Here is a 57,374-nt window from a genome sequence, read left to right as displayed (position 1 = left end):
CTGCAAGATCACGACGGCAGCGACCTGATCGACGACGGATCGGTGCTTGCGGCCCGCCCTGCCCGACGCGTGGAGCGCCTGGTGGGCGCTCACGGTACTCATCCGTTCGTCGACCAGGTGCACGGGAACGGGTCCCACGGCCTGCGCGATCAGACCAGCGTACCCGCGAGCCGCCGCGGACGACGCGCTCTCCTTGCCCGAGAGGTGCTTCGGGAGACCGACGTACACGACCCCCACACCGCGCTCGACCACCTCCTGCGCGATCCGGGCGATGTCCGCGGGGACGGCACCCGCCGGCACGGCCCCGGAGCCGGCGACCCGGGGGATCGTCTCCACCGGCGTGGCCACGAGCCCGTCCGGGTCGCTCACGGCGAGCCCCACGCGCACGGTACCGACGTCGACGGCGAGGCGCGCGCCCCGCGGCAGGCCCTCCTGCGGCGACGTGGTCACGCGCCGAGCTGCGCCGCGACGTCGTCGCGGACCCCGCCGAGCGCCGCGGGCAGGGCCGTCAGGTCCTGTCCCCCGCCCTGCGCCATGTCGTCCTTGCCGCCGCCACCGCCGCCGAGGATCCCGGAGGCGCCCTTGGCGAGGGCCCCGGCCCGCAGGCCGCGCTCACGGGCGGCGACGTTCGTCACGACGACCACGAGCGGACGTCCCTTGCTCGCACCACCGACGGCGACCACGGCGGCCTCGGACTCGCCGAGGCGACCGCGCACGTCGAGCGCGAGAGCACGGAGGTCGTCGGCCGAGGCCACCTCGCCCGCGTCATGCGTCACCACGCGCGCACCGGAGACCACCGGGGCGCCCGCTGCGAGGGAACCGGCCGCGGCGAGCAGCTGCCCCTGCCGGAGCGTCGCGAGCTCCTTCTCGGTCTCCTTGAGCCGGGCCAGGAGGCCCCCGACGCGCTCGGGGAGCTCGTCCGTGCGGACGTTGAGCATCCCTGTGAGCTGACCGACGAGCGCGTGCTCCTTCGCCTGGAACCCGTAGGCGCCGTCACCGACGAGCGCGTCGACCCGTCGGACCCCGGACCCGATGGACGCCTCGCCGAGGAGCGTCACCAGCCCGAGCTGCCCGGACCGCTTGACGTGGGTCCCGGCGCAGAGCTCGCGCGACCAGTCGCCGCCGATCGACACGACGCGCACCCGGTCGCCGTACTTCTCGCCGAAGAGCGCCATCGCGCCCAGCGCACGAGCCTCGTCGATGTTCATCACCTGCTCGGTGACCTCGAGGTCCTCCGCGAGCTGGACGTTGACCCGCTCCTCGATCTCGCCGAGGACGCCGGACGGCACAGCCTGGCTCGCCCGGAAGTCGAAACGGATGCGGCTCGGCGCGTTCTCGGAACCCGCCTGGGTCGCGTCCTTGCCGAGCGACTCCTGGAGGGCCTTGTGGATCATGTGGGTCGCGGAGTGCGCCCGGCTGATCGCCTTGCGGCGGGCGGTGTCGATGGTGGCCGTGCCGTTCTCGCCCAGCGTCACGGTGCCGTCGACCACGCGACCGCGGTGCACGGACAGACCCTTGATCGGGGCCTGGACGTCGTCCACCTCGATGGTCGCACCGCCGTCGAGCACGATGGTCCCCTGGTCGGCCAGCTGGCCGCCGGACTCCGCGTAGAACGGCGTGCGGTCGAGGACCACCTCGACCGCGGCGGGGGCGACGGCCACGGGGCCGGGGACGCCGTCGACGACCAGTCCGACGACGGAGCAGCGGGACGTCGTGTCCGTGTACCCGACGAACTCGACCGGCTTGCCCATGGTCCCGTGGAGGGCCTCGTAGGCGGCCTTGTCGGCACCACCGGTGCGCTTGGCCATGGCGTCGGCGCGGGCACGTTCGCGCTGGGCCTGCATGAGGCTGCGGAACGCGGTCTCGTCGACCGCCACGCCCTGCTCGGAGGCCATCTCGAGGGTGAGGTCGATGGGGAATCCGTACGTGTCGTGGAGGGCGAACGCCTCCTGACCACCGATGCGCGGGGTGCCGGCGGGCCCGGCAGCGGACTTCGCGCCCTGGACGGCCGTGTCGAGGATGGTGGTCCCCGCGACGAGGGTGCGCCGGAACGCGTCCTCCTCGGCGTAGGCGATGGCGGAGATCCGCTCGAAGTCGGTCCCGAGCTCCGGGTACGACGCCTGCATCGCGTCCTTGGACGCCGGCAGGAGGTGCGGCAGGGCGGGGTCCTCCACCCCGAGCAGCCGCATGGCTCGAACGGAGCGGCGCAGGAGCCGCCGCAGGACGTAGCCACGCCCCTCGTTGGACGGGCGGACCCCGTCACCGATGAGCATGAGCGACGACCGGACGTGGTCGGCGACGACGCGCATGCGGACGTCGTCGGTCCCGGAGGCGCCGTAGGTCCGCCCGGAGAGCGCCTGTGCGGCGGAGATCACGGGGAAGACCTCGTCGATCTCGTACATGTTGTCGACACCCTGCAGGAGGTACGCGACGCGCTCCAGCCCCATGCCGGTGTCGATGTTCTTCTGCGCGAGCGGTGCGACGACCCGGAAGTCCTCCTTGCCGCTGACCTGGTCGATCTCGTACTGCATGAACACGAGGTTCCAGATCTCCAGGTACCGGTCCTCGTCGACGACCGGCCCGCCCTCGGCACCGAACTCGGGCCCGCGGTCGACGTAGATCTCGGAGCAGGGCCCGGCGGGGCCGGGCTGGCCCGTGTGCCAGTAGTTGTCCTTCTTGCCGCGGCTCTGGATGCGCTCGTCGGGAAGGCCGGCGATGGAGCGCCACAGGGCCCGTGCCTCGTCGTCGTCCTGGTAGACGGTGACCCAGATCGTGTCGGGGTCGAACCCGTACCGTCCCTGCTCGCGCGGGCCCGTGACGAGGTCCCAGGCGTACTGGATGGCCTCGGCCTTGAAGTAGTCGCCGAAGGAGAAGTTCCCGTTCATCTGGAAGAACGTCCCGTGGCGCGTGGTCTTGCCGACCTCGTCGATGTCGAGGGTCCGCACGCACTTCTGGACGCTCGTCGCCCGCTGCCAGGGCGGGGTCCGCTGCCCGGTCATGTACGGGATGAAGGGGACCATTCCGGCCACCGTGAACATCAGCGTGGGGTCCTCGGACACGAGGGACGCCGACGGGACGACGGTGTGGTCGCGCTCGGCGAAGTAGTCGAGCCAACGCTGGCGGATCTCGGCGGTACGCATGAAGTCCTCAATCAGGGCAGGGGTTCGGGCTGCGGGTGGTGCTGGGGCGAGCGTCCATGGTAGTCGGCACCAGGACGCCGCCGGGAGATCGACGGTCGTCGTCGGCGAGCCTCGTCCCCGACGAGCGTCGTCGCCGGGGTGGCGCGTCAGAAGGAGTAGCCGAGGGTGTCCTCGTCGTCGTCCTGGTCATGGTCGGCCGCGTAGCGCGCGGCGGTCGCACGGTCGCGCGAGGAGTCGCGGCGCGCACGGAGGTCGGCGGCCGTCCCCTGGGTGGGGGCGAGCAGCGCCTCCTCGAGCTCGGCGGCCCTGGAGTCACGTGCGGCGCGGAAGTCGACCATGAAACCACCCGCTGCCGCGCCGAGCGCGTCCCGGCCCGTGCTCACGGACTCGGTGGCGCGGTCCACGAGCGCCGCCGGGGCGTACCTGCGGGCGACCTGGCGCCCCTTGAGCACCACGGCCACGGTGAGCGCGGCTCCCGTGCCGACCCAGAAGAGTCGTGCCATCAGCGCGTCTTCTCCCCCGCGCCGAAGCGCTCCGCGGCACGACCGAAGGCCTGACGCACGCCGTACGAGAACGCGGCGACCTTGACGAGCGGCGCTCCGAAGGTGGCGGCGTAGAGACCCGTGAGGGCGGAGACGTTCTGGCTCACCTCGGACGCGGCCGTCGTGATGGTGTCGACCTTGACGAGCTGGCTGTTGGCGCTCGCGACGGTCTGCGCGGACTCGTCGAGGATGGGCACCGAGTGCGCGGTGATGTCCTTGATGCTCTCGGTCGCGGTGTCGAGCACCCGACCGAGCTTCACGAGGGGCACGGCGAGGAGGCCCACGAGCGCCACGAACGCCACAGCCGCGATGAGCCCTGCGATTTGACCGATCACTCCACAACTCCCTGCATCGAGTCCGACACCGGCCACGGGGCCCGGCGATTACCTGCGACGACCCTACCTGCACGCACGGACGCCCCGCGCGCAGCAGGGCTGCGGGCGGGGCGTCCGGTGGTGCGGTGGATCAGCGCGAGTAGTGCTCGACGACGAGCTGGACCTCGCAGGTCACGGGGACCTCTGCGCGCTTGGGGGCGCGAACGAGGATGAACGACAGCTTCTCGAGCTGCACGTCGAGGTACGCGGGGACCTTGGGCAGGACGTCCCGGTGGGCGCCTGCGGCGGCGACCTGGAACGGAACCATGGCCTGGCTCTTCGGCTTGACCTGGACCGTCTGGCCCGGCTTCACCTTGAACGAGGGGCGGTCGACGATCTTGCCGTCGACGAGGATGTGGCGGTGGACCACGGCCTGGCGCGCCTGCAGCGTGGTGCGGGCGATACCGGCGCGGAGCACCAGCGCGTCGAGACGGCTCTCGAGGATCTCGACGAGCGCCTCACCGGTCAGGCCCGGGGCCTTGCGGGCCTCCTCGAACGCACGGGCCATCTGCTTCTCGCGGAGGCCGTACTGGGCGCGCAGACGCTGCTTCTCGCGCAGACGGACCGCGTAGTCGGACTCGGTGCGACGACGGGCACGACCGTGCTCGCCGGGCGGGTAGGGGCGCTTCTCGAAGTGCTTGACGGCCTTCGGGGTGAGCGCGATCCCCAGCGCGCGGCTCAGGCGGACCTGGCGGCGCGAACGGGTGACGTTGGACATGCGTGTACGTCCGTTCCTGTCGTAGTGACGTCACACCCGTGCGCGGACGCGCCGGGTGCGGGACCAGCCGACGTGGCACGACCGACGCGAGGCGTCCGGTCCGCCGGGGCTGAGGTCCCAGGTGGCCGCCCGTGAGGGCAACCTGACGATCCTAGCACCGTCGGGACCGCGGCCGGTCCGGCGGGGCACCGACCGTCCCGCGATCGCCCCGACCCGCCCGTCCCGGACCGGTCCGCGCCTCAGGACCCGCGGAGGATCTGACGCACCCGCTCGAGCCGCTCGCCGACGCTCCGCTCGAAGCCCCGGTCGCTCGGCGTGTAGTACGTGGTCCCGACGAGGTCGTCGGGAAGGTACTGCTGCGACGCCACGGCGTGCGCCTCGTCGTGGGCGTACCGGTACCCGACGCCGTGCCCGATGCCCTTGGCCCCCGCGTAGTGCGCGTCGCGCAGGTGGGCGGGGACGGGCCCCGCCTTCCCCGCCCTGACGTCCGCGAGCGCCGCGCCGATCGCGGTGTAGGAGGCGTTGGACTTAGGTGCGGTGGCGACGTGGACGACGGCCTCGGCGAGGACGAGGGACGCCTCGGGCATGCCGATGAGGGCGACGGCGTGGGCTGCGGCGGTGGCGGTCTGGAGGGCGCTGGGGTCGGCCATGCCGACCTCCTCGGCGGCGGCGATGACGATGCGGCGTGCGATGAACCGGGGGTCCTCGCCTGCCGCGATCATGCGTGCCAGGTAGTGGAGGGAGGCGTCGACGTCGGATCCGCGCATGGACTTGATGAAGGCGCTGATGACGTCGTAGTGCTGGTCGCCGTCGCGGTCGTAGCGGACGGCGGCGACGTCGACGGCGCGCTCCATGGCGTCGAGGTCGACGCGGGCGGGGTCGGGTCCGTCGCCCTCGGTGTCGGCGGGGCTGTCGGAGAGGACCGCTCCGGCGGCGGCCTCGAGGATCGTCAGGGCCTTGCGGGCGTCGCCGCCGGCGAGGCGCAGGAGGTGTTCGAGTGCGTCGTCGTCGAGGGTGACGCTGCCGTCGAGCCCGCGGGGGTCGGTGACGGCGCGCTGGACGAGGGCGCGGACGTCGTCGGTGGTGAGGGGGCGGAGGGTGAGGAGGAGGGACCGGGACAGCAGGGGGGAGTTGACGGAGAAGCTGGGGTTCTCCGTGGTGGCTGCGACGAGGGTGACCCACCTGTTCTCGACGCTCGGCAGGAGGGCGTCCTGCTGGGACTTGGAGAAGCGGTGGACCTCGTCGATGAACAGGACGGTCTCGCCGCCGCTGGTGGTGAGGCGTCGTCGCGCGTCCTCGATGACGGCTCGGACGTCCTTGACGCCCGCGGTCACGGCGGACAGCTCGACGAAGCGCCGGGCTGAGGACGTGGCGATGAGGTAGGCGAGGGTGGTCTTGCCGGTGCCGGGCGGGCCCCAGAGGATCACCGAGCCCGGTGCTGCGCGGCGCGACGACTCCCCCGCGGGCTCGACGAGGCGGCGCAGCGGCGAGCCTGGGACGAGGAGGTGGGACTGTCCGGCGACCTCGTCGAGGGACGTCGGGCGCATGCGCACCGCGAGCGGGGATCCGGCACCTGTCGTCGGGACCCCGGTGGTCGAGGTGGTGGTCGAGTCGAACAGGTCCATGGGTCCAGGGTAGGTGCCGCATGGCACCGGCGGCCCGGGAGGTGGGATGCTGGCCTGCGTGTTCGAGTCCCTGGGTCGCCGTGTCGCCGCACGTCCTCGCTCCGCCGTCGTGGTGTGGGCGTTCCTCACCGCCGCCGGTCTGGCGCTCGCCGTCCTCGGGGTGCACGGGGAGAGTCTCTTCTCGCGGCTGACGAGCGGTGATCCGGGGGTGGAGGGGTCGCAGAGCGTCGAGGGCGCGCGGATCCTCGACGAGATCACGGCGGAGGGCGTGAACCTCACGCTCGCGGTGGAGGGTGCCGCCCCGACCGCCGAGGGGGTCTCCGACGCGCTCGACCCGTTGCACGACTCGTTGCTCGCCGACGACGACGTGGTGTCGGTCCTCGACCCGTGGGTGGTCCCCGAGGGGCCGGACAGCGACGTGGGTCGGCTGTTCACCTCTCTGGACGGTGACGGGTTCCTCGTGGTGGTGACCCTGGACCCGGGTCTCACGGCCGACGAGGAGGCCGTGGTGGTCGACGCCGTCACGGAGGAGCTCCGTGCGGTGGTCCCCGACATCGCTGCTGCCGTGCCGGGGGCCACGGGCATCGTGGGCGGGACGCCGCTGGTCCTCGAGGCGATCACGCACCAGGTGGAGCAGGACCTCACGACGGGCGAGGCGATCGCGCTGCCCATCGCCCTCGTGATCATGGTGGTCGTCTTCGGGGGGTTCCTCGCAGCCGCCATGCCGATGGCGGGGGCGTTCGCGTCGATCGGCGTGGGCCTCGGATTCCTGCTCTGGTTGTCCTACCTCGTGGACGTCGACGCGTCGGTCGTGAACGTCGTGACCCTCCTGGGTCTGGGGCTGTCGATCGACTACGGGCTGCTCATCGTCTCGCGGTTCCGTGAGGAGCTGCAGTCGGCCGCGCCGCCGCGGGCGGGGGCGCCGCGCCGCCGGAGCAGGTCGGACGAGGACGTGGAGGTCGCCCTCGTGAGGACGATGGCGACGGCGGGACGGACCGTCGCGTTCTCGGCGCTCACGGTCGCGATCTCGATCGCCGGTCTCATGGTGTTCGAGCCCGACATCCTCCGTTCGATCGGTGCCGCCGGGCTGGCGGTGATCCTCATCGCGGTGGCCACGGCCCTCACGCTCGTCCCGGCGCTCCTGCGCCTCGCCGGGAGGCGTCTGGTGCGGCCGGGGATCCTGTCCACCATCCCCGGCGTGAGCCACGTCCTGGCGCGGACGGCGGACGTCGAGCGCGACGAGGGCGCCTTCTCGGCGCTCGCCGGGCGCGTCCAGCGTCGGCCGGGTCTCGTGGCCGCCGCGTGCGTCCTGGTGCTCCTGGTCCTCGCGTCACCGGTCCTCGGCCTGCAGATGCGCAACTCCGGCATCGACCTGCTCCCCGAGGACGCCAGCCAGCGGGTCTTCGTCACCCGGTTGGCCGAGAGCTACCCGGGGACGGCGTCGCCCGAGGTCACCGTGCTGGTGCGCGCGTCCGTCGAGGAGACCGAGGCGTGGTCGCCGGAGGTGGCCGGCGTGGAGGGCGTCGAGAGCGTCGAGGTCTCGGACGTGGACGGCACGTACTCGACCGTCGGCGTGAGCCTGGCGTCGGGCGACCCCGGGGGGCAGGAGGCCCTGGACGTCGTCGGGGCGATCCGCGCCCTCGACCCGGGAACCGACTTCTGGGTCGTGGGGCAGGCAGCCGGCCAGGCCGACTTCGTGGAGGCCCTGGCCGACCGCATGTGGTGGGCAGCGGCCATCGTGGTCACCGCGACGTTCGTCCTGCTCTTCCTCATGACAGGGTCGCTGGTGATCCCGCTCAAGGCCCTCCTGACCAACGCCCTGTCGATCCTCGCCTCGATGGGCGTGCTCGTGTGGGTCTTCCAGGACGGGCACCTGTCCGGCCTCCTCGACTTCACATCCACGGGGGGCATCGAGACGTTCGTCGTGGCGCTCGTCGTGGCCTTCGCGTTCGGGCTCGCCATGGACTACGAGGTTTTCCTCCTGTCCCGGATCAAGGAGCTGCACGACGCCGGGGTGGAGTCCGAGGAGGCCGTGCGCCGAGGGCTCCAGCGCTCGGGCCGGATCATCACGTCCGCGGCGCTCATCATCATCGTCGTGTTCGCGGGCTTCGTCTTCGGCCAGCTGCTCGTCATCAAGCAGGTGGGCTTCGCGCTCGCCGTGGCCGTGCTCCTCGACGCGACCATCGTCCGCATGCTCCTCGTGCCCGCCACGATGACGATGCTTGGCCGGTGGAACTGGTGGGCACCACGCCCGTTGCGCGCGGTCCACGAACGCCTCGGGATTATCCACTGACCGGTGTCATCATGTGACGGTGACCCCCGCTGAGCCCCACTCCGCCGGTCGGGCGGTCCGCGCGGTCTTCGCCGAGCACGCTCGGGCTGTCGCCGTCGCGCGCCGCTGGACGATCGCCGTGCGCACCGTGACTCTCCTGCTCCTGGCCGCGACCCTGCTGGGGCTCGTCGGGAGCCTGAGACTTGTCCAGGGGGCGTCCGTGCCCTGGCCCATGACGGTCTCCCCGCTGGCGCTCCTCGTGGGGTGGCTTCTGTGGAAGGACGAGATCTGCACGCTCCTCGGACGACCGGCGGAGCCCCGGTTCCCGCACGGCATGCTCAGGATCGCCGTGGACGCGGACACCGCTGAGGCGAACCCTCGACCGTTCGGGTCCGTCCCCGCGTCGATGCGGACCTACAGGCCCGAGAGCCGTTGACGGTGGCAGCCGGTCGTCCGACGCCCGAGGAGAACGGTCCGGGACTTCGCGACCCCGCCCCGTGGGATCCCGACACCTGGGACGACTGGTCCCGCCGCGACCGCGACCGCCGCGAGCGAGCAGCTCTCGAGCTGGACGTCCGCGCGCGGCGCGCCGCAGCCGGTCTCGAGCACGAGAACGCACGGATGTCGTTCCAGCGGGCGGTGAGGCTGCGGATGCTCGCCACGGCTCTCGTGGCCCTCCCAGTGGCGGCGTCCTGGGTCACCGTCCTCGCGGCGCGTGACGCGGCTATCGCGTCCGGCACCGGCGATCGCAGCTTCGCGCCCGCCGCGTTCTTCGTCCTCGTCGTGAGCGTCGCGGTCGTCTGGTTCGGTCTCCGCGCGTGGGTGACGTTCCTCCGCCGGCGTCCGGGACCGCTCGTGCTGCCCGAGCTCCCCGACTCCCCCGCTGCACGCCGCCACGGATCCTTCGACGGCACCCAGGAACCACCCCGTCGGTGGTGACCGTCACCGGTGACGGTCCCGCGCGGACCGCGCGGGCGACGGAGGGCCGTCACCCGCGCGGGACCGCTGTCAGCTGTCCGCGGGCACAGGCTTGGCGTCGACGCCGGCCTCCTTGCGCTGCTGCGCGGTGATGGGCGCGGGCGCCTGGGTCAGAGGGTCGAACCCTCCACCGGACTTGGGGAACGCGATGACGTCGCGGATGGACTCCGAGCCGGTGAGGAGCGTGAGGATCCGGTCCCAGCCGAACGCGATCCCGCCGTGGGGCGGCGCACCGAACGCGAACGCGTCGAGGAGGAACCCGAACTTCTCCTGCGCCTCCTCCTCACCGATGCCCATGACGTCGAAGACACGCTTCTGCACGTCCTGGCGGTGGATACGGATCGACCCGCCACCGATCTCGTTGCCGTTGCAGACGATGTCGTAGGCGTACGCGAGCGCCTCGCCCGGGTTCTCCTCGAACGTGTCGATCCACTCGGGTGTGGGGGACGTGAACGCGTGGTGCACGGCCGTCCAGGCGCCTTCGCCGACGGCGACGTCGTCGTCCTCACCGGTCGGCTTGAACAGCGGGGCGTCGACCACCCAGACGAACGCCCACTCGCTCTCGTCGATGAGGCCTGCCTTCTTGCCGATCTCGAGGCGGGCTGCGCCGAGGAGCGCGCGGGCATCGGTCGGCTTGCCGGCGGCGAAGAAGACGGCGTCGCCCGGGTTCGCACCGGTCGCTGCAGCGAGACCGTCCCGCTCCGTGTCGGTGAGGTTCTTGGCGACGGGACCGCCGAGGGTCCCGTCCTCGGCGAAGGTGACGTAGGCGAGGCCCTTGGCCCCACGCTGCTTGGCCCACTCCTGCCAGGCGTCGAACCCGCGACGCGGGGTCGCAGCACCCCCGGGCATGACGACAGCACCGACGTACGGTGCCTGGAAGACCCGGAACGACGTGTCCGCGAAGTACGCGGTGAGGTCCGTGAGCTCGAGGCCGAAACGCAGGTCGGGCTTGTCGGAACCGAAACGCTCCATGGCGTCCTTGAACGTCATGCGAGGGATGGGCGTGGGGACGGTGTAGCCGATGAGGTCCCACAGTGCGACGAGGATCTGCTCGCCCAGCGCGATGACGTCGTCCTGCTCGACGAAGCTCATCTCGACGTCCAGCTGGGTGAACTCCGGCTGACGGTCGGCTCGGAAGTCCTCGTCGCGGTAGCAGCGAGCGATCTGGTAGTAGCGCTCCATGCCGGAGACCATGAGGAGCTGCTTGAACAGCTGCGGCGACTGCGGGAGCGCGTACCAGGACCCGGGCGCCAGACGCGCGGGGACGAGGAAGTCGCGCGCGCCCTCCGGCGTCGACCGCGTGAGGGTGGGTGTCTCGATCTCGACGAACTCCTGCGCGTCCAGGACCCGGCGGGCGGCAGCGTTGGCCTTGGCGCGCAGTCGCAGCGCGGCGGCCGGCCTGGGACGGCGCAGGTCGAGGTAGCGGTGCTTGAGCCGCGCCTCCTCACCGATGGTCTCGGTGCCGTCGAGCGCGGTGGAGACCTGGAAGGGCAGCGGGGCGGACTCGTTGAGGACGACGACGTCGCTCGCCACGACCTCCACCTGTCCGGTCGCGAGGTTGGTGTTCTCGTTCCCCTCGGGGCGAGCCGACACCTCCCCCGTCACCTGGAGCACGTACTCCGCGCGCAACGGGTGCGCGACGGCCTCGTCACGGATGACCACCTGTGCGACGCCGCTCGCGTCACGAAGATCGATGAAGGCCACTCCCCCGTGGTCACGACGGCGATCGACCCACCCCGTGAGGGTGACGGTCTGGCCGATGTGCTCGGCCCGCAACGATCCGGCGGTGTGAGTGCGCAGCACGGAGAAGCCCTTCAGGAGTGGGTATGACCGCCCGGGTTCACCGGGCGGGACGGTCGTCCGAGTCTAGTGCGTCGCACGGACCTGCCCCACCTGGTCACGCGGCGACCAGGCGCGGACCTCAGGCCGGCACCGCACGGGGACGGGCACCCGGGGCCAGCTCCTCGAGGAGAGCAACGGTCTGTGCCTCCATCCGGGTGGTCCCGGCCGACCGGAGGACCTGCTCGAGCTCGGCGACGACGGCACGCACCCCGTCCGTGCCGCCCGTCCGGGCGGCCAGCCGCATCTTCTCCCTCCAGAGGATCTCGTCCGTGTCGCGCACCCTCAGTCCGACCGCGAGCGCAGCGAGGGCTGCGGAGACGTCGGTGTCGCTCTCGAGGACGGCGAGGCGGTGGGCGGCGCCGAGGAGGTGCTCCTCGACGGCGCGCTCGAGCCTGACCCTGGCGAGCCAGTCGTAGGTCCCTGGGGCGCGTGGGCGGAGGACGGGTCCGCGGACGTGCCTGAGCGCGTCACGGAGGTGCTGGCGCTCGGTGGTGGTGTCAGGGGTCGCGCCGGCTGCGTCGAGGTGGCGCTGCACGACGGTCCAGTCGAGCGTGACGCCGGGTCCGAGGGCGAGTCGTCCGTCGTCGGTGGTGCGGAGGTTCGGTCGGCCGTCCTCGTCGTGCCCGAGCCAGGTGCGGGCGCGGTCGACGGTGGCGTCGCGGACCTCGTCTGGGACCCCTCGTGGCCACAGGCATGCGCCGAGGACCGTGGGGTGGACGCCCGTGGGGTGGAGGGCGAGGTGGACGACGAGCTCGGTGAGCAGTGCGCGGCGGTCCGGGTCGACGGGTTGCGTGGTGTGGACGTGGGGTGCCCCGAGGACGTGGACGCGCGCGGTGGAGCGGGACAGGGAGGTCGTGTCGGGGGGTGTGGTCGTGGTGGGTGCGAGGTGTCTGGTGGGTGCGTGCCCCGGGAAGCCTCCGGGGGCGGTCTGGTCGCGGGTGCTGGGTGGTGCGTCGGTGAGGAGCTCGGCGACGAGGTCGGCGACGTCGTCGGGGAGACGGTTCGCGACGAGCGTGAGGCCGAGGACGTCGACGTGCACCGCGCCGTCGGCGGTCGCGGTGAGGGTCCACCGTGCGGTGTCGACGGGGCCGTGGGCGACGACGCCGGTCGACGGTCCTGCGTGGAGTAGTCGCGCGGTGATCGCGTGGGCGTCCTCGGCGGTGGGTGTGGCACCGAGGACGAGGTGTGCGGGTGGGAGGTCGTCGGGTCGGTCGAGCCACTGCCGGGCGCTGGTGACCGTCTCGTAGCGTCCTGCGCCGATGGCTGCGAGCGCGGGTGGGAGGCCGGTGCCGGTGACAGGTCGTGCTGCGGCCCACGGGTTGGTGGCGAGCTCGGCGGCGATCGCGGTGAGGATCTCGCGTGCTGCCCGGGGGTCGCCGGTGACGGTGACGATCCCGCGGGCGGCTGCGAGGTCGAGGAGGACGTCGGCCCCGGTGCCGTCGTGCCCGAGCGAGACGAGTGCGGGGAGAGCAGGCGGGGCGGGCGGGGTGGGCTGCGCGGGGAGCGCGTGCTCGTCGGTGGCGTCGAGGCGCCAGCGTGTGCCTTGGTCGAGGACGGTCCACGGGGCGGGGGCTACGGGCTCGGCCGGGTGGAGGGCGAGCTCGATGACGGTGTCGTCGACCCGGGCGGCGTACACGGGCGGAAGAGGTCTCCGTGTCGTGGTCGCGGCGGTGGTGAGTGCTCGCAGTGCGGCGTCGAGGCGGGCGGTGCGGTGGTGGTCGGCGCTGATCCGTAGCGCGAGCTCGGCGTCGAGGGCTCGGTCGGAGGGTTCGGCGGTGCGTCGTCTGCGTCTCGTGCTCTCGACGGCGGTGAGGAGTCCGGCGGCCAGGAGGCCGGCTCCGAGGAGGCCCTGGGCCGTGTCGGGACTGTCCTGGGTGGTTCCGGGAGGAGTGCTCTCGGCCTGGGTCGCCGGTGCCACGGTGTGGTGTTCTTCGGGGTCGGCGGTGTGGTCGACGGTGGGAGCGTCGTCGGTCGGCGTGTCGTCGTGGCGGGTGTCGACGGAGTCGGGTGCCGTGGTGTTCTCGTCGGGAGCCGAGGTGTCGTCGGGGACGAGCGGTTCCTGGTGGCCGTTGCTCGTCCCGGTGACGGTGACGACGTCGACGCCGGTGGCGTCGGCGGGGACCACGAGCAGCCAGCCGGGTTGGATGAGGCGCTCGAGGGTCAGCTGGCGCCCGTCGGGCTGGGATCGCCCGACGTTGAGGTCGAAGATCTCGACATAGCGCCTGCCGTCGCCGAGGGTCCGTTCGGCGATGTCCCAGAGGTTGTCGTGGTGGCGTCCTTCGGGTGGGTGGACCACGTAGACGGTCTGGCCGAGGAGCTCGGCTCCTTCCTCGGCGGTGAGCGCGAGGTCCCCCAGGCGGTACTGCTGCGGTGCCGCAGCGGTGGCGGTCTGCGGGTGGTCCTCGGAGGGGCGTGTCGGGACCGTGGGCGCGTGCGCCTGTGCGGCCCCGTCAGCGAGCGCGCCCGTGGTCGCGTCGGTGGGGCGGTCGGTGGTGGTGTGGCTCGCGATGGCCTGGTCGGGGGTGGTGACCGCATGGGACGGCGCGAGGGCACCGGCGGTGCCGGTCGCGGTGGCGAGGAGGAGCACTGCTGCGACGAGGGCGCGGGCGGTGTGCTGGGAGGGGCCGGCGAGGGGGACCTTGCGGGGCAGGCCGACGCCGCGCAGTGCGCTGATGGTCTCGACGACGACGCAGACGACGAACTGCAGCCAGGCGAGCCACACGACCCACAGGAGGACCGTGAGGACCGTGTGGAGGTCCAGCGCTGCGGTGAGCGTCTCGCGCGTGGGGAGTGTCGTGGGGACGTCGGGGGTGCCTGCGAGCAGGAGGAGCGCGGTTGGCACGCCGATGACGAGACCGAGGAGCGCGAGGCCGGCGCCGGCAGCGGTGAGGACCCCTGGGTGCGCCTCGGCGTGCGACGTCCGCTGGAAGCGTGCGGGCCCCTGGGTCGGCGGCGCCGTCGGGGGGTGGTGCTGTCGTGTCATCCGCATGCGGTTTCCACCCCTTCGCAGGAGATGCCGCCGGCGGCGCGGACGGTGGCCGCTCCGGAGACGTCGAAGTCGTGGATGAAGATGGCCGAGAGGATGGTGGTGGGGACGGTGTCGTCGACGAGGACCCGGAACTCGTCGGGGCCGACGGTGCGGTCGAAGGTGATGTCGGTGTAGCCGCGGTCGGTGAGGTACTGGCGGGCTGCGGTCTCGGCCGCTCGTCGGTCGATCCGGGGTTCCCCTCCGCTGCGGAGGGCTGCCTCGTCGAGCTGGTTGCCTCCGGTGCGGGCCGCGTTCTCGGCGTCGTCCGTGATGCGCATGCGGGCGTTCAGGGCGCGTCCTCCGTCGATGACGAGCCCTGCCACGAGGAAGAGCGCGACCACGAGCCCGATGACGAACACGGAGACGGATCCTCGGTCACGTCGGGCGTGTGCCGTGCCGATCGGTGCGGGCGCCACGGGTCGTGTGTGAAGGTGGACGTGCCGTGGTGGGTGTCGCCTGCTCACTGGGTCCTCCGGTAGGTGTCGATGGGCGCGGTGCTGGTCCCGGTGATGGCCACGGTCCTCGACAGCCCGAGGATGCCGAGGTCGCCGAGGCTGACGTCGCAGGTCACGTCGATGACCACGTCGCCGCCGGAGACGAAGGTGCCGCCGAACGTGGAGATCCTGCACCGGTCGAGCCAGGCTGCGGTGGAGGAGGCCTGGGTGACGACGCTCTGCGCGGCGGTGCGCGCGGAGCCGGTGTCACGTTCGAGCGATGCCGCACGGGCTGCGTCTCGGGCGAGTGCCTGGACCTCGCCCTGGGTGGAGACGTGGCGCCCGCCGGCCACCACGAGGAGCGCGACAAGGAGGAGCACGGGGACGAGGACGACCATCTCGACGGCCATGGACCCTGTGTCTGCGGGGCGGGCCCGGTGCACGGGGCCGAGGCGGTGCGTCACAGGTCGCCCCGGAAGGTCTCCAGGGGCGCGTGCGCCGTAGCGCTCACCCGGGGTGGGAGTCCCGCGACCAGCTCGATCGCACGTCCCGTCACGGTGACCGCGACGTACTGCTCGTCCTCTCCCGGGCCAGGGAGATCACCGTCCGCGTCGACGATGCGCACGGTGATCTGCACGTCGGTGAGGGTCCGTCCTCCCACCTCTGCGGCTGTCGCGTAGCCCCGGTCGCGTGCTGCGGCGAGGGAGGTCGCGTCGGTCGCACCTGTGCGGGCGACGCGTGCGGTCTCCCGGGCGACCGCCCCGGCCACGGAGTTGCCGTGCCACGTGAGTGCAAGCTGCACCGCGAGGAAGATCACGAGCATGAGCACCGGGGCGTACACGAGGAGCTCGACGGAGGACGCGCCACGTTCGCCCGCCCCCCGGCGCACGTCCGAGCGGGCCGGGCAGCACGGGCGGTCAGGACCTCGGTGGGGCGTGCGGTACACCGGTGGACCTCCTGGTTCGTCGCATGGTGTCGTGCGGTCTGCTGCGTCCTGGCCTGCCGGGTCGGCGTCAGCCGTTGGCTCCCCCACCTCCGCCACCGCCGCCGCTGCCCGGGAGGTCGGGCATGTCGAGGTTGGCGGCCTCCCCGTCGACCATGCGGTAGATGGCCCACCCCACGGCCCCTGCGAGGGCGAGGAGGACGCCGGTGATGATGACCCACTCGACGGCGGACGCGCCGAGGTCCTGGGTGGCGCGGGCACGGTCGAGCCGGCGGCGGAGGGTGAGCCAGAGCCACCCGGTGGTCGCGTCGTTCATGGGAGTGCCTTTCTCTCGGTCGTGCTGGTCAGTCGGTGCCCAGGACCTTGACGATCGCCGGGTAGATGAGGAAGACGAGGAACCCGACGCACAGCAGGAGCTGGGCGACGAGCATGGACTGTGAGCGTTCTCCGGCCTTGCCCTCGGCCTCTGCGAGCTCTCGACGGCGCATCGAGTTCGCGCGGGCGCTGAGGGACTCGCGGACCTTGGCACCGTCCTCGGCGACGAGGGCCAGTGCGGAGGCCATGTCGCGGAGCTCGTCGATCCGGAGCTCGTCGCCGAGCTCACCGAGAGCGGACCAGGGGGTCTGGCCGTGGAGGCGGGCGGACTGCAGGGCGTTGCGGATGCGCACCATGGCCCAGCCGTCGCTGAGGGCCGCGGCGCTCTGGAGTGCTTCGGGGACGCCTCGTCCACCGGCGAGGCTCATGGCCACGAGGTCGAGGAAGGACCCCACGACGTGACGGAAGTCGCGTCGGCGGCCCTCTGCGTGGGCGTGCGCCACGAGGGTGGGGACGACGAGCCCGGCCGCGGCTGCTGCGACGGAGAGCGCTGCGGGGAGCGGGATGCTCAGGGTGCCGGTGAGGAGAGCCAGGACGGCTGCGAGGACGAGCGGGGCGAGGAATCCGGCGGTGGCGACGAGGACGCTCGTGGCCACATGGTTCTCGAGCGTGCGGCCGAGGATGGCGAGATCGCTGCGCACCGGACCCAGCTCCACACCGAGGCTGTTGAGGGGTCTGACGAGGCGCATCCCGAGGTCTCGGCGGAGGCCGACGCGGGCTCGTGGGTCGAGCTGCTCGGCGGTGGCGCGGGCGCGCTGCTGGGATCTCTGCAGGTCGAGCTGGGCGAGTGTGGAGGCCGGGAGCGTCCTCGGCGGTACGAGAGTGAGGATGAGGACGAGGATCCCGGTCCCGGCGACGGCACCGGCGACGATCACGGCAGTCATGAGGTCTCCTGGCGGGTCGCCGCTGCGACGGTCGCTGGGTCGGCGGGCTGGACGAGGAACCTCTCGGGCAGGTCGACTCCCGACAGGCGCTTCATCCAGAGGAAGCCACCGGCGAAGCAGGCGACGACCACGAGAAGCACGAGCTGACCGGTGGGCGTGCTGTACGGGGCGACGTACTCACGGTTGAAGACCGCGAGCAGCAGGATGACGAGGACGGAGAACCCCATGACGATCTGTGCGGACTTGCGTGTGCCGCTGCGACCGGCGGCGACCCGTTGGCGCATGTCGAGCTCGGCGCGGGCGGCGTCGGCGAGGGATCCGAGGACCTGGCGCAGCCCTGGTCCGCGCATCTTGGAGTTGAGGACGAGGGCGGCGACGACGAGGTCGGCGCTGGGGTCGTCGAGGTCGTCCGCGAACCGCTGGAGCGCGACGTGCAGCGGGACGCGCACACGGAGACGGTCCACCAGGAGCCGCAGCTGGGGTCGGATGGACGGTGCGGAGGCGTAGAGCGTCGCGGGGATCGCCTGCTCGAGGCCGACGGCGCCTGCGATGGTGTCACGCAACGACTCGATCCAGGCGGCGAGCCCCTCGACCCGTTGGGTGGCCTCGCGCTCGGCGCGCCCCCCGCCGAACAGCGCGGGCCAGGCGAGGACGAGAGCAGCGGCGGCGAGGGCGACGACGACCCATCGGGTGAGGACGAGGACGACGAGGCCTGCGAGGAGGGCCGCGACACCGAGGCGCCCGAGACGTTCGAGGCCTGCGCTCAGTCCGGCGGCGGGCCGCGTCGGTCGGGGTGGTGTGCCACGCAGCGCGACGACGAGGAGGAGCACTCCCCCTCCGGTGAGCGCTCCGAGAGCGATGACCGCGAGCCCGGTGGGTGTCATCTCAGTACCCCTGGCCCGTGCTGGGCGCCTGGTATCCGGCGGCGACGAGGTCGTCCATGCAGGACACCGGTGCGGCGGGCACGGCGAGACCGTCGGGCCCGGGGGCGAAGACCTCGCTCGACAGGACTCGACCGTCGATGCCGTTGACCTCGCGGATGCTGGTCACGAACCGGCGCAGGCGACCACCTGTCGTGAAGTCGTTCTGCTTCTGGACGAAGACGACGAGGTCGACCGCGCCGGCGATGAGCATCTGGCTGGCCTCGAGGGGCAGGCGCTCGCGCGACTGGATGGCGTAGGTGGAGATCCTGTTGAACACCTCGAGCGAGGAGTTCGCGTGGATGGTGGACAGCGAACCGTCGTTGCCCTGGCTCATGGCGTTGAGCATGGTGACGATCTCGTCACCGAGGACCTCACCGACGATGACGCGGCTGGGGTTCATGCGCAGGCTGCGTCGGACGAGCTCCGCCATGCTCACGTGACCGTTGCCCTCGGAGTTCGGCAGGCGTTCCTCGAAGGCGACGACGTTGGGGTGGAGGTCCGCGAACTCCCCCAGGCCGAGCTCGAGCGCCCGCTCGACGGTGATGAGGCGTTCGTTCGGAGGGATCTCGTTGGCGAGCGCACGCAGGAGCGTCGTCTTCCCGGCGTTCGTCGCACCGGCGATCATGATGTTCTTGCGAGCGCCGACGGCCGCGGACAGGAAGGCGGCGATCTCGGGGGTGACCGACCCGTAGGTGACGAGGTCGTCGAGCATGACGCGGGACAGGCGGGCGCGGCGCACGGAGATGGACGGACGGGCACAGACGTCCATGACGGCGGACAGACGGCTCCCGTCGGGCAGACGCAGGTCGAGCTGTGGGTTCGCCGAGTCGAAGGGGCGGCTCGTGAGGCCGGAGTAGGCGGCGAGGATCTGGACGAGCTCGACGAGCTCGTCGTCGCTGTCGGCGACCGGTGCACCGCGGACCTCGCGCCCGTCGGAGTACTGGACGAACACGTTGTCGTGGCCGTTGATGTCGATGTTCTCGACGTCGAGGTCCTCGAGGAGCGGCTGCAGGCGACCGACACCGAAGAGCGCGGCGTGGATGCCGGCGGAGAGGTCCTCCTCGTCCTGGGGCGCCGGCGGTGTACGGCCTGCGTTGATCTCCGATCGGGCGTATCCGTCGAGAACACGGTTGATGACGGCGCGTGCGAACTGTCGTTCGTCCTCGCTGGACATCGGCGCGACGCCCGCGGTCGCGTCGTCGCGCCGCTGGCGGGCGAGGATGTCGGCGACCTCCTCGCGGAGCGCACGTACCAGTGCTTGGTCCACGGTTCCTCCTACGGCTGGGCGTGGACGCGCGGACGCGTCGTCGCGAGGGTTCGGACCGGATCGACGAGGCTCCGCGCCGAGCGCACGAGGAGGGACCGGCCGATGCCGCGGGAGGTACGCCCCGCGAGGACGTCTGCCGCGCGAGCGTCCTCGGCGATGCGCCCGAGGACGGGGACGGACAGACCGCTGTGCGCGAGGAGCTTCTCGAGGTCCGCTGCAGCCGCCGTGTCGGACCACGCGCTCCGCAGGACGACACCGACCGCCGGTGGCCGTTCGGTCGTGGTGTGCAGCAACCATCGCAGCCGGTCACGCAGGTGGGCGTAGGCCTCGACCGAGGGCTCCACGCACACGATGACCGCGTGCGCGGCGGACAGCAGCGGCTGGAGCGGGGTGCCCGGTGCGATGCGACCGCAATCGGCGAGGACGTCGGGGCCGGATGCTCCTGCGAGAGCACCGGCGACGGTGGTCCAGACGGGCCCGAGACCGGCGACCTGCTCGGGCCGCTCGACGCCCAGCAGGACGTCGAGACCGCCGTCGGCCGTCTGCACCTGGTCCGCGACGGACCGTGGGGTGAGTCCCCGCCGGGCCTCGGCGGCGAGGCCGAGGAGTCCCCGGTCGTGGTCGAGCGGTCGACCGTCCGAGGTGCGCAGGCGGTACCCGAGGTCACCGCCCGCGGCGTCCGCGTCGACGACGACGACGTCCGTGGGCCAGACGCTCCCGAGTGCGACCGCGGTGGTCGAGACCCCCGGGGCTCCTTTCGCAGAGGCGAGTGCGACGAGCATCAGTCGACCTCGAAGGGCTCGCCGCGGGAGACGAGCACCACGGTGAGCTGCTCGGCCGCGATGACCGAGGCGAGACGATCGATCGCGGACGGGTCGGCGTCGGGGACGAGGATGCTCACGGTGCCGCCGGAGGACCCGTCGTACGCGCCGGACCCCGCGGACACGAACGACGCGACACGCGCGTCGTCGAAGAGGGTCTCCCCGTCTGGGGTCGCCGTGGACACGAGGCGCACGACGTCCCCGGGCTGCAGTCCCCCGGCGGGCAGCCGCCCGGGGGCGAGCGCCGCACCGATGGACTCGACGTCACCCGCCAGCGCCGGTGAGGCGCTGCCGGCGCGCGCGTCGATGAGCTGGCCCTGCTCTATGGCGTTGCGCGCGTAGGTGCCCACCACGAGCGAGGCGTCCTCCTCCGGGACGAGACTCGTCCCCTCGGAGGCGACCGGGGTGGTCGTCACCAGGTCCTCGGTGATGAGTGCGCCCGCGGAGATGTCCTGTGCTGCGACGAGGACGGGAACCCTGTCGTCGACACGGAGCGCCAGGAGCCCTGCGACGGTCGCTCCCCCGACGATGAGCAGGACGGCGAGCGCTGCGAGCAGGGGGCGGCGCTCGCGTGGAGCAGCGGGGAGCCGGTCGCTGGGCACCTTCGCGCTCTGGGAGCTGCGGACGCCTCGCTCTTCGCGTTGGCGCCTGCGGTCCACCGCGGGCGCGGTCGTGCTGCTGCTCATGCGAGTAACCCCTGGGTCGGTGCGGTCGGTGCGGCGGGCTGTCTGGGCGTCGCCGCTCGGGTCGGCGACGCCATCGGGTGCGCTGTGCGATCCTCCCTGACCACGGCCCGAGGGGCGATGGGGAAGAGTCCCCATCGCCCCTCGGCAGGTTCCCGGACCTCAGTCCGTGGTGCGGACCGACGGCCAGAGATCGTCCGCGGGCGGCTGCCACGTGGTCGGATCTGCCGCGACCTGCTCCCCGGAGCGGATGTCCTTGACCTGGTGGGGCACGGCCTCGCCGTCGGGCGCCGTCGTCGCGGGGAACCACACGAACGGCACGCCGCGTCGGTCGGCGTACCTGATCTGCTTGCCGAACTTCGCGGCCGCGGGGGCGACCTCGACGGGGATGCCGCGGGCACGCAGCGCGGTCGCGACAGCGTCCGACGTCGGCCGCGTGTCCTCCGTGGTCACGGCGACGACCACCGCGCTGGGGACGGAGCGGGTGGCCGACACGAGGCGCGCGCCGACCAGGCGCGAGACGAGCCGCGAGATCCCGATGGACAGCCCCACGCCCGGGTACGTGGTCGTACCGTCGGAGGCGAGCGTGTCGTACCGTCCGCCCGAGCAGATCGACCCGAGGTCCTCGTGGCCCACGAGGACGGTCTCGTACACGGACCCCGTGTAGTAGTCGAGCCCTCGGGCGATCTTCAGGTCCGCGCGCACGACGCCGGGTGCGCGCTCGGACGCGGCGACGACGAGGGCCTCGAGCTCCCGCAACCCCTCCTCCAGGAGCTCCGAGGTGATGCCCTGCGCGTCCGCCAGCACGCGGACGTCGTCGACGACGCCCCGGTCCTCACCGGAGATCGCGGCGAGCGCCAGGCACGCGGCGGCCTGCTCCGCGGTCGCGCCGGCCTCGTCGACGAGGAGCGCGGCGACGCGCTCCGGCCCGACCTTGTCGAGCTTGTCGACGGAGCGCAGGACCGCGTCGACGTCCTCGAGGCCGAGACCCCGGTAGAACCCCTCGGCGACCTTGCGGTTGTTCACGAGGATGCGGACCTCCGGGACGCCTGCGGGGCGCAGCGCGGCGAGGGCCTCCGCCATGACGAGGGGCACCTCGACCTCGAAGTGGTAGGGCAGATCACCGGCGCCGACGACGTCGATGTCGGCCTGGGTGAACTCCCGGAAGCGCCCGTCCTGGGGGCGCTCCCCGCGCCACACCTTCTGGATCTGGTAGCGCTTGAAGGGGAACGCGAGGTGCCCCGCGTGCTCGAGGACGTACCGCGCGAAGGGCACGGTGAGGTCGAAGTGGAGGCCGAGTCCCCCGGTATCACCAGTGGACGCGACCTCGTCGGTCTCCGTGCCCTGGAGGCGACGCAGGACGTAGACCTCCTTGGACGTCTCGCCCTTGCGCAGGAGCTGGTCGAGGGGTTCGACGGCTCGGGTCTCGACGCTCGCGAAGCCGTGGAGCTCGAACGTTCGTCGCACCGTGTCGAGGACGTGCTGCTCGACGATGCGGTCCGCGGGGAGCCATTCGGGGAAACCGGACAGGGGTGTGGGTCGGGCCATAGCTGTAGATCCTCCCAGATCCGTCGCGCGGGCCGGAACGAGGACGGGGCATCCGCGGCCCGCGTGCCGTCAGCGTCGGCACGGGAACTTCCCTAGACTGTCTGTGCGCGCACCCTCGCGCCGCCCTCGCGGCGGCGGCCGGGTGAGCGGGAGACATTCGGTCCGGGGCCCTCCCCGGACGGTCGCTGACACAGGGCGACGGGACCACCGTCGTCGGCTGTCATCATCCAAGGAGTTGAGACCCAGTGAGCGAGAGCACCGATCACGCGACGGACGTCACACAGGACGCTGCGCTGCCGCCCGCCGACGCTCAGCCGGCCGAGGCCGGCTCCGGCGCCCCCTCGGAGGAGGCGGTCGAGGCCGCTCCCACCGACCCCGCGCCGGGCTCGGCTCCTCGCCCCCGTCCAGTCCCGCGCCCCGTGCCCCGCCCGGCTGCGCGGCCGGCGACAGCGCCCGCGACGGCCTCCGCGGCACCGGCTGTCGCTGCCGTCGTCCCGGACGAGCAGGCACAGATCCAGGCGGCCGTCGCGTTCGGGCGGGTCGACGAGGACGGGACGGTGCACGTCACCGAGGCGGCCGGCGAGCGAGTCGTCGGCCAGTTCCCCGGGGTGACCCCCGACGAGGCGATGAGCCTGTACGTCCGCCGGTACCTGGACCTCCAGTCCAAGGTCGCCCTGTTCGAGGCGAGGCTCGGCACCGCCGAGCTCACTCCCAAGGAGATCGACGCGACGCTGGTGAAGCTCACCGAGGAGGTCGCCGAGCCCGCGGCGGTCGGTGACCTCGACGGGTTGCGAGCCCGCGTGGAAGCCCTGCGGTCGATCGCCGCGGGTCGTCGCGCGGAGCTCGACGCGGAGCGCGCGGCGGCGAAGGAGGCCGCGCTCGCGGCCCGCACCGAGATCGTGGAGGCCGCCGAGCGTCTTGCGACCGCAGACCCCGCGAAGATCCAGTGGAAGCCCGCGGGCGAGGAGCTCCGGGCGCTCCTGGAGCGGTGGAAGACGGCGCAGCGGTCCGGGCCACGTCTGGACCGCCCCTCGGAGGAGGCGCTCTGGAAGCGGTTCAGCCACGCCCGCACCACCTTCGACCGTGAGCGTCGGCACTTCTTCGCGGAGCTCGAGAAGCAGAACTCGGACGCTCGGTCGACCAAGGCCGCGCTCGTCGACGAGGCCGAGAAGCTCTCGTCGAGCACGGACTGGGGCGCGACGGCCGGCGCCTACCGCGACCTCATGACCCGGTGGAAGTCCGCCGGCCGCGCCAACCGCAAGGACGACGACGCTCTCTGGGCCCGCTTCCGGGCGGCGCAGGACGCGTTCTTCTCGGCGCGGGACGCGGCCAACGCGGAGACGGACGCCGAGTACGCGGAGAACCTCGTGGTCAAGGAAGCGATCCTCGCCGAGGCCGAGGCGCTCGTCCCCGTGACCGACCTGGGTCAGGCGAAGACGACCCTCCGCGCCCTCCAGGAGCGCTGGGAGTCCGCGGGGAAGGTCCCCCGGGGCGACGTGCAGCGCATCGAGGCCCGTATGCGGGCCGTCGAGAACGCCGTGCGGGACGCCGAGCAGGAGAAGTGGACCCGGTCCAACCCGGAGACGCGGGCGCGTGCCGAAGGCGCGGCCGCGCAGCTCGAGGCAGCGATCGCCGGACTCGAGGCCGACCTCGCCGCCGCCCGCGCCAAGGGGGACGCCCGGGCCACCGGGGAGCTCGAGTCCGCTCTCGCAGCCCGCAAGCTCTGGCTCGAGCAGGTCGTCAAGGCGGCCGAGGACTCCCGCGGCTGATCCTCCGACGTCGAGGACGTCAGACGGGCCCGTCATCCACAGATGACGGGCCCGTCTTCTGTCCGTAGGGCGACCTGGGCCAGGCTGGGGGCATGCCAGCTTCCGCCGCGTCCCGGTCCGCCACGTCCTTCTCCGTGCTGGTCGCAACGCCACCTCGCGCCGCTCCCCCGTACACGACCGAGGGTGTCGGTGGCCGCACGACATGGGAAGCCCTCCTCAGGGACGGTCTCGTCGACGAGGTGCACGCGGGGTTCGGTGTGCTCGCCGGCACGCTGGGTTCACCGCAGGCACGTGCCCGCTCCCTCGCCACACGCGTCCCGCGGGAGGTCGTCGTGGGTCGTCGGAGCGCCGCATGGGTGCACACCGGTGGGCGACGTCCCGACAAGGTGAGCGTGCTCTACGCGCCGCACGGCTACCGGCCGCGGGACGCTCCGCACCTGGAGGTCGCGCAGGCGACCATGCGGACCTGGGAGTCGCAGCCCGTCGGTGGCGTCCAGGTGACGACGCCCGAGCGGACCGCGCTGGACGTCGCCACGTGGTGCGAGGACGACGACGCGCACACCGTGCTCGTGCGCCTCGCCCGCCACGGCGTCGACCTCGAGGAGGCGGTCGTCCGGCTCACGACGCACGCTCACTGGCGCAGCGCGGAACGGGCGCGCGCACGTCTGCTGCGTGCCGCGGGCGCTGCGCCTGCTGCCTGAGCGGCGTCCCCTCCTCGAGAGGGCCGGACCGCCGAACTGTCAGGTGAGCATGCTCGGTTCGACGACCTTCGACCCGGTGATGCGGTAGACGTCGAACACGCCGTCGATCTTCCGGACCGACGTGAGGACGGTGGCCAGGTGAGCGGGCTCGGCCATCTCGAACACGAACTTCGAGATGGCGACCCGGTCCGTCGACGTCGACACCGTGGCGGACAGGATGTTCACGTGGTTGTCCGACAGGACCCGAGTGACGTCAGACAGCAGCCGGGACCGGTCGAGGGCCTCGACCTGGATCTGGACGAGGAACAGGGCGTTCCCGCCCGTGGTCCAGGACACGTCGACGATCCGCTCGGGCTGGTCGCGCAGACCCACGACGTTCGCACAGTCACCGCGGTGGACGCTCACGCCCTGGCCGCGAGTGATGAACCCGATGATGTCGTCGCCCGGGACCGGGGTGCAGCACTTCGCGAGCTTGACCCAGATGTCCTCGACGCCCTTGACGACCACGCCCGGATCGCCCGTCCGAGGCCTGCGGGCCGGGTGACCTGGCCGGGCCGTCTCGGCGAGGTCCTCCGCGTTGCCCTCCTCGCCACCCATCGACTGCACCAGGCGGTGGACGACGTTCGCCGCCGACACCTGCCCCTCGCCGATCGCCGCGTAGAGGGAGGACACGTCGGCGAAACGCATCTCGTGCGCCGTCGTCACCATCGACTCGTGGGACAGGAGCCGCTGGATGGGAAGGTTCTGCTTGCGCATCGCCTTCGCGATGGCGTCCTTGCCCTGCTCGATGGCCTCCTCTCGGCGCTCCTTCGAGAACCACTGGCGGATCTTGTTCTTGGCGCGCGGGCTCTTGACGAAGGACATCCAGTCCCGGCTCGGCCCGGCGGTCTCCGACTTCGAGGTGAGGACGTCGACGACGTCACCGTTGTCGAGAGCCGAGTCCAGGGGCACGAGACGCCCGTTGACCCGCGCACCCATGGTGCGGTGACCCACCTCGGTGTGGACGGAGTACGCGAAGTCCACGGGCGTCGACCCCGAGGGCAGGGCCACGACGTCCCCCTTGGGGGTGAAGACGTACACCTCGCCCCCGCTGATCTCGAAGCGCAGGGAGTCGAGGAACTCCGCGGGGTCGGCAGTCTCGCGCTGCCAGTCGACGAGCTGACGCAGCCACTGCATGTCGTTGCCGCCGGCCTCGGCCTTCGCCGTCTTGTCGGCCTCCTTGTACTTCCAGTGGGCGGCGACACCGTACTCCGCACGCCGGTGCATCTCGTGGGTGCGGATCTGGATCTCGACCGGCTTGCCCCCCGGTCCGATGACCGTCGTGTGCAACGACTGGTACATGTTGAACTTGGGCATGGCGATGTAGTCCTTGAACCTGCCGGGCACCGGGTTCCACCGGGCGTGCAGGGACCCGAGGGCTGCGTAGCAGTCGCGGACCGAGTCGACGAGGACGCGGGTGCCGACGAGGTCGTAGATGTCCGCGAAGTCGTGGCCGCGGACGATCATCTTCTGGTAGATCGAGTAGTAGTGCTTGGGGCGCCCCGTGACGGTGGCCCGGATCTTCGCCGATCGCAGGTCCGCCGTGACCTGCTCGCGGACGAGCGCGAGGTACTCCTCCCGGGCGGGGGCTCGCTCGGCGACGAGGTGGACGATCTCCTCGTAGACCTTGGGGTAGAGGGCCTGGAACGACAGGTCCTCGAGCTCCCACTTGATCGTGTTCATGCCGAGCCGGTGTGCGAGGGGGGCGTAGATCTCGATGGTCTCGCGCGCCTTGCGCTGCGCGGACGCCGAAGGGACGAACTTCCAGGTCCGGGCGTTGTGCAGACGGTCGGCGAGCTTGATGACGAGCACCCGGATGTCGCGCGCCATCGCGACGACCATCTTGCGGACCGTCTCCGCCTGCGCGGCGTCCCCGTAGGTCACCTTGTCGAGCTTGGTGACGCCGTCGACGAGCATGGTGATCTCGTCGCCGTAGTCGCTGCGCAGCTGGTCGAGGGAGTACTCGGTGTCCTCGACGGTGTCGTGGAGCAGCGCGGCGGCGAGCGTCGGTGGTGTCATGCCGAGCTCCGCGAGGATCGTCGCGACCGCGACGGGGTGCGTGATGTAGGGGTCGCCGCTCTTGCGGAGCTGGCCACGGTGCGCCCGCTCTGCCGTGACGTACGCCCGCTCGATGATGGCGACGTCCGACTTCGGGTGGTTGGCACGGACGGCACGCAGGAGCGGCTCGAGCGCGGGGGTCCCCACGGCGTGCCGCGAACCGAAGCGCACGAGCCGGGACCGGACGCGGGAAGCGGAACCGAGCGGTGGCGGGGGGCCGACCGTGCTGCTCTCCCCCGTCGGCGCACTGGCGCCCGCTGCGCCGGGCTGCGGTGCTGGCCCCTTCGGCGCCGGCGTCGTCCGTGTGCCGTCACTCATGCGCGCCCCCTCGAGGTTCCCCTGGGCACGTGCCCAGGGGACCGATTCTACGGCTCGACGCTCAGGACGGCCGACACGACGCGACCGCCCAGTCGGTCGCGACCGCCGAGGCCGAGGAGCTCGAGGAGGAACGTGACACCGACGACCTCGGCCCCGACCTGCTCGACGAGGTCCGCCGCGGCAGCCGCGGTCCCACCCGTCGCGAGGATGTCGTCCACGAGCAGCACGCGTGCGCCCGGGCTGACGGTGCCCTCGCGGACCTCGAGGACGGCCTCCCCGTACTCGAGGGCGTAGCTCGCGCGGTGGGTGGGGGGCGGCAGCTTGCCGGCCTTACGGATAGGGACGAAGCCGATCCCGAGGTGCGCCGCGAGGGCTGCACCGACGATGAAGCCTCGGGCCTCCATCCCGGCGATGAGCTCGACACCTTCCGGGACGATGTCGGCGAGCCTGCGCACGGCCTCGGCGAACGCCTCCCCGTCGACGAGGAGCCCGGTGATGTCCTTGAAGACGATCCCCGGCTCCGGGAAGTCGGGGACGTCCCGGACGTGCGCGAGGAGAGTGTCCGCCGGTACCCCGGAGGCCACGCCGCTCATCGTCCGCCCTTGCGTCGTCGGGGCTGGGCTTTGTTGCCCAGGTGCCCACCGGGCTGGAGCTGCCCGGTGTACTGCCGGCTCGACGCGCCTGCAGGGACCGGGTCCGCCGTCGTCTCCGGGACGGTCGAGCTGGGCTCGCGGGAGGTGAGGACCCTCTCCGTGTGCTCCGCGACGTCGTGCTCCCTGGTGCGCAAGGACACCTCGAGCGGTGTCGCGAGGAAGATCGACGAGTAGGTCCCGACGGTCATGCCGACGAAGAGCGCGAGGGAGATGTCGCGCAGGTTCCCGGCGCCGAGGACGAACGTCCCGATGAAGAGGATCGCTGCGACGGGCAGGAGCGCGACGACCGAGGTGTTGATGGAGCGCACGAGCGTCTGGTTGATGGCGAGGTTGGCGCGCTCGGCGTAGGTGGATCGGCTCTGCGAGAGCACGCCGTCGGTGTTCTCGCGCACCTTGTCGAAGACCACCACCGTGTCGTAGATGGAGTATCCGAGGATGGTGAGGAACCCGATGACCGTGGCCGGGGTGACCTCCCAGCCGATGAGGGCGTAGATGCCGGCGGTGATGACGAGGTCGTGGAAGAGCGCGAGGATCGCTGCGAGAGCCATCCGCCATGCCCGGAAGTAGAGGGTCATGACGACGCTCACGAGGAGCAGGAAGACGACGATGCCGATGATGGCCTTCTGGGAGACGTCCTCACCCCAGGTCGGGCCGATGAAGTTGCTCGTCACGTCCGCCGGGGCCACGCCGTACGCCTCGGCCAGCGCCTCACGGACATCGACGACCTCCTCCTCGGTGAGCTCGACGGTCTGCACGCGCAGCGACGACGTCCCGACCGTGGAGATCCGTGGCGCCTCGGCGGGAGCGACGTCGGCAACGGCCTCGGCGGCCTCCGTCTGGCTGAGCGAGGACGGGTTCGTGATGGTGAACTCGGACCCTCCACGGAACTCGATGCCGAGGTTGAACCCTCGGACCAGGAGGATGACGACGCTCAGCACGACGAGCGCGGCGGACACCCAGTAGAAGCGCCTGCGGTGGCCGACGACGTCGTACGAGCGACGACCGGTGTAGAGGTCGTTGCCCCAGCGTGCGAATCCCGCGGCCATCAGTGGTTCCCGTCCTTGCGCTCATCGGTGCCGGCGCTCGGTGCGACGCCGTCCGTCCCCGCGGTGGTCTCGTGACTCGGGTCAGGGGACGCTCCGGTCCCCGCCGTGTCCCGCTCTGCGTCCTCGCGCGCCTGAGCGGCACGTCGCTCCGCGATCGTCATCGTCCTGCCGTCCGTCCCGGGGCCTCCTGCACCGACGAGGACCTTCGACGGGGCCGCGCCCTTGGCCGTACCCGCCGCGCGGGGCACGGAGGTGCGGCCGCGGCCCGCGTACCGGATGCTCTCCACCCCGAGGGTCTTCGGGTCGAGGCCGGACGCAGGGTGCCCGCTGCTGAAGAACCGGGTGCGGGCCAGGAGCTTCATGAGGGGGTGCGTGAAGAGGAAGACGACGAGGACGTCGATCACGGTGGTCAGCCCGAGGGTGAAGGCGAACCCGCGGACCCCGCCGACCGCGAGGAAGTAGAGGACGACGGCCGCGAGGAGGCTGACCGCGTCGGACGCGAGGATGGTCCGACGTGCCCGGACCCAGGCGGTGTCCACGGCCGTCGCGAGGGACTTCCCGTCGCGGAGCTCGTCGCGGATGCGCTCGAAGTACACGATGAAGGAGTCGGCGGTGATGCCGATCGCGACGATGAGGCCGGCGACGCCCGGCAGCGACAGACGGTACCCCTGCAACCAGGAGAGCAGCGCGATGAAGCCGTAGGCGAGGATCCCGGCGATGCTCAGCGACGCGACGGTCACGAACCCGAGGGCGCGGTACTGGACGAGCGAGTACACGAAGACCAGCACCAGGCCGATGACGCCGGCGATCAGGCCCTTCTGCAGCTGCTCGCTGCCGAGGGTGGCGGACACCTGCGACTCGCTCTGCACCTCGAAGGTCAGCGGGAGCGCCCCGAAGTTCAGCTGGTTGGCGAGGGTCGTCGCCGACTCACGGGTGAAGGTCCCGGTGATCTCCGCCTTGCCGTCGGGGATGATCACGCTCGAGGTGGGGGCGGAGATCACGAGGTTGTCGAGGACCATCGCGAACATGCCCGGTGCCTGGACAGGCTGGGGGGTGGCGATCCACTGCTCGTAGGTGGGCAGCTGGGAGAGCCGCGTGGTGACCTCGGTGAACTTCTTGGTCCCCGCGGAGTCGAACTCGATGTTCACGGCCCACTCGTTGAGGGTGACGCCCTGGGAGTTCACCCGGAGCCCGGAGTCGGCGCTGGCGATCTCCGTGCCGGAGATCTCGACCGGTCCGAGGATGTACTTCACGGAACCGTCGTCCGCGCACGCGATCACGGCGCTGTCGCTCGGCTGCGACCCGCCGCCGCTGAGGTTGGCCTCGTCGGTGCAGTCGAGCGCGGCGAACTCCTCGAGGAGCTCGGTGGTCACCTGGGCGAAGTCGCTGGGGTTCTCCGCACTGCCCTGCTGAGGGGCGAACGGGTCGAAGTCGAGCTCCTCGTCGGTCGGGGCGGTCTCCGGGACCGCGGTCGGCTCGACTGTCGGCTCCTCGGCGGGCGGCTCGCCCGCAGGAGCCTCTGCCGACGGCACCTCTTCCTCCGTGGCCTCGCCGGTCGGGTCCGCGGCGGGGTCCTCACCCAGGTCCGTCCCGGCAGGGCCCCCGAAGTAGAGGACGGGCCGGAACTGCATCTGTGCCGACTCGCGCACCAGCTGGAGCGTCTCCTCGGACGGCGTGCCGGGGAGCGCGACGACGATGTTGCTCCCACCCTGGCTGGTGATCTCGGCCTCGGCGACACCGGAGGAGTCCACGCGCTGGCGGATGATCGCGATCGCCTGGTTGACGTCCTCGGTGGTCACCTCCTCGCCGTTGTCGGTGACGGGCCGCAGGATGATCTGCGTCCCGCCCTCGAGGTCGAGCGCGAGCTTCGGCGCCCAGGTCGCCGTGGACCAGACGTTCCCGGCGAGGATGGACCCGAACAGGGCGACGACGACGACGCCGAGCCCGACGAGCTGACGGGTCGGTCTCGACTTCTTGCGGTTGGTGGTGGCCAACGGATGTCTCTTCTCGTGCGCGCAGAGGCCCACCCTGAGGCGCGCCCCCTGCCGGTTCGGGACCCGCAGCTGCGCGGGCCGTCCTGTCGGGGAGTTTCTGGGCTACTTCTTCTCGGGGTCGTCCGTCGTGGGCTTCTTGATGAGACCGGAGATGTCGTCCGGGATCGCGAACGCCGCGTCCTCGGACGTGGCCGACGTCGCCTCGCCCGTCTCCCCAGCGGTCGCGGCCTGTGTCGGCTCGACCTGCTTCGCGATGGCGGCCCGCAGCCAGCGCGACCTGTTCCCGGGGGTCGACTCGAGGGTGATCACGTCGTCGTCGACGGCTACGACCGTGCCGAAGAAGCCGGACCCGGTCATGACCTCGTGGCCGACCTCCAGGTTGTCCCTGAAGGTCATCGCCTCGCGCTGCTTCTTGCGGGACCCGTTGGTCATCAAGAACATCGCGCCGACGGCGAACGCGCCGATGAGAAGAATTTCCATGACGTGGGATCACGTCTCCTGTTCTGCATAGGGAACTACCGGAGTCTAGGCGGTGGGCCGCCCAAGACACCAACGAGCAGGATCCACCGAAAGTGCCCACACCGGTCGGCGGGGTCGTCGAGCGCTCTCAGGCGAACAGCGTCCCGCCCGCCGAGGGGGGCACCAGTCCCAGGTGCGCCCACGCGGCAGGTGTGGCGACACGACCTCGCGGCGTCCTCCCCACGAGCCCCTCCCGCACGAGGTACGGCTCGGCGACGGTCTCGACCGTCTCGGGCTCCTCGCCGACCGTCACGGCCAACGTCGTCAGGCCGACGGGCCCACCGCCGAACCGGACGCAGAGCGCCTCGAGGACCGACCTGTCGAGACGGTCGAGACCCAGCGCGTCGACCTCGTAGACCTCGAGGGCGGCCTGCGCCGCCCGGAGGTCGAGGGAGCCGTCGCCGCGCACCTGCGCCCAGTCACGCACGCGCCGCAGGAGCCGGTTGGCGATCCGAGGGGTGCCGCGGGAGCGGGAGGCGATCTCGGACGCGGCCTCCGCGTCGAGCGCCGTCCCGAGGAGACCTGCGGACCGCAGGAGGACCCGCTCGAGCTCGTCGGCGGAGTAGAAGTCGAGGTGCGCGGTGAAGCCGAACCTGTCGCGCAGCGGCGCCGGCAGCAGCCCGGCACGGGTGGTCGCCCCGACGGTCGTGAAGCGGGGCAGGCTCAGGGGGATCGCGGAGGCGCCGGCGCCCTTTCCGACGACGACGTCGACGCGGAAGTCCTCCATGGCGACGTAGAGGAGCTCCTCCGCGGGCCGGGCGAGGCGATGGATCTCGTCGATGAACAGGACCTCGCCCTCGTCGAGCGACGACAGGACGGCTGCGAGGTCGCCCGCGTGCTGGATCGCCGGGCCGGACGTCACGCGCAGGGAGGTCCCGAGCTCAGCGGCGATGATCATCGCGAGCGTCGTCTTGCCCAGCCCCGGTGGGCCGGAGAGGAGGACGTGGTCGGGTGGCGTCCCGCGGCCCAGCGCGGCCTGGAGGACGAGCGAGAGCTGGTCCCGGACCACGTGCTGTCCGACGAACTCGTCGAGGCTGCGTGGGCGGAGCGCGGCCTCGGCGGCGCGTTCGATGTCGTCGGCGCTGGTGCGCGTCAGGCGGTCCGCGGCGAGGTCGATGCCCAGCGCGTCGGAGCGGTCGGTGGCGTCATCCACGGTGGCCGCCGAGGGTCTTGAGCGCGGCACGCAGGACCACCGCGACGTCCCCGGAACCCACCTGGTCCGCCCCCGTGTCCGCGAGGACGACGGCGATCGCCTCCTCCGCGAGCTTCGCGGACCAGCCGAGACCGACGAGAGCGTCGACCACCTGGTCGGCGTGATCCCCCGCGGCAGGGCGCGCGGCGGCGGCACCCGGGACACCCGAGGGCGCACCGAGCTTTCCCCCGAGCTCGAGGATCAGGCGCTGCGCGCCCTTCTGCCCGATGCCCGGGACGCGGGTCAAGGCCTTGACGTCGCCGGCCGCGACGGCGCCCCGCAGGCCGTCCGGTGTGTGGACCGCGAGCATGGCGAGCGCCAGGCGCGGTCCCACGCCGCTCACGGTCTGGGCGGACTCGAACACCGCGCGCTCGTCGTCGTCGGCGAACCCGTAGAGGGTCATGGAGTCCTCGCGGACGACGAGGGTCGTCGAGAGCGACGCCTCCGACCCGACGCGCAGCGTCGAGAGGGTCGACGGCGTCGCGTGGACGAGGTACCCCACTCCCCCGACGACGAGGACCGCCGAGTCCAGACGTACCGCCTGGACCGTTCCGCTCAACGACGCGATCACGCAGTCCTCACCCTCCGCCCGCGCTGACGCGGGACATGTCCGCGACCGTCCGTCGACGGTCGCGTTCTCCGAACACCTGTACGACGAGCCACCGTAGCAACGCTCAGCGGGTGCCCTTCGCCCGACGCGCCGCCTGCTCGGCCGCCGCCCACGCCCGCTGGGCCGGGGTGAGCTCGAGCCGCTCCGCGCGGTCCATGAGCGCTGCCGGACGCCAGAGCTGGCAGATCGCGATCGCGAGCGCGTCGGCGGCGTCGGCCGGGCGCGGCACCTCGGCGAGGCCGAGGATGGACGCGACCATCTTCTGGACCTGTTCCTTGCCGGCCCGGCCGCTGCCGGTGACGGCCGCCTTCACCTCGCTGGGCGTGTGCATGGCGACCGGGACACCACGGCGCGCGGCAGCGACCATCGCGAGACCGGCGACCTGCGCCGTCCCCATCACCGTCGACACGTTGTGCTGGGCGAAGACCCGCTCGACCGCGACGACGTCGGGGACGTGGAGGTCCATCCACCGGTCGAGCTCCGTCGAGATCCGCAGCAGCCGGACGTCGACGGACAGGTCGGTCGACGACGTCGCGACGCCGACGGCCACGAGGTCGGCGCGACGGCCCTGGCGGGAGTCGACGACGCCGATCCCGCACCGGGTCAGTCCCGGATCAACACCGAGCACACGCACTCGCCACGTCCTCCCTCGCCCCGGCCGCTCCGTCCGGGTCCGGACGGGACGGGTCAGTCGTCCTCGAGCTCGGCCATGACCTCGTCGGAGGCGTCGAAGTTCGAGTACACGTTCTGCACGTCGTCGGAGTCCTCGAGGGCGTCGATGAGCCGCAGGACCTTGCGCGCACCCTCGGCGTCGACCTCGATCTGCATGGACGGGTAGAACACGACGTCGGCGGAGTCGTACTCGATCCCCGCGTCCTGGAGCGCGGTCCGGACCGCGACGAGATCGGTCGCCTCGGACAGCACCTCGAAGGAGTCCCCGTAGTCGTTGACCTCCTCGCCCCCGGCCTCGAGGACGGCCTCCATGACGGAGTCCTCGTCCGTGCCCTCCTTGGGCACCATGACGACGCCCTTGCGGGAGAACAGGTAGGACACCGAGCCCGGGTCGGCCATCTGCCCGCCGTTGCGGGAGAACGCCGTGCGGACCTCCGCCGCGGCGCGGTTGCGGTTGTCCGTGAGGCACTCGACGAGGAGCGCGACGCCACCGGAGGCGTACCCCTCGTACATGATCGTCTGGTAGTCCGCCCCGCCGGCCTCCTGGCCGGAACCGCGCTTGACCGCGCGGTCGATGTTGTCGTTGGGGACCGACGTCTTCTTCGCCTTCTGGATCGCGTCGAAGAGCGTGGGGTTCCCGGCGACGTCACCACCACCGGTCCGGGCCGCCACCTCGATGTTCTTGATCAGCTTGGCGAAGAGCTTGCCGCGCTTGGCGTCGATGGCAGCCTTCTTGTGCTTGGTGGTGGCCCATTTGGAGTGACCTGACATGCCTTAGTACTCCTTGCGAACGATCGATACGAACAGCTCGTGGATGCGCGCGTCCCCCGTGATCTCCGGGTGGAACGACGTCGCGAGCAGCGAGCCCTGGCGGACTGCGACAATCCTACCGGCGGCGGGGCCTGCACCGATCGTGGCGAGGACCGTGGCACGTGGCCCCACCTCCTCGACCCACGGCGCCCTGATGAACGCCGCCCGGACCCCCGGACCACCGACGCCCTCGACGTCGACGTGCGTCTCGAACGAGTCGACCTGCCGGCCGAACGCGTTGCGCCTCACCGTGACGTCCAGGCCCCCGAGCGTCTGCTGGTCGGAGGTGCCGTCCAGCACCCGGTCCGCGAGGAGGATCATCCCGGCGCAGGACCCGTAGACGGGCAGCCCCGAGGCGATCGCCTCCCGGAGGGGCTCGTGCAGCTCGAAGATGCGGAGGAGCTTGTCGATGGTCGTCGACTCCCCGCCAGGCAGGACGAGGCCGTCGAGACCGTCGAGCTCAGCGGGCCGGCGCACGCTCGTCCAGCGGGCACCCGCGGACTCGAGGGCTGTGCGGTGCTCGCGGACGTCGCCCTGGAGGGCCAGGACACCGATGGTGGGACTCACGGTCGCCCATGCTACGCGGAGCCGGGGACGTCCGTGCGCGTCCCCTCCACGCCGATAGGGTGTCCGGTGCGACGCCACGGGCCGGCCGTGAGCCGCACCGACACGGAGGACCCACCATGACCACCAGCCTGCCGACGACCCGCGGGCCGAAGATCCTCACGGGCGTGGGCATCGTCCTCCTCCTGATCGGGATCGCCGCCGTCGCTTTCGGCGCGACGCGCCTCGCCGACGGGTTGCGGTCCGTCGTGGAGGCGAGCGAGTCGTCCGAGGAGCTCCTGGGGGCGGAGGCAGGACCGGTCGGCGAAGCCCTGCAGCTCACAGGGCTCGCCGACCACCGGTACTCCGTCCTGCACTCGACGTCGAGCGGGCCCGAGGTCCAGCCCGGGGACGTCCGGATCGCCGGCCCGGACGGGGAGCCGGTGTCCGTCGAGGACAGGAACGTCGAGCGGCGGCTGGAGATCGGTGGCCAGACGAACGTCGAGGTCGCGTCCTTCCGGACCACGGAGGCCGGCAGCTACACGTTGACCGTCTCGGGGACGTCGGCGTCCGTCGGGGGCGACATCGCGGTCGTCGACGACGAGGTCCTCGAGGACCTCCTCGTGGGTGGGCTCCGGACCGTGGGGATCGTCGCCGCGGGCGCGCTGGTCAGCGTGGTCGGTCTGGGGATCGCCGTCGCGGGCGGCATCTGGTGGGGCGTGCGCCACGGCGCCCGCAAGCGCGCCGCCCTCGCCGCACCCGCTCGGTGGTGATCAGCCGACCGATGCCTGCTCGTCCTGGACCCCGAGGTGCCGGACGGTCCCGTCCCAGCCCGCCCTGAGGCTCTCGACGATCTCGGGCAGCTCGGCCGGGAACACCTCGTCGGTCACCGCCCGCAGCTCGTCCACGCTGAGCCACTCGACGGCGTCGAGGAAGCTCGCCTCGAGCGCCGTCCACCGTGCGCGGCTCAACGTGGCATCGCCGCTCACGTGCGCGAGGAAGAGCTCCTCGTGCTGCAGGCAGCTCTCCCTCGCGAAGTCGAAGATCGCCGACCGGGTGACCACGGGCCCCACGAGGTCGTCGACCTCGAGCTGCAGCCCTGTCTCCTCGAGGACCTCACGGACGGCCGCCTCACGGACGGACTCCCCCGGGTCGATGCCGCCGCCCACGGTGAACCACCAGTGCCGTCCGGGGTCGTCCGCGTCGTGGCCGCGGACGAGGAGCACCCGCCCGTCGGGGTCGAGCAGGACGACCCGGGCGGCGCGCCTCGTGCGCATGCCGCCCGGGCCGTTACGCCAACCGTCGTCGAGCTGACCGCTCGCGCCGACGGCGACCTCGTCGTCCGTCGTCACCAACCGCGCTCGGCGAGACGGTGGGGCTCGGGGATCTCGTCGACGTTGATGCCCACCATCGCCTCACCCAGACCACGCGACACGTTGGCGATGACGTCGGGGTCGTCGAAGAAGGTCGTGGCCTTGACGATGGCGGACGCCCGCTCCGCGGGGTTGCCCGACTTGAAGATCCCGGACCCGACGAACACGCCCTCGGCGCCGAGCTGCATCATCATCGCGGCGTCGGCCGGGGTGGCGATGCCACCAGCGGTGAAGACGACGACGGGGAGCTTCCCGGTCGCGGCGACCTCCTTGACGAGCTCGTACGGCGCCTGGAGCTCCTTGGCGGCCACGAACAGCTCGTCCTCGGGGAGGGAGGACAGCCGGCGGATCTCCGCACGGATCGTCCGCATGTGCGTGGTGGCGTTCGACACGTCGCCCGTACCGGCCTCGCCCTTGGAGCGGATCATCGCCGCGCCCTCGTTGATACGGCGGAGCGCCTCACCGAGGTTCGTGGCCCCGCAGACGAACGGCGCGGTGAACGCCCACTTGTCGATGTGGTGCGCGTAGTCGGCCGGGGTGAGGACCTCGGACTCGTCGATGTAGTCGACACCGAGGGACTGGAGCACCTGGGCCTCGACGAAGTGCCCGATGCGGGCCTTGGCCATGACCGGGATGGACACCGCGGCGATGATGCCGTCGATCATGTCCGGGTCGCTCATCCGCGACACGCCGCCCTGCGCACGGATGTCGGCGGGGACGCGCTCGAGCGCCATGACGGCCACGGCACCGGCGTCCTCGGCGATCTTCGCCTGGTCGGGCGTGACGACGTCCATGATGACGCCACCCTTGAGCATCTCGGCCATGCCCCGCTTGACGCGGGCGCTGCCCACGACGTCCTGAGCCGCGGCGTTTCCCTCGGGTGACGTGTTCTCGCTTGGCACAGCAAACCTCACTCAGTCGTACGTCGGGTGGGTGCGCGGCCCCGTCGGCCGCGCCCAGGTCTTCATCCTACGCCGGGGGCACCGACGGTCCCGCGCCCGGTCCGGGACGCCGCAGGCCCGCCGGCCAGGCGTCGTCGAGCTCCACCGTCTGGGGCAGCGCGGCGTGACCCGCGAGGCGCACGAGCCGCACCAGCGCCTTGGCGCGCACGCGCTGCGTCTGGGCGACGGCCTCGTTGTGGAACCGTCGCGCCAGCTGGACGCGGTACCAGGCGGCGGCCAGCGCGTCGAGGAGACCTGCGCTCGACGGGTCGTCGTAGAGGTCGGCGGCCTCCTCCGGTTCGTCGAGGACCGTGCGCAACGTCGCCGACAGGTCGCTCTCGGCCCGGGCGCGATCATCGCCCATCGTGCTGTCGAGGGCGCGCTCCACGGTGCTCCGTGACGGTCCGCGCCTCCGCACGGAGGGGCTCTGGCCCACGCGCGGCGTCAGGACGTAGGACGCCAGGTCGGGGACCGCCACGGCGAGCTCACGGTCCGCTGCCGCGTCACCCCCGGAGGCCTCGTGGGCGGCCTCGACGACGAGGACCGAGCTCACCGGGTCGAGGAGCCCGGACGTCGCGAGGTCCGTCGCGGCCGCGGCACGGCGGACCAGCTGGGCGTCGAGCGCCAGGCGGCTGGCGACGACCTTGCGGTGCAGCCGGTCGAGCCGGGTCGCGGACACCCACATGCTCCACCCCGCGAGCGCGAGGACCGCGCAGACGAGGACGAGAGTCTCGGACCACGTCATGAGGTGACCTCCGTCCAGCCCCGCCGCTGCGCGCGGGACGAGGGGTCCTCCTCGACACCGCCCAGGGCTCGTGTCGCCTCGAGGACCATCTCGTAGACCGTGAGGACCTGGGCGGTGACGGTGGACCAGTCGTACTGGCGGACGGTGGCGGTGGCGAGGCCGGCGCGCCGTGCCCGTTCGTCGGGGTCGCGGAGCGCCTCGACGACGGTGCGGGCGAGGTCGTCGCTGTCGCCGACGCGGAAGACGTACCCGGCCTTCCCGTCGTCGAGGACGCGCTGGAAGGCCCCGAGGTCGCTGGCGACGACGCACGCCCCGGCGCTCATGGCCTCCACGAGGACGATGCCGAAGCTCTCCCCGCCGGTCTGGGGCGCGATGTAGAGGTCGACGGAGGACAGGAGCTCGGCCTTCTCGGCGTCCGACACGGACCCGAGGAACTCGACGGACGCGGCGTGCTCGCCGAGGCGGGCGAGGGCGGCGTCGCGACCCTCGTCGCCACGGCCCGCCACGAGGACCCGGGCACCGGGGACGTGGCGGAGGATCTCGGGGACCGCATCGGTGAGGACCGGGAGGCCCTTGCGCGGTTCGTCGAGGCGCCCGAGGAACGCGATCGTCGGCGCGTCGGGGGTGCCGGTCCAGCGGTCGACGGCGCGGGCGTCGGCGAAGGTGTCGACGTAGACGCCGTTGGGGATGACGACCGCGTCGCCGCCCATGTGCTCGACGAGCGTGCGGCGTGCGTCCTCCGAGACGGCGATGCGGGCCGCGATCTTCTCGAGGCTCGGGCGCACGAGGGGGTGGACCACCTGGAGGGCCCGGGAGCGCAGGAGCGCCGTGTGGAAGGTGGCGACGATGGGTCCTCGGGCGATCCACAGGGCGAGCATGCTCAGGCTGGGGGTGACGGGCTCGTGCAGGTGGAGGACGTCGAAGTGTCCCTCCTTGAGCCAGCGGCGGACCTTGGCCGCCGTACGGGGGCCGAAGGTCATGCGGGCCACGGACCCGTTGTAGCGGACCGGGATGGCCTTCCCCGCGGAGGTGATGTAGTCGGGGATGGGGGTGTCGTCGTCGGCGGGTGCGAGGACGGAGACCTCGTGACCCTGCTCGATGAGGGCCTCGGCGAGGTCGCGGATGTGGAACTGGACGCCGCCCGGGACGTCGAAGGAGTAGGGGCAGACGATGCCGACGCGCAGGGGCCGGCCGATCTCCGGGTGGGTGGTGTCGTTCATGGGCGGGCCTCCGCCCGGGCGAGGCGTTCGGGGTCCAGGTCGGCGACGAACACCTTCTGCAGCATGTGCCAGTCCTCGGGGTGCTCGTGGATGTCGTGGGCGAGGGCGTCGACCCAGCCCTGGGTGGTGGTGCGCAGCCGCTCGGCGGGCGTGCCGTCGGTGGGGACCTCGACGGCCGGGTGGAAGCGGATGACGATGCCCCAGGGGGTCCCGGCCGCGCGTCTGCGCGCTCCGGTGAGGCGTTCGTAGAAGATGCCGGCCGGCAGGAGCGGTGCGCCGGTGGCGACGGCGACGGCCGCGGGTCCGGGTGCGACGCGTGCCGGGTGCCCGAGGAGGTCGACCTGGACGCCGGTGCGCGAGAGGTCGCGGTCGGCGAGGAGGCAGACGAGCCGCCCGGGGGCTGCGGCGACGCGCAGCAGGGCGCGGAAGACGCCGTCGTCCCCGGCGGTGAGGATCGTCATGCCGAGGGACTCCCGGAACACCATGAAGTCCTCGTAGAGCGCCGGGGGCTCGAGGCGCTCGGCGACGGTGGTCACCGGGGCGAGGTGGGTGGACGCCCAGACGCCGGCGAGGTCCCAGTTGCCCTGGTGGGTGAGGGCGACGACGGGGCTGGTCCCGGTGGCGAGGGCGCGCGTGCACTCGTCCCGTCCCTCGACGCGCACGCGTGCGGCGACCTGCTCCGGTGTGGCGGACGCGAGGACGAAGACCTCTCCGAAGTACCGCATGTACGACCGCATGGCACGACGCACCAGCCGGCGCAGCTCGCGTGGTCCCGCGTCGGGCCGCACGCGGGCGAGGTTGGTCGCGAGCCGGCGGACCCCGGCCGGTCGCAGGAGCGTCGCGACGTCGGCGCCGAGCGCCGCGGCGCCGCGCAGGAGCGGCGCCGGGACCTTCGAGGCGTGCTGCCACGCGAGGTGGTGGAGGCGTGCGGTGTCGAGCGCCACGGGTCAGCCTCCCGGGGAGGGCGCCGCACCGGGCGTCGTCCGTGTCGCGAGCGCCTGGGTGCGCACGGTGGCCATGCGCTGGACGACGGTGACGCCGCTGGCTGCGGCGAGGACGGCGAGCGCCACGACGAGGACGACGACGGGCAGGCCGAGACCGACGAGGCCTGCGGCGAGGAGCGAGACGACGAGTCGTTCGGCGCGCTCGGCGATGCCGACGGAGGCCGTCATGTCGAGGCCCTCGGCACGTGCGCGCGCGTAGGAGACGAGGTTGCCGAGGACGAGGCAGCAGAGCGCCGACACCATCCCCCAGGTGCGGAGGGTGCCGTCGGTGTGGAGGAGGAAGAAGGCGAGGAGCCCGCAGAAGATGCCGGCGTCGGCGGCACGGTCGAGGGTCGAGTCGAGGAAGGCGCCCCAGGGCCCTGACCGCCCGGAGAGGCGGGCCATGGTGCCGTCGAGGGAGTCGAGGACGGCGAAGAGCCCGATGACGACGGCTCCGAGCGTGAGGCGGTCGGTGGGGAACGCCCACAGCGCGACGGCGACGACACCGACTGTGCCGAGGACGGTCACGGCGTCGGGGGTGACCCCGATGCGGAGCAGCACTCGTGCGAGGGGGGTGAGGAGGGCTGCCATCGCGCCCCTCAGTCGGCTGAGCACGGTGCGTCCTCCTGGGGGGTGGGGGCGTCGCGGGCGGGCCAGGCGTCGGCGAGGAGCTGGCGTGTCTGCGCGAGGAGCTGTGGCAGGGCCTTGGTGCGGGCGACGATGGGCAGGAAGTTCGCGTCCCCGGCCCATCGGGGCACGACGTGCTGGTGGAGATGGGCGGCGATCCCGGCTCCGGCGACGTCCCCCTGGTTCATGCCGAGGTTGAAGCCGTGGGGGGCGGACACGGAGCGAACGACGCGCATGGCGGTACGGGTGAGGTCCGCGACCTCGGTGACCTCGTCGTCGGTGAGGTCCGTGTAGTCGGCGACGTGCCGGTAGGGGCACACGAGGAGGTGGCCCGAGTTGTACGGGTAGAGGTTGAGCACGACGAAGGCGTGCGTCCCGCGCGCGACGACGAGGCCGTCCTCGTCGTCGCGCCCGGGGACCGTGCAGAACGGGCACGCCCCCTCGGAGGAGTCGGCTGGCTTGTCCTGCCCGCCGATGTAGACCAGGCGGTGCGGGGTCCACAGGCGTTCGAGGGCGTCGGGCACCCCGGCGTGGTCGTCGGCGGTCTCGCTCACACCTGGACCCTGTCCCGCACGGCGGCGACGACGCGGTCGATCGCCTCGGCGACGGGGACGCCGTTGTCCTGGCGGCCGTCGCGGTACCGGAAGGACACGGCGCCGGCCTCGGCGTCCTCTCCCCCGGCGATGAGCACGAACGGGATCTTCTGGGTGCTGGCGGTGCGGATCTTCTTGGCGAAGCGGTCGCTGCTGTCGTCGAGCTCGGCGCGGATCCCGTGGGTGCGCAGCTGGGCGACGACGTCGGCGAGGTAGTCGTTGAAGGGCTCGGCGACGGGGACGGCGAGGACCTGGACGGGTGCGAGCCACGCGGGGAACGCTCCGGCGTAGTGCTCGGTGAGGACCGCGAAGAAGCGTTCGATGGATCCGAAGAGGGCCCGGTGGATCATCACGGGGCGCTGGCGGGTGCCGTCGGCGGCGGCGTACTCGAGGTCGAACTTCTCGGGGAGGTTGAAGTCGAGCTGGATGGTGGACATCTGCCAGGTGCGCCCGATGGCGTCCTTCGCCTGGACGGAGATCTTGGGTCCGTAGAACGCGGCGCCCTCGGGGTCTGCGACGAGCTCGAGGCCGGACTCGGTGGCGACCTCCTCGAGGGTGCGGGTGGCTTCCTCCCACACCTCGTCGGAACCCACGGACTTCTCGGGGTCGCGGGTGGAGAGCTCGAGGTAGAAGTCGTCGAGCCCGTAGTCCTTGAGCAGCCCGAGGACGAAGTTCAGTGCATCGGTGAGCTCGGACTTCATCTGCTCCCGGGAGCAGTAGATGTGGGCGTCGTCCTGCGTGAAGCCGCGGGCCCGGGTGAGACCGTGGACGACGCCGGACTTCTCGTAGCGGTAGACGGTGCCGAACTCGAAGAGCCGCAGCGGGAGCTCGCGGTAGGAGCGGCCGCGTGAGGCGAACACGAGGTTGTGCATGGGGCAGTTCATGGGCTTGAGGTAGTAGTTCTGCCCGGCCTTGCGCACCACGCCGTCGGCGTCGCGCTCCTCGTCGAGCTGCATGGGGGGGTACATGCCCTCGGAGTACCAGTCGAGGTGACCGGAGGTCTGGAAGAGCTGTTCCTTGGTGATGTGCGGGGTGTTGACGAAGGAGTAGCCCTCCTCGACGTGCCGCTTGCGGGAGTACTGCTCCATCTCGGAGCGGATGATCCCGCCCTTGGGGTGGAACACCGCGAGGCCGGAGCCGATCTCGTCGGGGAAGGAGAAGAGGTCGAGCTCGGTGCCCAGGCGGCGGTGGTCGCGGCGCTCGGCCTCGGCGAGGCGCTCGAGGTACGCCTTGAGCTCGTCCTTGGTGGGCCACGCGGTGCCGTAGATGCGCTGCAGCTGCGGGTTCTTCTCGCTGCCGCGCCAGTACGCGGCGGCGCTGCGCATGAGCTGGTAGCCGTTCCCGATGAGCCTGGTGCTCGGCAGGTGGGGACCGCGGCAGAGGTCGGACCAGGCGACGTCGCCGTTGCGGCGGACGTTGTCGTAGATGGTGAGCTCACCGGCGCCGACCTCGACGGACGCGCCCTCGGCAGCGGTGTCGCTGCTGCCCTTGAGGCCGACGAGCTCGATCTTGTAGGGCTCGTCGGCGAGCTCGGCGAGGGCGTCGGTGTCGGTGACCACGCGACGTCGGAACGTCTGGCCCTCCTTGACGATGCGCATCATCGCCTTCTCGAGAGCCTTGAGGTCCTCGGGGGTGAAGGGCTCGGTGACGTCGAAGTCGTAGTAGAAGCCGTCCTTGACGGGCGGTCCGATGCCCAGCCGTGCGGACGGGTTCACCTGCTGCACGGCCTGCGCGAGCACGTGGGCCGCGGAGTGGCGCAGGACGTCGAGGCCGTCGGGCGAGTCGATGGTGACCCCCTCGACCACGTCGCCGTCCGCGAGCGCGGTGGAGAGGTCGACGAGGTTCCCGCCGACGCGGAGCACGACGACGTCGCGTCGTTCCGCGAAGAGCTCGGTGCCGGTGGTCCCGGGGGTGACCGTCGTCAGCTGACCGTCGACGGTGACGGTGAGGGACTGGTCCAGCGGTGACGACTCAGACACGGGGGCTGCTCCAATGACGTTCGAGGGGCGCTGCCTGGTGGCACGCGCCCCTCGATGTTACCGATACCGGCACCGTCCGCGGGCACGCCTCACGGGCGGCGGGGGCGGGCCATGCCGGGTCGCAGCGCCGTGAGGACGCGCTCGACGTCGTCCTCGTCGTTCCACAGGTGGAAGGCGACGCGTGCGCGCCCGGCGCGCCCGGAGGCGACGACCCCGGCGTCGGCGAGCGCGGCCAGGTCCTGGCCGTCGGCGTCGGGCCAGGTGATGATCGCCTGGCCGAGGCGGGGTATCCCGAGCCCGTCGCAAAGCGCGTCGCCGAGGCTCGTGCTGCGGTGGTGGAGGGCGGCGAGGTCGGTCCGGGCGAAGAGGTCGACGGCGGGCGCTGCCCCGACCCAGGCCTGCCAGGCGGGCGAGACGTCGAAGGCTCGGGCGTCGGTGGCGAGGTCCATGCGCGGTCCGTAGCAGGAGCCCCAGACGTCGTCGCCCGCGTACCAGCCTGCCTGGAGCGGGACGAGGGATGACCGGTACTCGTCCCCGAGGGTGAGGAACGCCACGCCGCGGGGGGCGCACAGCCACTTGTAGGCGTGGCAGACCGTGGCGTCGAAGACTGAGGCGTCGACGGGCATGGCCCCGGCGGCCTGCGTCGTGTCGCACAGGGTGCGTGAACCGTGGTGGCGTGCGGCGGTGACGATGGCGTCGACGTCGGCGACCGCGCCGGTGGCGGACTGGACGAGGGAGAAGGACACGAGGTGGGTGTCCGCCGTGATGCTGGCGGCGAGCCGGTCGAGCGGCACGTGCCGGACGCGGACCCCGCGGTCGGCGGCGGCGAGGAACGGGTAGACCACGGAGCTGAAGTCCCCGTCGACGCAGAGCACCTCGCGCCCGGGCGGGACGGCGGCGGCGAGCACGGAGACCATGGCCGACGTCTGGGAGCCGATGGCGACGTGGTCGACGGGGACTCCGACGAGCGCGGCGTAGGCGGTGCGGGTGGTCTCGACGACGTCCCCGTAGCGGGCCGGGCCGGTGCGGGCGTGGGACCAGTCGTCGAGGTCGGCGCGGAGGGCGGTGAGGGTGGCGTCGGTGGGCAGCCCCATGGTGCAGGCGGAGAGGTACCCGGCGCCGCGGGAGAAGTGGGTGCGTGCCTGGTCGACGGTGAGGAGCATGGTTCCAGCCTGGCGACCCGTCGAGCATTCGACTAGGCCCAGGTCATGATCCGATTCATAAGGCAACGTTATGATCGACCGTGACCAGCGACCCTGCCCCCTCGCCGGGTGTCACCCCCGAGGACCTCGACTCCCACTCGCTGCGCGTCGTGCGCGCGATCGCCGACCACGGCTCGGTGACGGCAGCAGCCGCGGCCCTCGGTTACAGCCAGCCGGCGCTGAGCCAGGCGATCCGTCGGCTCGAGGCGCGGATCGGCATGACCGTCCTCGCCCGCGCAGGCCGCGGGGTGCGCCTCACGGAAGCGGGACGCGTCGTGGCCCGGCACGCGACCGTGGTGCTGCGGTCCATCGACGCCGCGGCCGACGAGCTCACCGAGCTCGCAGGGGCACGGGCAGGGCAGGCGAGGCTCACGGGCTTCCCGTCGGCGTCGTCGACGCTGGTGCCGTCGGTGCTCGGCGCGATGGCTGCCCGCTCCCCCGGGGTGCGCACCAGCTACCTCGAGGCGGAGCCACCCGAGGCGGTGGCAGCGGTCCGGGACGGTCTCGCGGACGTCGCGCTGACGTTCAGCTATCCCGGCGATCCGCAGGACCCACACGGGGACAGCACGTCCGGCCTGACCTCGGTCGCGCTGTGGCGCGACACCATGGTGCTCGTGCTCCCCGCGACGAACGCCCGCGCCCGAGGTCCGGCAACCCGGGAGGTGGCCGTGAGCGACCTCGCGCAGGACCGCTGGATCGGCGGCTGCCCGCGGTGCCGTGCGCACCTCCTGGCGACCTGCGGTGCGGCCGGCTTCGTGCCGAGCATCGCCTACGAGACGGACAACGTCCCGGCCGTGCTCGGGATGGTCGCGGCAGGTCTCGGTGTCGCGATGCTGCCGAGCCTCGCCGTCACGGGAGCCCCGCTGCCGAGCGGCGTGGTCGCCCGCCGTCCTGCGGGCGGTGACCACAGGACCGTGCACCTCGTGCTGCCCCCGGAGGTCGAGGCCATGCCGTCGGTCCTCGCGATGCGCGACGCCGTGCGGTCGCTGGACCCGCGACGGTGGGGCCTCCACCCCGTCTGAACCCGGGGACCACCGGTGTGCCGCCGTGGGAACGACGAAGGCCGCACCCCTAGGGGTGCGGCCTTCGTGTGCTGCGACGTGGGCGATACTGGGTTCGAACCAGTGACCTCTTCGGTGTGAACGAAGCGCGCTACCACTGCGCCAATCGCCCGTCTCCACCGTTCCGCACCCGTGTCCAGTGCCACGACGGGCCTGGACACCCGTGCTGCGCGGTGTTCGTGGAAGATCGTAACCGGTCAGGACGCCAGGAAGCGAACCGGCCCCGATCAGGGGTCGACGAGCTCGGCCGCTCGTCGCGCGAAGAGCTCCTGCGCGGCGAGCGTGAGCGGACCTGGGACGACCCGCTGCCCGTCGAGCCCGACCACCGGCACGACGTTGCGGATGCTCCCGGCGAGGCCGAGCGACGTTCGGCCTGCGAGGACGTCGTCGAGGACCGTGAACGGGAGCTCGTCGACCTCCGCCTCGCGGGCGGGCAGACCGTCCGCGAGCGCCCACTCGAGGAGCAGCTCGCGGGTGATGCCCGCGAGGCATCCGGTCATGAGGTGGGGGGTGAGGAGCTCGCCGTCGCGCTCGACGAGGACGTTCGAGGCGGTGCCCTCGCAGAGGGCTCCGACGGTGTTGGCCATGAGCCCCTCGTCGGCGCCGTGCCGGGTGGCGTGTGCGAGGCCGACGGCGTTCTCGGCGTAGGACGTCGTCTTGAGGCCGGCGACGGCGGACCGTTCGTTGCGGATCCACGGCAGGCGCACGACGCGGGCGTCGACGGTGCGCACCGCCGGCCCGGCGGCGACCATGAGCGTCGGCGGCCCGTCCCCGCGCGCGGAGCCGAGGGGACCGAGGCCGGCTGTGAGGGTGATGCGCAGGCGCCCGGTCTCCGGCGTGGACCGTGCGAGGACGGCGTCCACGGCGTCCCTGAGGGTCGCCTCGTCGGGCACGGTGATCCCCAGCCCGGTCGCGGACCGGGCGAGCCGGCGCAGGTGCCTGCCCAGGGCGAAGGCCCGTCCGTCCGTGACGGAGCACGTCTCGAAGACGCCGTCGCCGACCGTGAGCCCGTGGTCGAGGACGCTGACGGCGGGCTCCTCGGGCGCGACGAAGCGCCCGTCCTTCCACAGCACGAGGGTCATGGGGTCAGTGTGCCGCAGACGCGAGGTCCACGAGGCGTCGCGCCTTGAGCTCCGTCTCCAGCCACTCCCCGTGGGGGTCGCTGCCCCAGGTGATGCCGGCCCCCGTCCCGAAGCGGAGCGCCGGGCTGCGGCCGTCGGTGCCGCGGTCCCACCAGAAGGTGCGGATGCCGACGGCGAGCTCCGCGGTGCCCGCGTCTGCGTCGACCCACCCGACCGCCCCGCAGTAGGGGCCGCGGGGCACCGGTTCGAGGTCGCGGATGATGCGCAGCGCCGACGACTTGGGCGCACCGGACACCGAGGCGGGCGGGAAGGTCGCGGCGAGGACACGCGCCCAGGTCCCCGGGCCGGTGACGACGTCGGGCCGCAGGCGCCCGGTGACGGTCGACACGAGGTGGACGAGCCCTGGGTGGTGCTCGACGCCGAGGAGGGAGGTGACCTCGACGGTCCCCGGAGCGCAGACGCGCTGGAGGTCGTTGCGGACGAGGTCGGTGATCATGACGTTCTCCGCGCGGTCCTTGTCGCCCAGCCCCTCCGGTGACGTCGCGGTGCCCTTGATGGGACCCGACGTGAGGGTCGTGATGCCGGCGGGACGGGCGTCGAGGCGCAGGAAGAGCTCCGGGGAGGCGCACACCACCCACACCGGGTCGATGCCGGAGGACGCCGGGACGTGGAGGACCCCCTGGTACGGGGCGGGGTTCCCGGCGGCGAGGCGCTGGGCGAGGGCCCGCGCGTCGGGCTCCGCGGGCGTTCCGTCCGGCCCTCCTGGTGCGAGGGGCGCGGAGAGCACGCGGCAGACGTTCACCTGGTAGACGTCCCCGGCACGCACGTGCTCGCGGACCGTCCGCACGGCAGCCTCGTAACCGTCCTGGTCCAGCGAGCTGGTCCACCCGTCGCGTGCAGGGCCCGCCCACGCGGTGCGCGCCCTCGGTGTCGCGGCAGCGGCGACGCTGCCGACCGGCCCCCTGCGGACGTCGGCGAACCGCCAGGCCCTCGCCCGCCCGTCGAACTCGGCGACGACGAACCACACTCCCCCTCGGTCCAGGGCCTCGGGCGTGTCGGCGAGGTCGACGACCTCCACCGGTGAGCGCCCCTCGAGGCGCCCGAACTGCGCGTATCCGTCCACGGCACCACGCTACCGACAGCCGTGGGGCAGCCCACACCAGCAACTTTTCCGCAGGATCCTGCGGATCCCGACCGTGAAAGAGCCCCGGGGGCGACGTCAGTTGGACTCAGGCCGCAAAGGTCTATTAGAGTCTGGGACGCGCCGAAAACGCCGGGGAGAAAAACCCGGCCTTCCGGAGAGCATGCGGACGTGGCTCAGTGGTAGAGCATCACCTTGCCAAGGTGAGGGTCGCGGGTTCGAATCCCGTCGTCCGCTCGGAGACAGACTCTCGAGGTCACACTCGGGGCTGGGTCTCAGCGGTGGAGTGGCCGAGAGGCGAGGCAGCGGCCTGCAAAGCCGTATACACGGGTTCGAATCCCGTCTCCACCTCGCATCGACCGACCGCACGACCGGGTCTGTCCTGCACGACAATGGGCGATTGGCGCAGCGGTAGCGCGCTTCCCTGACACGGAAGAGGTCACTGGTTCGATCCCAGTATCGCCCACCAGTATTCAGAGGCCGTTCCGGAGAGATCCGGGGCGGCCTCTTGCGTCGTCCGGGGTCAGCGCCCTCGCCGGGGGCTGACCCGGATCACGACGACCGGGTGTGGGGTCGTGGGTCTCCCGCTGACGCGGGATCGGCTCCGACGAGCACGCGGCCCCGGTGTCGACGTGGCAAGGCCGCACGGCGCCGACGCGGCGCACGGACGCTGAGGAGGAGATGACGTGGCTCGACGAGGCCGAGGACGGTCCGGTGGCGCACAGGGAGCTGGCGCGGACGGCGCCGGCTCCAAGCGCACGGGCGCCAAGGGCGGCGGTTCCAAGAGCTCGGGCGCCAAGGGTGCCGGTTCCAAGAGCTCGGGCGCCAAGGGTGCCGCCATCAAGGGTGGCGGGGCCCAGCGCCGACGCGCCCCGCGCCGCACCCGGCAGGACCTGGTCTCCGTGCTCGCCGACGTCGCTCGCGAGGTCGACGACGCCGTGCAGCGGACCTCCACGCGTCCGGGGGTGCGCACGAAGTTCCAGGTCGTCGCGCTCCTCGTGCGCGAGGAGAAGGCGCGTGCGACCTCCGACGACAGCCTGAGCACGGCCCGACGCGCCGAGGTGCTCAAGCGCCTCGACGGCATCGCGACGATGCTGGCCCGGACCGCGGCCCGGGACACCTCGCTGCTCGAGCTCCTCGCCGACGACGCCCGGGTCTCCGACGCAGCACGTGCATACAGGGCATCGGTGATGCGCGCCGGCGGCCTGGAGCCGCCCGAGCCCGAGGAGGCCCCGGCACCTGCGGAGCCGACCCCACCACAGGCGGGCGCATCCACTCAGGTGGTGCCGCGCTCCGTCGTCTCGCGCCAGATGGCCAACCCGTTCCTGGCCCCCGACTACGAGGCCGCGGCCGAGCGGACCGCGGCACGGGCCGGACGCCTGGCAGGCTGGGAGCTCCTCGAGCCGCTGTTCCGGTCCTTCGAGCGGGCCACGCCGGGATCACCCGCGTGCATGGCGCTGCCGGCCCCCGGGCCGGTGTCCGTGCCGCGCGGCCGGGACGTGATGCCGCACCAGGCCCAGGTCGTCACGGCGGCGGCGCGCGGTCACCACACGTTCCTGCTCGCCGACGAGCCAGGTCTCGGCAAGACGGCGCAGGCCCTCCTGGCGGCCCAGGCCGCCGACGCGTACCCGCTGCTCGTCGTGGTGCCCAACGTCGTCAAGGCGAACTGGGCCAACGAGGTGGCGCTGTGGACGCCGTCACGCCGGTCCACGGTGGTCCACGGGGACGGCGACCGGATGGACGGCTTCGCGGACGTCGTGATCGTCAACTACGAGCTCCTGGACCGCCACGTCGGGTGGCTCGGCGAGCTGGGCTTCCGCGGCATGATCGTCGACGAGGCGCACTTCATCAAGAACAGGACCTCGCAACGCTCCCAGCACGTCCTCGCCCTGTCCGAGCGGATCCGGACCCGCGTCGGCAAGCCGCTGCTCATGGCGCTGACAGGCACCCCGCTGATCAACGACATCGAGGACTTCCGGGCGATCTGGCAGTTCCTCGGCTGGATCGACGACACGGTCCCGCTGGGCAGGCTGCGGTCCGCGCTCGAGGACACGGGCCTCACGCCAGCCGACCCGGGCTTCTCCGCCGCCGCGCGGACCAGCGTGACCGAGATGGGCATCGTGCGCCGCCGCAAGAGCGACGTCGTCGCCGACATCCCGGCACGCCGCGTCGCGGACCTCGTCGTCGAGCTCGACGGGGCGGCCGGCCGGTCCGTGCGCGCGGCCGAGGCCGCGCTCGTCGAGCGGCTCGTCCAGCGATACCGGACCGCTCTGGAGATGCGCGGCGACGTCGCCGCCGACGGGGTCGACCACGAGCTCGTCCGCCGTGTCGCGGCCGCGGAGCTCAAGGACTCGACCTCGAAGGCCAAGGGCGAGAACGTGTTCACCATGGTGCGTCGGATCGGCCAGGCGAAGGCGGGCCTGGCGGCCGACTACGCCGCCCAGCTGGCCCGCAGCGTCGGGAAGGTCGTGTTCTTCGCCAAGCACGTCGACGTCATGGACCACGCCGAGCAGGTGTTCGCCGAGCGCGGCATCCGCTACGCCTCGATCCGCGGCGACCAGACCTCCAAGGCCCGCGAGAAGAACATCGCGGCCTTCACGGACGACCCGGACGTGTCGATCGTGGTGTGCTCCCTGACCGCTGCCGGGGTCGGCCTCAACCTCCAGGTCGCGTCGAACCTCGTGCTCGCCGAGCTGTCCTGGACGTTCGCCGAGCAGACCCAGGCGATCGACCGCATCCACCGGATCGGCCAGGACGAGCCCGTCACCGCGTGGCGGATCGTCGCCGCACAGACGATCGACCCGAGGATCGCCGAGCTCATCGACAGCAAGTCGGGCCTGGCGGCACGCGCGCTCGACGGGGCCAGCGAGGACGACAGCGACGCGTCGACGACCGTCCAGCTCGACGCCCTCGCCGGCCTGCTCACCGACGCGCTGGACCACGACACCGTCGTCTGAGCCGTCGGAGGGGATCGCGGGCCGTCCCTTCCGGCCTGCGCCCTTCCCGGGTACGCTCGTCTCGAATCGTTTCGAGAACCGCACCGGCGCCGCACTGTGGCAGCGCTCCCACGGAAGGACTCCGCATGAACGCCCCGCTCCCCTACAAGGACGCAGGACTCCCCGTCGCCGACCGCGTCGCCGACCTCGTCGAGCGCATGACGCTCGAGGAGAAGGTGGGCCAGATGCTCCAGCTCACCGCGCAGGACGGCGTCGAGCACCTCGTGCAGGACATGCACGTCGGGTCCATCCTCCACGCCTCCCCCGAGCGCGTCCGCGAGGCGCACGCCGCCACGGCGCGCACACGCCTGCAGATCCCTCTCCTCGTCGGTGAGGACTGCATCCACGGGCACTCCTTCTGGGAGGGCGCCACCATCTACCCCACACAGCTGGGCATGGCGGCCACCTGGGACGCCGAGCTCGTGGAGCGCGTCGCCCGCGCGACAGCTCGCGAGGTCGTCCCCACCGGCGTCCACTGGACCTTCTCCCCCGTGCTCTGCATCGCCCGTGACCTGCGGTGGGGGCGCGTGAGCGAGACGTTCGGCGAGGACCCCTACCTCATCGGCGAGCTCGCCTCCGCAATGGTCCGCGGGTACCAGGGCGACGGCCTCGACGACCCCACGGCCATCCTCGCGACCGCCAAGCACTTCGCCGGGTACTCCGAGACCCAGGGCGGCCGGGACGCCACCGAGGCGGACATCTCCCGGCGCAAGCTCCGCTCCTGGTTCCTGCCGCCCTTCGAGCGCGTCGCCCGCGAGGGCTGCCGCACGTTCATGCTCGGCTACCAGTCCATGGACGGGGTGCCCATCACCATCAACGAGTGGCTCCTCGGCGACGTCCTGCGCGGCGAGTGGGGCTACACGGGGATGCTCGTCACCGACTGGGACAACGTCGGCCGCATGGTGTGGGAGCAGCACATCCAGCCCGACCACACCCACGCCGCCGCGGCCGCGGTCCGCGCCGGCAACGACATGGTCATGACCACCCCCTCGTTCTTCGAGGGCGCCCAGGACGCCGTGCGCCGAGGCATGCTCGACGAGTCGGCCATCGACGCCGCCGTCGCCCGCATCCTCACCGTGAAGATGGAGCTCGGCCTCTTCGAGGACCCGCGCCACCCCGACCCCGCCGCCCAGGCCACCGTCATCGGCTCCGCCGAGCACGCGGAGCTCAACCTCGAGGTCGCCCGCCGCTCCCTGGTGCTCCTCACCAACGACGGGACGCTGCCGCTCGACGGCGGGCTCGTCGCCGGACCCGACGGGCGTGCCGCCGGCGGTCCCGCGCCGCGCACCGTCGCCGTCGTCGGTCCCAACGCCGACGACCAGCACACCCAGCTCGGCGACTGGGCGGGCAGCTCCGGGCAGGCCGACTGGCTCCCGGACGGCCACCCCCGCGAGCTCACCACGACCGTCCTCGACGGGTTCCGCGACCACGTCCCGTCCGACTGGACCGTCACGCACGCCCGCGGTGCCGACATCATCAGCGTCGGCAAGGACCCCGAGGGAGAGTTCTTCCCCGACGGGCAGCCGCGCCCCGCCGTCGCCGTCCCCGTCGACCCGGACCCCGAGCTGATCGCCGAGGCCGTCGCCGCCGCGGAGGCCGCCGACTACGTGGTCGCCGTCGTCGGGGACCGCATCGAGCTCGTCGGCGAGGGCCGCTCCACCGCCACCCTCGACCTCCTCGGCGGTCAGGTCGCCCTGCTCGACGCCCTCGCCGCGACCGGCACGCCCATGGTCGTCGTGGTCGTCGCGTCCAAGCCCCTCGTGCTCCCGCCGTCCGCGCACTCCGCCGCGGCCATCGTCTGGGCGGCCAACCCCGGCATGGCAGGCGGACGCGCCCTCGCGGAGATGGTCCTCGGGCTCGTCGAGCCGTCAGGACGCCTGCCCATCTCGTTCGCCCAGCACGCCGGGCAGCTGCCCGTGTACTACAACGAGCTGCCCGGGCAGCACGGGACCCGCTACGCGGACCTCACGCAGCGGCGGCCCTTCGCCTTCGGCGAGGGCCTGAGCTACACCACCGTCGACTACTCCGACCTGCGCGTCCTCGAGACGACCGTCGGCCGGGGGGACACGGTGAGGGCCGAGGTCACGCTCCACAACACGGGCGCCCGGCCGTCCCTCGAGACCGTCCAGGTGTACGTCCACGACGTCGTCGCGACCGTCACGTGGGCCACCAAGGAGCTCAAGGCGCACCGCCAGGTCGAGCTCGCCCCGGGCGAGCGTCGGACCGTCGAGCTCGAGCTGCCCGTCGCGGACTGCACGCTCGTCGACGCCGAGGGGCGCCGCGTCGTCGAGGCAGGTGACTTCGAGCTCCTCGTCGGGCCCTCGTCGCGGGACGAGGTGCTGCAGCGCGCCACCTTCACCGTCGTCGACTGACCCGGTGCGGCCGGGGCGCCCGTGCAGGGCGCCCCGGTTGCCGGTCGGGACGAGCCCACCGAGAGTGGGGTGGTACGTCGTCCCCACCACCGGAGGTTGTCATGTCAGCACGCCACACCCTCGTCCGAAGCATGCACGACATCGGGCTCGCGTCCTGGTTCGGAGGTTCCCTCATGGGCGCCGTCGGGCTCAACGGCGCGGCCGCGGCGGCCAAGGACCCCCAGGAGCGCGTGGCCCTCGCCGCGAAGGGCTGGGCCCGCTGGACCCCCGTCGTCGTCGCGTCGGTCGGTCTGCACACGCTCGGCAGCATCGGTCTCATCGCCGGGAACGCCAAGCGCCTCGAGCACCAGGAGGGCGCCCGCACCAACACCGTCGTCAAGGGCCTGCTCACCGTCGCAGCGGCAGCCACCACCCTCTACGCAGGTGGCGTCGGCAAGACTCAGCACGAGCACGCCGACGAGGGAGCGCCCGGCGCGACCGAGGCGTCACGCTCCTCCTCCGCCGAGCTCACCGCGGCGCAGGAGAAGCAGAAGGCGCTCCAGTGGGCCATCCCCGCGCTCACCGGCGTCCTCATCGTCCTCGCCGCGCAGCAGGGAGAGCAGCAGCGTCCCCTCGGCGGCAGGCTCCACGGCCGCTGACCGCACGACGGCCGATACGCCCACCAGGACGGGCCGTGATGGAGCCACGTGCCCCTCACGGCCCGTCCGTCCGTGCCCTCAGGGCCCGTCCGTCGCCGGGCGGATCCCACGGGAGCCGCGCGGATCAGACGGAGCGGGTCTCGCCGCTCCGGTCGAGGAAGGCCGCGAGGGGGTCCTGACGGACCGCTGCCCGCACCTGCTCGGCGACCTGACCGAGCTGCTCGCGTTCGACCGGCAGGTACGCGTCCGGGACGACGTCGAGCACCAGGCCGACCTGGTGCAGGACCTCGGCGCGCTGCTCGTCGTCCCGCGTGGCGAGACCGACGTCGCGGAGCATCCTCAGGAGTCCGACGAGCACCGTCGGCTCCTGTCGCCCGTAGCGACGAACCTGCCCGCACGCGAGATCGAGGTAGTAGCGCAGGTCCCTGTCCTCGACGACCGCCCTGCCTCGGCCCTCGTCGTCCTCGTGCAGCGTGGGACCGAGCCTGCGTCCCGTGAGCTCGACGAGCAGGTCCGTGAGGTGACCGAGGCAGTGCATGGCGGTCACCGGGTCGTTCACCCCCGGGGACAAGGCGCGGACCGCGATGTCCACGAGCTGGCGGAAGCCGAACGCGGCGTCCTGCTCGACCGTCCGCTCGTAGCCGAGCGCGACGGCGCCGACGACCCGACGCGAGAGGTCCTCGGGCGCGTCGTGTCCCGCGCCGAGACGGACGGCGGCGAGGAGGGTGCCCTGCACCACGTGGTCCCCCGGCCTCGCCACGACCCGCACCAGACAGTCGTGCTCGACGGCCGCCGACACGAGGTCGTCCACGCTCACGGAGCGGACGAACCCGCTGCTCCGCGCCGGCAGCAACGTCCACGCACCGTCGATCTGCTCCGCGGCACCGGGCGAGCGTGCGGCGCCCGACCCGTACGCGGGGTAGAACGCACGGATCGCGGCGCGTGCCTCGCCGTGGACCGTGAGCATCATCGTGTCCACCCTGAGCTTCCTCGTGATGTGGGTGATGAACCCGAGCACCGCGGCGAGCGACCCGAACGCCAGCAGGATGGTCACACCTACCGCCAGGACAGGGACGTCGTCCTCCTCGCGCAGCGACCGCAGGACGAGCACGGCGAACACGAAGGTCGCGACGAGGACGGCGAGGACCGCCTTGGTGACCCTGTCCCTCGTGAAGTCGCGCAGCAGGCGCGGCGAGAACTGCTGCGACGCGAGCTGGAGCGCGACCACGGTGAGGGAGAAGGTCAGCGAGACGATGCTCATGGCCGCGGTCGCGACGGTCTGCATGAGGCTCGCCGCAGCAGCGACGTCGCCCGGCCACACGATGCGGGCCAGCACGGAGCCCGCGGGCGCCTCGATGTGCGTGAGGAGCGGCACCGTCAGCGCAGCCGCAACCGCCGCCGCCGCGGGCCAGGTCCACAGCTCCGCACGACCTCGCTCCACGCTCGGGCCCGCAGAACCCCTCACACCCACCGTGCGCTCCGTCGTCCCGCGCCGGTCATGCGACGAGATAGACGAGCCCGGCGATCGCGAAGCCCATGAGGCCGATGAGGGTCTCGAGGACGGTCCACGTCTTCAACGTCGTCTTGACGTCCATGTCGAAGAACCGGCCCACGAGCCAGAAGCCCGAGTCGTTGACGTGCGACGCCATGACCGACCCGGCCGCGACGGCGATGACGATCGAGGCGAGCTGGAAGCCGTTGAAGTCCCCGGCGGCGACGGCCGGCTCGATGAGCCCGGCCGCGGTGATGAGCGCGACGGTCGCCGACCCCTGTGCGACGCGCAGGATGGTGGCGATGAGGAAGCCGGCGACGATGACCGGGACGCCGAGGTCGCCGAGGACGTCCGCGAGCGCGTCGCCGATGCCCGAGGCCCGCAGGACCGCTCCGAACATGCCACCGGCCCCGGTGATGAGGATGACGGAGGCCACGGGGCCGAGGGAGGAGTCGAGGAGCTTCTCGATGACGTTCTTGTCGCGTCCGCGACGTCGGCCGAGGACCCAGGCGGCGACGAGGACGGCGACGAGGAGTGCGACGGGCGTGGAGCCGAGCGCGCGGCCGACGGCGAACCAGGTGGCGTCCTCGTCGACCGTCCCGGCGGTGCCGAGGAGGTCGAGACCGGTGTTGACGAAGATCAGGACGAGCGGCAGCAGGAGGAGCGCGAGGACCGTCCCGAAGGACGGGGGGTTGGGGGGAGCGTCCTCGTCGTCGGTCTTCCCGAGGATCTCGGGGACGGGCAGCACCCACCGGCGTCCTGCCCAGACGCCGTAGAGGTAGGAGGTCACGTACCAGGTGGGGATCGCGACGACGAGACCGAGGAGGATGACGACACCGGGCTCCGCGCCGAGGAGCTCCGACGCGGCGACGGGGCCCGGGTGGGGTGGCACGAAGATGTGCATCACGGAGAAGGCGCCGGCGACGGGCAGGCCGTAGGTGAGGACCCCGGCGCCCAGGCGCCGTGCGACGGCGAACACGATGGGGAGCATGACGACGAGGCCTGCGTCGAAGAAGATGGGGAAGCCGAAGATCAGGGACGCGACGCCGAGGGCGAGGGGCGCCCTGTCCTCCCCGAAGCGGGAGACGAGGGTGTCGGCCATGACCTTCGCCCCGCCGGAGGTCTCGACCATCCGCCCGAGCATGGCCCCGAGGCCGACGAGGAGCGCGACGGAGCCGAGCGTCGTGCCGAACCCGGTGGTGATGACGTCGATGACGGCGGACGGGGGGATCCGCGCGGCGAATGCCGTGAGCACGGAGACGAGGATCAGTGCGAGGAACGCGTGGAGCCTGAGCTTGATGATGAGGACCAGGAGCACGACGATCGCACCGGCGGCGATCGCGAGCAGGGGTCCTGCGGTGAGGGTCTGGGTCCAGTCCTCGGGGGGCATCGGTGTCTCCTGGCTCGGTGGGGTGGTGGAGGAGCTGCCGCGCTCCGTCAGCTCTCGGTCGTGAGTCCGAGCGCCTCGAGGGCACGGTCCATGACGACGTCCGGGGGGACGTCGACGGCGAGCGTCGTCCCGTCCTCGTCGTCCGTGAGGGGTTCGAGGGTGCTCAGCTGGGACGGCAGGAGCGTGGGGGGCATGAAGTGGCCGCTGCGCCGGGACAG

At 72.2% G+C, this 57,374-nt stretch carries 52 protein-coding genes and 4 tRNA genes (2 of these 56 only partly in view); 13 read left to right on the top strand and 43 right to left on the bottom strand.

The window, feature by feature from the left end; genetic code table 11:
- From ruvX to JAV76_RS10005, 6 genes are all read right to left on the bottom strand, one after another.
- Window positions 1-450, bottom strand: the 5' portion of a protein-coding gene (gene ruvX, locus JAV76_RS10030) for a Holliday junction resolvase RuvX (RefSeq protein ID WP_198733907.1). 57 nt of this gene lie to the left of the window's left edge; 450 of the gene's 507 nt are visible here — the first part of the coding sequence; the start codon lies at window positions 448-450; the stop codon falls past the left edge of the window.
- Window positions 447-3,140 (bottom strand): alanine--tRNA ligase, encoded by a 2,694-nt coding sequence (gene alaS / locus JAV76_RS10025; RefSeq protein WP_198733906.1) that lies wholly within the window; start codon window positions 3,138-3,140, stop codon window positions 447-449. Before alaS ends, ruvX begins: the two co-directional genes overlap by 4 nt.
- A gap of 146 nt (window positions 3,141-3,286) precedes the next feature.
- Window positions 3,287-3,643 (bottom strand): hypothetical protein, encoded by a 357-nt coding sequence (locus tag JAV76_RS10020; RefSeq protein WP_198733905.1) that lies wholly within the window; start codon window positions 3,641-3,643, stop codon window positions 3,287-3,289.
- Window positions 3,643-4,017: a DUF948 domain-containing protein gene (locus JAV76_RS10015; protein ID WP_198733904.1), complete on the bottom strand. Its 375-nt coding sequence runs from the start codon at window positions 4,015-4,017 to the stop codon at window positions 3,643-3,645. Before JAV76_RS10015 ends, JAV76_RS10020 begins: the two co-directional genes overlap by 1 nt.
- Window positions 4,018-4,147: 130 nt before the next feature.
- Window positions 4,148-4,774 (bottom strand): 30S ribosomal protein S4, encoded by a 627-nt coding sequence (gene rpsD, locus JAV76_RS10010; protein ID WP_198733903.1) that lies wholly within the window; start codon window positions 4,772-4,774, stop codon window positions 4,148-4,150.
- Window positions 4,775-5,013: 239 nt separating this feature from the next.
- Window positions 5,014-6,399 (bottom strand): replication-associated recombination protein A, encoded by a 1,386-nt coding sequence (locus JAV76_RS10005; protein WP_198733902.1) that lies wholly within the window; start codon window positions 6,397-6,399, stop codon window positions 5,014-5,016.
- Between the two features lie 58 nt (window positions 6,400-6,457).
- Here JAV76_RS10005 and JAV76_RS10000 point away from each other — a divergent pair, with 58 nt between their 5' ends.
- From JAV76_RS10000 to JAV76_RS09990, 3 genes are read left to right on the top strand one after another with little or no spacing between them, the layout of a single operon-like run.
- Complete coding sequence (locus JAV76_RS10000; RefSeq protein ID WP_307844139.1) at window positions 6,458-8,692, top strand: MMPL family transporter; 2,235 nt, start codon at window positions 6,458-6,460, stop codon at window positions 8,690-8,692.
- Between the two features lie 19 nt (window positions 8,693-8,711).
- Window positions 8,712-9,107: a hypothetical protein gene (locus JAV76_RS09995; protein ID WP_198733900.1), complete on the top strand. Its 396-nt coding sequence runs from the start codon at window positions 8,712-8,714 to the stop codon at window positions 9,105-9,107.
- Window positions 9,108-9,109: 2 nt separating this feature from the next.
- Window positions 9,110-9,610, top strand: a complete 501-nt coding sequence (locus JAV76_RS09990; protein WP_198733899.1) for a hypothetical protein — start codon at window positions 9,110-9,112, stop codon at window positions 9,608-9,610.
- Between the two features lie 69 nt (window positions 9,611-9,679).
- Here the strand turns inward: JAV76_RS09990 and aspS are convergent, their stop codons facing one another.
- From aspS to hisS, 12 genes are all read right to left on the bottom strand, one after another.
- A complete protein-coding gene (gene aspS, locus JAV76_RS09985; protein ID WP_198733898.1) occupies window positions 9,680-11,452 on the bottom strand; it encodes an aspartate--tRNA ligase in 1,773 nt (590 codons plus the stop codon).
- Window positions 11,453-11,570: 118 nt separating this feature from the next.
- A complete protein-coding gene (locus tag JAV76_RS09980; protein ID WP_198733897.1) occupies window positions 11,571-14,480 on the bottom strand; it encodes a LysM peptidoglycan-binding domain-containing protein in 2,910 nt (969 codons plus the stop codon).
- Complete coding sequence (locus JAV76_RS09975) at window positions 14,471-14,935, bottom strand: TadE/TadG family type IV pilus assembly protein (protein ID WP_307844138.1); 465 nt, start codon at window positions 14,933-14,935, stop codon at window positions 14,471-14,473. The genes JAV76_RS09980 and JAV76_RS09975 overlap by 10 nt, the downstream gene beginning before the upstream one ends.
- Before the next feature lie 44 nt (window positions 14,936-14,979).
- Complete coding sequence (locus JAV76_RS09970) at window positions 14,980-15,363, bottom strand: TadE/TadG family type IV pilus assembly protein (RefSeq protein WP_198733895.1); 384 nt, start codon at window positions 15,361-15,363, stop codon at window positions 14,980-14,982.
- A 50-nt stretch (window positions 15,364-15,413) separates the two neighbouring features.
- Window positions 15,414-15,899 (bottom strand): TadE/TadG family type IV pilus assembly protein, encoded by a 486-nt coding sequence (locus tag JAV76_RS09965; RefSeq protein ID WP_307844137.1) that lies wholly within the window; start codon window positions 15,897-15,899, stop codon window positions 15,414-15,416.
- A 67-nt stretch (window positions 15,900-15,966) separates the two neighbouring features.
- Window positions 15,967-16,212: a hypothetical protein gene (locus tag JAV76_RS09960; RefSeq protein ID WP_198733894.1), complete on the bottom strand. Its 246-nt coding sequence runs from the start codon at window positions 16,210-16,212 to the stop codon at window positions 15,967-15,969.
- Window positions 16,213-16,240: 28 nt separating this feature from the next.
- Window positions 16,241-17,155: a type II secretion system F family protein gene (locus tag JAV76_RS09955; RefSeq protein WP_198733893.1), complete on the bottom strand. Its 915-nt coding sequence runs from the start codon at window positions 17,153-17,155 to the stop codon at window positions 16,241-16,243.
- Window positions 17,152-18,039, bottom strand: a complete 888-nt coding sequence (locus JAV76_RS09950) for a type II secretion system F family protein (protein WP_198733892.1) — start codon at window positions 18,037-18,039, stop codon at window positions 17,152-17,154. The genes JAV76_RS09955 and JAV76_RS09950 overlap by 4 nt, the downstream gene beginning before the upstream one ends.
- Window position 18,040: 1 nt before the next feature.
- On the bottom strand, window positions 18,041-19,345 hold the full coding sequence (locus JAV76_RS09945) for a TadA family conjugal transfer-associated ATPase (RefSeq protein WP_198733891.1): 1,305 nt from the start codon (window positions 19,343-19,345) through the stop codon (window positions 18,041-18,043).
- Between the two features lie 8 nt (window positions 19,346-19,353).
- Window positions 19,354-20,127: a hypothetical protein gene (locus JAV76_RS09940; protein ID WP_198733890.1), complete on the bottom strand. Its 774-nt coding sequence runs from the start codon at window positions 20,125-20,127 to the stop codon at window positions 19,354-19,356.
- Window positions 20,127-20,852: an SAF domain-containing protein gene (locus JAV76_RS09935; RefSeq protein ID WP_198733889.1), complete on the bottom strand. Its 726-nt coding sequence runs from the start codon at window positions 20,850-20,852 to the stop codon at window positions 20,127-20,129. The genes JAV76_RS09940 and JAV76_RS09935 overlap by 1 nt, the downstream gene beginning before the upstream one ends.
- A gap of 159 nt (window positions 20,853-21,011) precedes the next feature.
- Window positions 21,012-22,397 (bottom strand): histidine--tRNA ligase, encoded by a 1,386-nt coding sequence (hisS, locus tag JAV76_RS09930; protein WP_198733888.1) that lies wholly within the window; start codon window positions 22,395-22,397, stop codon window positions 21,012-21,014.
- 245 nt (window positions 22,398-22,642) lie between these two features.
- On the opposite strand from hisS, the gene JAV76_RS09925 reads away from it, so the two are divergent.
- Together JAV76_RS09925 and JAV76_RS09920 are read left to right on the top strand one after the other, a co-directional pair.
- Window positions 22,643-24,166: a DUF349 domain-containing protein gene (locus tag JAV76_RS09925; RefSeq protein ID WP_198733887.1), complete on the top strand. Its 1,524-nt coding sequence runs from the start codon at window positions 22,643-22,645 to the stop codon at window positions 24,164-24,166.
- A 92-nt stretch (window positions 24,167-24,258) separates the two neighbouring features.
- Complete coding sequence (locus tag JAV76_RS09920) at window positions 24,259-24,867, top strand: type IV toxin-antitoxin system AbiEi family antitoxin (protein WP_198733886.1); 609 nt, start codon at window positions 24,259-24,261, stop codon at window positions 24,865-24,867.
- 39 nt (window positions 24,868-24,906) lie between these two features.
- On the opposite strand, the gene JAV76_RS09915 is transcribed toward JAV76_RS09920, so the two are convergent.
- From JAV76_RS09915 to pdxT, 10 genes are all read right to left on the bottom strand, one after another.
- Window positions 24,907-27,282, bottom strand: a complete 2,376-nt coding sequence (locus tag JAV76_RS09915) for a RelA/SpoT family protein (protein WP_198733885.1) — start codon at window positions 27,280-27,282, stop codon at window positions 24,907-24,909.
- 47 nt (window positions 27,283-27,329) lie between these two features.
- Window positions 27,330-27,875 carry an adenine phosphoribosyltransferase gene (locus JAV76_RS09910; RefSeq protein ID WP_198733884.1) on the bottom strand — a complete coding sequence of 182 codons (546 nt, stop codon included), beginning with the start codon at window positions 27,873-27,875 and terminating at the stop codon, window positions 27,330-27,332.
- Window positions 27,872-28,981 (bottom strand): protein translocase subunit SecF, encoded by a 1,110-nt coding sequence (gene secF / locus JAV76_RS09905; protein ID WP_198733883.1) that lies wholly within the window; start codon window positions 28,979-28,981, stop codon window positions 27,872-27,874. Before secF ends, JAV76_RS09910 begins: the two co-directional genes overlap by 4 nt.
- Window positions 28,981-30,975 (bottom strand): protein translocase subunit SecD, encoded by a 1,995-nt coding sequence (secD, locus tag JAV76_RS09900; protein ID WP_198733882.1) that lies wholly within the window; start codon window positions 30,973-30,975, stop codon window positions 28,981-28,983. Before secD ends, secF begins: the two co-directional genes overlap by 1 nt.
- Before the next feature lie 102 nt (window positions 30,976-31,077).
- Window positions 31,078-31,455, bottom strand: coding sequence for a preprotein translocase subunit YajC (gene yajC / locus JAV76_RS09895; protein ID WP_198733881.1), 378 nt, complete (start codon window positions 31,453-31,455; stop codon window positions 31,078-31,080).
- Window positions 31,456-31,582: 127 nt separating this feature from the next.
- A complete protein-coding gene (ruvB, locus tag JAV76_RS09890; RefSeq protein ID WP_198733880.1) occupies window positions 31,583-32,647 on the bottom strand; it encodes a Holliday junction branch migration DNA helicase RuvB in 1,065 nt (354 codons plus the stop codon).
- Complete coding sequence (ruvA, locus tag JAV76_RS09885) at window positions 32,640-33,257, bottom strand: Holliday junction branch migration protein RuvA (protein WP_198733879.1); 618 nt, start codon at window positions 33,255-33,257, stop codon at window positions 32,640-32,642. Before ruvA ends, ruvB begins: the two co-directional genes overlap by 8 nt.
- Before the next feature lie 103 nt (window positions 33,258-33,360).
- Complete coding sequence (gene ruvC, locus JAV76_RS09880; RefSeq protein ID WP_198733878.1) at window positions 33,361-33,930, bottom strand: crossover junction endodeoxyribonuclease RuvC; 570 nt, start codon at window positions 33,928-33,930, stop codon at window positions 33,361-33,363.
- Between the two features lie 53 nt (window positions 33,931-33,983).
- The gene (locus JAV76_RS09875; protein WP_198733877.1) at window positions 33,984-34,739 is read right to left on the bottom strand and encodes a YebC/PmpR family DNA-binding transcriptional regulator; all 756 of its coding nucleotides are present in this window, start codon (window positions 34,737-34,739) and stop codon (window positions 33,984-33,986) included.
- Window positions 34,740-34,742: 3 nt separating this feature from the next.
- A complete protein-coding gene (gene pdxT, locus JAV76_RS09870) occupies window positions 34,743-35,345 on the bottom strand; it encodes a pyridoxal 5'-phosphate synthase glutaminase subunit PdxT (RefSeq protein WP_198733876.1) in 603 nt (200 codons plus the stop codon).
- 116 nt (window positions 35,346-35,461) lie between these two features.
- Here pdxT and JAV76_RS09865 point away from each other — a divergent pair, with 116 nt between their 5' ends.
- A complete protein-coding gene (locus tag JAV76_RS09865; protein WP_198733875.1) occupies window positions 35,462-36,094 on the top strand; it encodes a hypothetical protein in 633 nt (210 codons plus the stop codon).
- Here JAV76_RS09865 and JAV76_RS09860 read toward each other — a convergent pair whose 3' ends face one another.
- The 9 genes from JAV76_RS09860 to JAV76_RS09820 all read right to left on the bottom strand — a co-directional run bounded on the left by JAV76_RS09860 (window position 36,095) and on the right by JAV76_RS09820 (window position 44,945).
- Complete coding sequence (locus JAV76_RS09860) at window positions 36,095-36,673, bottom strand: NUDIX hydrolase (RefSeq protein WP_307844136.1); 579 nt, start codon at window positions 36,671-36,673, stop codon at window positions 36,095-36,097.
- Window positions 36,670-37,596, bottom strand: coding sequence for a pyridoxal 5'-phosphate synthase lyase subunit PdxS (gene pdxS, locus JAV76_RS09855; RefSeq protein ID WP_198733874.1), 927 nt, complete (start codon window positions 37,594-37,596; stop codon window positions 36,670-36,672). The genes JAV76_RS09860 and pdxS overlap by 4 nt, the downstream gene beginning before the upstream one ends.
- Window positions 37,597-37,663: 67 nt before the next feature.
- The gene (locus JAV76_RS09850) at window positions 37,664-38,380 is read right to left on the bottom strand and encodes a hypothetical protein (protein WP_198733873.1); all 717 of its coding nucleotides are present in this window, start codon (window positions 38,378-38,380) and stop codon (window positions 37,664-37,666) included.
- A complete protein-coding gene (locus tag JAV76_RS09845) occupies window positions 38,377-39,600 on the bottom strand; it encodes a glycosyltransferase family 4 protein (protein WP_372403435.1) in 1,224 nt (407 codons plus the stop codon). Before JAV76_RS09845 ends, JAV76_RS09850 begins: the two co-directional genes overlap by 4 nt.
- Complete coding sequence (locus JAV76_RS09840) at window positions 39,597-40,544, bottom strand: phosphatidylinositol mannoside acyltransferase (RefSeq protein ID WP_198733872.1); 948 nt, start codon at window positions 40,542-40,544, stop codon at window positions 39,597-39,599. The genes JAV76_RS09845 and JAV76_RS09840 overlap by 4 nt, the downstream gene beginning before the upstream one ends.
- 3 nt (window positions 40,545-40,547) lie before the next feature.
- A complete protein-coding gene (gene pgsA / locus JAV76_RS09835; protein WP_198733871.1) occupies window positions 40,548-41,198 on the bottom strand; it encodes a phosphatidylinositol phosphate synthase in 651 nt (216 codons plus the stop codon).
- Window positions 41,183-41,764: an HIT family protein gene (locus tag JAV76_RS09830; protein ID WP_198733870.1), complete on the bottom strand. Its 582-nt coding sequence runs from the start codon at window positions 41,762-41,764 to the stop codon at window positions 41,183-41,185. Before JAV76_RS09830 ends, pgsA begins: the two co-directional genes overlap by 16 nt.
- The gene (gene thrS / locus JAV76_RS09825) at window positions 41,761-43,782 is read right to left on the bottom strand and encodes a threonine--tRNA ligase (RefSeq protein WP_372403432.1); all 2,022 of its coding nucleotides are present in this window, start codon (window positions 43,780-43,782) and stop codon (window positions 41,761-41,763) included. The genes JAV76_RS09830 and thrS overlap by 4 nt, the downstream gene beginning before the upstream one ends.
- Window positions 43,783-43,871: 89 nt before the next feature.
- The gene (locus tag JAV76_RS09820) at window positions 43,872-44,945 is read right to left on the bottom strand and encodes an aminotransferase class V-fold PLP-dependent enzyme (RefSeq protein ID WP_198733869.1); all 1,074 of its coding nucleotides are present in this window, start codon (window positions 44,943-44,945) and stop codon (window positions 43,872-43,874) included.
- 80 nt (window positions 44,946-45,025) lie between these two features.
- Between JAV76_RS09820 and JAV76_RS09815 the strand changes: the two genes are divergently transcribed.
- Entirely contained in the window at window positions 45,026-46,006 is a 981-nt protein-coding gene (locus JAV76_RS09815) for a LysR family transcriptional regulator (protein ID WP_198733868.1), read from the top strand.
- 79 nt (window positions 46,007-46,085) lie between these two features.
- On the opposite strand, the gene JAV76_RS09810 is transcribed toward JAV76_RS09815, so the two are convergent.
- The 3 genes from JAV76_RS09810 to JAV76_RS09800 form a co-directional block, all read right to left on the bottom strand.
- Window positions 46,086-46,157, bottom strand: a tRNA-Val gene (locus JAV76_RS09810).
- A gap of 115 nt (window positions 46,158-46,272) precedes the next feature.
- On the bottom strand, window positions 46,273-47,127 hold the full coding sequence (locus JAV76_RS09805) for an aminotransferase class IV (RefSeq protein ID WP_198733867.1): 855 nt from the start codon (window positions 47,125-47,127) through the stop codon (window positions 46,273-46,275).
- Window positions 47,128-47,131: 4 nt separating this feature from the next.
- A complete protein-coding gene (locus JAV76_RS09800) occupies window positions 47,132-48,250 on the bottom strand; it encodes a chorismate-binding protein (RefSeq protein ID WP_198733866.1) in 1,119 nt (372 codons plus the stop codon).
- A 183-nt stretch (window positions 48,251-48,433) separates the two neighbouring features.
- Here JAV76_RS09800 and JAV76_RS09795 point away from each other — a divergent pair.
- From JAV76_RS09795 to JAV76_RS09770, 6 genes are all read left to right on the top strand, one after another.
- Window positions 48,434-48,505, top strand: a tRNA-Gly gene (locus tag JAV76_RS09795).
- 43 nt (window positions 48,506-48,548) lie between these two features.
- Window positions 48,549-48,619 (top strand) — tRNA-Cys (locus JAV76_RS09790).
- Between the two features lie 43 nt (window positions 48,620-48,662).
- Window positions 48,663-48,737, top strand: a tRNA-Val gene (locus JAV76_RS09785).
- A gap of 433 nt (window positions 48,738-49,170) precedes the next feature.
- On the top strand, window positions 49,171-51,225 hold the full coding sequence (locus JAV76_RS09780) for a DEAD/DEAH box helicase (protein ID WP_198733965.1): 2,055 nt from the start codon (window positions 49,171-49,173) through the stop codon (window positions 51,223-51,225).
- Between the two features lie 125 nt (window positions 51,226-51,350).
- On the top strand, window positions 51,351-53,636 hold the full coding sequence (locus JAV76_RS09775; protein ID WP_198733865.1) for an exo-beta-d-1,3/1,6-glucosidase: 2,286 nt from the start codon (window positions 51,351-51,353) through the stop codon (window positions 53,634-53,636).
- 101 nt (window positions 53,637-53,737) lie between these two features.
- Window positions 53,738-54,274 carry a hypothetical protein gene (locus JAV76_RS09770; RefSeq protein WP_198733864.1) on the top strand — a complete coding sequence of 179 codons (537 nt, stop codon included), beginning with the start codon at window positions 53,738-53,740 and terminating at the stop codon, window positions 54,272-54,274.
- A gap of 124 nt (window positions 54,275-54,398) precedes the next feature.
- On the opposite strand, the gene JAV76_RS09765 is transcribed toward JAV76_RS09770, so the two are convergent.
- The 3 genes in view from JAV76_RS09765 to JAV76_RS09755 are tightly spaced (at most 55 nt apart) and all read right to left on the bottom strand, a layout consistent with a single transcriptional unit that may run on beyond the window.
- Window positions 54,399-55,715 (bottom strand): DUF2254 domain-containing protein, encoded by a 1,317-nt coding sequence (locus tag JAV76_RS09765; protein WP_198733863.1) that lies wholly within the window; start codon window positions 55,713-55,715, stop codon window positions 54,399-54,401.
- Window positions 55,716-55,770: 55 nt separating this feature from the next.
- Complete coding sequence (locus tag JAV76_RS09760; RefSeq protein ID WP_198733862.1) at window positions 55,771-57,156, bottom strand: GntP family permease; 1,386 nt, start codon at window positions 57,154-57,156, stop codon at window positions 55,771-55,773.
- A gap of 47 nt (window positions 57,157-57,203) precedes the next feature.
- A protein-coding gene (locus JAV76_RS09755; RefSeq protein WP_198733861.1) for a gluconokinase crosses the window boundary here: on the bottom strand, window positions 57,204-57,374 show its final stretch. It continues 384 nt past the right edge of the window; the window shows 171 of its 555 coding nt (coding positions 385-555); its start codon lies off the right edge, out of view — the gene reads right to left on this strand; the stop codon is at window positions 57,204-57,206.

The sequence above is a fragment of the Sanguibacter suaedae genome, assembly GCF_016342785.1.
Taxonomy (GTDB): Bacteria; Actinomycetota; Actinomycetes; order Actinomycetales; family Cellulomonadaceae; genus Sanguibacter; species Sanguibacter suaedae.
This window is presented reverse-complemented; position numbering and strand designations above follow the sequence as displayed.

Bases quoted from the DNA above. Each gene is read 5' to 3' on its own strand.
- alaS (WP_198733906.1), bottom strand. From the start codon at position 3,140: ATGCGTACCGCCGAGATCCGCCAGCGTTGGCTCGACTACTTCGCCGAG.
- JAV76_RS10020 (WP_198733905.1), bottom strand. From the start codon at position 3,643: ATGGCACGACTCTTCTGGGTCGGCACGGGAGCCGCGCTCACCGTGGCC.
- rpsD (WP_198733903.1), bottom strand. From the start codon at position 4,774: ATGTCCAACGTCACCCGTTCGCGCCGCCAGGTCCGCCTGAGCCGCGCG.
- JAV76_RS10005 (WP_198733902.1), bottom strand. From the start codon at position 6,399: ATGGACCTGTTCGACTCGACCACCACCTCGACCACCGGGGTCCCGACG.
- JAV76_RS09980 (WP_198733897.1), bottom strand. From the start codon at position 14,480: ATGCGGATGACACGACAGCACCACCCCCCGACGGCGCCGCCGACCCAG.
- JAV76_RS09970 (WP_198733895.1), bottom strand. From the start codon at position 15,363: ATGGCCGTCGAGATGGTCGTCCTCGTCCCCGTGCTCCTCCTTGTCGCG.
- JAV76_RS09960 (WP_198733894.1), bottom strand. From the start codon at position 16,212: ATGAACGACGCGACCACCGGGTGGCTCTGGCTCACCCTCCGCCGCCGG.
- JAV76_RS09955 (WP_198733893.1), bottom strand. From the start codon at position 17,155: ATGACTGCCGTGATCGTCGCCGGTGCCGTCGCCGGGACCGGGATCCTC.
- JAV76_RS09950 (WP_198733892.1), bottom strand. From the start codon at position 18,039: ATGACACCCACCGGGCTCGCGGTCATCGCTCTCGGAGCGCTCACCGGA.
- JAV76_RS09940 (WP_198733890.1), bottom strand. From the start codon at position 20,127: ATGCTCGTCGCACTCGCCTCTGCGAAAGGAGCCCCGGGGGTCTCGACC.
- JAV76_RS09935 (WP_198733889.1), bottom strand. From the start codon at position 20,852: ATGAGCAGCAGCACGACCGCGCCCGCGGTGGACCGCAGGCGCCAACGC.
- hisS (WP_198733888.1), bottom strand. From the start codon at position 22,397: ATGGCCCGACCCACACCCCTGTCCGGTTTCCCCGAATGGCTCCCCGCG.
- JAV76_RS09920 (WP_198733886.1), top strand. From the start codon at position 24,259: ATGCCAGCTTCCGCCGCGTCCCGGTCCGCCACGTCCTTCTCCGTGCTG.
- JAV76_RS09915 (WP_198733885.1), bottom strand. From the start codon at position 27,282: ATGAGTGACGGCACACGGACGACGCCGGCGCCGAAGGGGCCAGCACCG.
- JAV76_RS09910 (WP_198733884.1), bottom strand. From the start codon at position 27,875: ATGAGCGGCGTGGCCTCCGGGGTACCGGCGGACACTCTCCTCGCGCAC.
- secF (WP_198733883.1), bottom strand. From the start codon at position 28,981: ATGGCCGCGGGATTCGCACGCTGGGGCAACGACCTCTACACCGGTCGT.
- yajC (WP_198733881.1), bottom strand. From the start codon at position 31,455: ATGGAAATTCTTCTCATCGGCGCGTTCGCCGTCGGCGCGATGTTCTTG.
- JAV76_RS09875 (WP_198733877.1), bottom strand. From the start codon at position 34,739: ATGTCAGGTCACTCCAAATGGGCCACCACCAAGCACAAGAAGGCTGCC.
- JAV76_RS09865 (WP_198733875.1), top strand. From the start codon at position 35,462: ATGACCACCAGCCTGCCGACGACCCGCGGGCCGAAGATCCTCACGGGC.
- JAV76_RS09850 (WP_198733873.1), bottom strand. From the start codon at position 38,380: ATGACGTGGTCCGAGACTCTCGTCCTCGTCTGCGCGGTCCTCGCGCTC.
- JAV76_RS09845 (WP_372403435.1), bottom strand. From the start codon at position 39,600: ATGAACGACACCACCCACCCGGAGATCGGCCGGCCCCTGCGCGTCGGC.
- JAV76_RS09820 (WP_198733869.1), bottom strand. From the start codon at position 44,945: ATGCTCCTCACCGTCGACCAGGCACGCACCCACTTCTCCCGCGGCGCC.
- JAV76_RS09805 (WP_198733867.1), bottom strand. From the start codon at position 47,127: ATGACCCTCGTGCTGTGGAAGGACGGGCGCTTCGTCGCGCCCGAGGAG.
- JAV76_RS09775 (WP_198733865.1), top strand. From the start codon at position 51,351: ATGAACGCCCCGCTCCCCTACAAGGACGCAGGACTCCCCGTCGCCGAC.
- JAV76_RS09770 (WP_198733864.1), top strand. From the start codon at position 53,738: ATGTCAGCACGCCACACCCTCGTCCGAAGCATGCACGACATCGGGCTC.
- JAV76_RS09760 (WP_198733862.1), bottom strand. From the start codon at position 57,156: ATGCCCCCCGAGGACTGGACCCAGACCCTCACCGCAGGACCCCTGCTC.